The organism is Psychrobacter sp. ANT_H59 (assembly GCF_008369225.1).
GTDB lineage: Bacteria > Pseudomonadota > Gammaproteobacteria > Pseudomonadales > Moraxellaceae > Psychrobacter > Psychrobacter cryohalolentis.
This window is the reverse complement of record NZ_VOBE01000001.1, coordinates 1-57671: the sequence shown is the minus strand read 5'-3', so window position 1 is coordinate 57671 and position 57671 is coordinate 1. Positions and strand designations below refer to the sequence as shown.

Sequence of the window (57671 nt, the reverse complement as noted above, 5' to 3'; positions counted from 1 at the left end):
TTACCTGGCGCTATCGTCAAAATACCGCCACCAACACCACTTTTACCCGGTAGCCCGACACGGTAGGCAAATTCACCAGCGCCATCGTAATGACCGCACATCATCATTAAAGAGTTTATCCGTCGAGACTGCTGTGCATTAATCACTCGTATCCCTGTGTGTTGATTAACACCATTAGACACTAAAAAAAGACCAGCACGGGCTAACTGCTCACAACTCATTGCAATCGCGCATTGATGAAAATAAACACCGAGCACCTTATCCACATCGTGCTTTATATGACCAAAGGACTTCATAAAGTGGGCTAAGGCGGCATTTCGATCTCTGTGATCCATTTCAGACGCTGCCACTTTATGGTCAAAACGGATCGAATCATCATCGGCAATAAAGTGTACAAACCGCAGAATTTCACCCAAGGTTTCTTTCGGCTCATGTCCCATCATAATGGCATCCACCACGGCAATCGCACCAGCATTGATAAATGGATTACGCGGTCGACCCGATTCAAACTCCAATACGGTGATCGAGTTAAAGGGATCGCCAGATGGCTCACGACCAACATGGGTCCAAATCGCATCACCTAACTTGCCAAGACCGATGGTCAAGGTAAATACTTTGGAGATACTTTGGATCGAGAATAGGGTGCTCGCATCCCCTGCTACATATACCTGCCCATCAGGTGTCGCTACGGCAATACCAAACTGGTTCGGATCGACATGCGCCAGTTGCGGGATATAATCTGCCACTTTTCCACGATCGGTTTCAAGGGCCATCTCTGCGGCAATATCATTAAGAATCTGTTGCATATGAGTTGGGTAACCGTATTTCTACTGCGTTGTTGAATAATAGTGATTTTAACTGAATAAAAGGTGATAAGGATGTAAATATTATATTTTAATTAAGTTCTATTGAACTGAATTGCACTCAGATTCTCGGAGATTATTGTGACCGTGAGCATAATCTCACAGTCATTTCAGTTTTTTTGCAAAAATAATGAGTGGGGTTGCTCCGTATTATCAGTTCAGGGATGCTTATTTTCACCCTCCAAAGAGGTACTAGATAAATCCATGTCTACATTTAATGTAGTAAATAATTACCAAGAGGTTATTAACTCTATTGATACAGTTGATATATTTCGCCAATCTCATAGATAGTACTATACCTCTAAAAGATAGTAAGAATATTATATGTCAGCAGAGTTGACACCAGTAAGAAGTCGTTACTTGCTCAATTATTGTGTTTTGATCTGAAAGGATGTGAATAAAATTGATTTATAAGCTCATACTAAATAGGCATTTGCAGGTTGCACTGCTGTTTTTGCTGATTCAGCAAATTATTGTTGCTTCATCAACGTACTTTATTGCTCGCCTTGCACAAAGTCTGACCGAGGACACTATTTCAATTTTGTATATGGTGCTATTTGCCCTCTCTTTAGTAGCGGTTTATGTGCCTGCGTATTTTTGTGTCACCAATACAGAGCGAGCCAAGTACGACGCTCATAAGCTATACAACGATAATTTTCATACCGTCTTTTTAGGCAAGACCTACTTGTTATCTAACGATGAGTTACAGAGTACGGCAACCACAACACTCGCTCAGGAAAGCAACTACACCCTTGAAACCGTCATTGATAGCATTTTTGATATTTCAGCGTTGGTACTCAATGTCTTATTTAACGTGTTGGTCATTGCTTGGTTTTTAGATGGCACCTTACTGCTTGGTTATGCAGTAGGAATTGTTTTCGCCTCCATGTTTGTGCATTTTAGACGACATGCTTTAAAAACGGCTGCCAAAACAGATCAGCAATCACGGCTGAATTTAACCGCTAAACTCTTTGACAGTTGGGATAACGTCGTTATTTTCAATAAGCATAATTACACGCTCTATAATAATATTGTTCAAAAAAGCTTTGCGACAGCGAAGAATAATAGTGTTAAATCCACATCGATCCAGCATATCAATTCAAGTCTAGGCATAATCATATTGATGCTGCCTGTTTTTGTGGTCACGGCTTTTATTTTTAATAAAAATTGGCAGGATGCTGCGACGATGGCGGTACTAATTGCCACGCTGCCAAGACAAATTCAGCTATTGCAAATGTGCTATGCATTGATTGGATACCATACCAGTATTGGCGTTATCAAAACGATGCTAGATGGTATTTTGGAGGTCTTACAACCTACCGCTGTCAATTTAGATAACTATATTCAAGCAGACCAAATACGTGTTAAGCAAACAGGGGATATTTTTGATTCAACACAACTACCCAAGCAAGGTAGAGTAACGTTGGTTGGTAATAATGGCGTTGGTAAATCTTGTATGTTGCTCAAGCTCAAAGAGCACTACCAAGAGCAGGCTTACTACTTACCCGCTAAGCACAATTTGTATTTCAATTACAAATCAGATAAAGCCCATAAGGGTTCAACAGGACAACAACTCATCAAGCAAATTCAAGAAATTAGAGAGGATGACCAAAGTAGGATTGTCATGCTTGATGAATGGGATGCCCATTTGGATAGAGAAAACACTCAAATCATAGATCAATATCTTGATGAGCTTGCCCAAACAAGACTTGTCATAGAGGTTAGGCATTGAGTTAGAAAATATTATTTTTTAGATACTAATGTATAGACAAGACGATATCCTGAATCACCTGCGGTAGAAACATAGTCTACTTTTTCTTGGGCTATTAAGTTTATCTCATAGTACTCAGCATAATATTGTTCAAGTTGAGATAGTGTCACTAAGAAAGGAGGTAAGTTTTTATGATTATCGCTGCGCTGCTTCTCACCGTCATAAGCAAAAGATAAGAGAAGTTGGTTTGCTTTATTACTAAGCGCCATCATTTTCTGTGTATAGCGTGTACGTAAATTATCAGGCTTCATATCTGGAAGAGCTACTAATGCACCACGATCATACACAGCATCTATTATTCCAATATCAATAGGACTTAAATCAAAAATATCACCCATCCAGATTTTGAGAGTTTGTCCTTCGTGTTCAGCTTGATAACAAGTAAGATTAGGAATAGTTGAATGTGGTGATACTGTCGCTTGCAAATCGTTTTCGGCAAAAAACTGTATGACTGCTATTTCTGACAGCTCAACACCAATAACGTCAAAACCCTGACTTATAAACCATAGCATATCCACGCTCTTACCGCATAAGGGCACAAAAACGCGACCATTTTTAGGGGTGTTGAGTGCTTTGAAATGATGTACTAGCATGGGATTTGGTTTTTTCTGAGTAAAATTAGTTTGGCTATTTTTCCATGCATTTTTCCAAAATTCAGGAGTCATAAAGTTAACCTTTATTGTATTAGACTGAGTCTGCCTTGTTATTTTACTATGGACACCTCTAAGCTGTCTCAAGATGCATCCACTTTGATAAAATAGATATGAATGTCAACTAGTGCGCCATTTACTGATAGGGTATTTCTTAAGTAATTTTCTTCAATATTTTATAATATTTCTCAAGCAAACTCGATTTTTTGACTGAGTAATTGCTATGAGCCTATCCTTAATCTTATCAATGTCTGCCTTTGCTTTAGCGGTTTTGCTGGCAGGTAATGGCTAATTTATTCAACGCTGCGGGCGTCTGTCTATCAAGTACCAATTTTTTATTATCAAACGTGTGCATCAGAGTAGATAAGTATTCAATCATTTGTGTTTGCTGAAATATTCGAGCACAGTTTAAGTTGAGCCAAAACAAATCTGCTGAAAATAGAGTAGGGGCTGTCGCAGGACTGAAACAGCTAGGAACGTCAAAGGCGGATGCGATGGCGACGTTGGTTAAAAAGGTAAATGAAGATTAAGCTTGATTATACGGGTATAAATGAGCGATATTTAATTTAATAATATTAACTCAAGGACACACCATGACATCGATACGAACCGTTGGCATATTACTTTTTAACGAAGTCGAAGTATTAGATTTCGCAGGACCTTTCGAGGTATTTTCATTGGCTGAAAACGATAGCAGTGATAAGCATTTTGATGTCATTACCATTGCCGAGCACCAAGCGCCAATATCTGCTAGAAATGGTTTAACTGTTATACCGGATTATAGCTTCGACAATCATCCCACTATCGATGTTTTGGTTATTCCAGGCGGTTATGGTGCTGAAAAGATCGAAATAAATAATCCAGTGTTTATTGATTGGATTATCTCTCAAGCAAAGATTACCGAGTTAACGCTATCAGTCTGCACCGGTGCCTTGCTATTAGCAAAAGCTGGATTGCTGGCTGGCAAGTCTGCAACCACTCATTGGATGGATTTGGACAATTTAGCATCCTATCCTAATATTGAAGTTATCGCGAATACCCGTTTTGTCGATGCCAGTGACGAGACTACTAAGTTGGTAACATCAGCAGGAATAAGTGCCGGTATTCATGCCAGCCTGTACTGTGTGAAGAAGTTACTAGATAGTCAAACTATGCAAACAACTGCAAGACGTATGGAGTTTGATATAGGTTGAAAGCGTTAATAAATTTGCTTAACAAACACCGCGGCATAAAGAGCTTGGATCTTTCATTATCGGCCGGCAGTGTCACTTTGAAGTGACCCGAGAGAGTATAGTCAAGATGGTAACGAATGGGCGTGATGGAATCTAAAATGAACTTAGTAACTATCCTGAATCTGTCCAATCACCTGCTGAGATAATAGAGTGTGGCCACCAATATATTGGAAACAATAACGCATGGTTAGCAGCCATATTGGATAATTTATTAAATATATAAAACTTCTAAGCATTGTTGGCTATACCAACGCTTGAGCCAATACTTCGAATATACGTGAATCTCTAGCTTGTGCCACATTAAAACGCATAAAGTTCTCAGCATTTTTTGATTGACTAAAAGCATTGCCTGGGGCTAAGACTACACCTTGTGACAAACAACGATTTGCCAGTTCGGTTGCACTATTATTGTCAGGCAAGCGGCACCAAAGAAACATCCCTGCTTGTGGTAGTAACCACGGCACAATTCCCAATTTTTCCAAGCGTGGCAGCGCTTGAGAACGTGCGCTTGCAAGACGCATATGCATCGTGCTCATATGTTTGCGATAACCGCTGTCCGTTAACGCTGATAACACGACGGCTGCTGCCAGCTGACCGCCGCCAAATCCCGTCGCTATCTTTAAATCGAGCAAACTCTCAACCCACTCGTTAGGAGCTGCAATATAGCCGCAGCGCAAGGATGCCGATAACGTTTTAGAAAAACTACCAATATAAAACACGCGTGATAAGCCGTCTAATGCCGCAAGCCGTGGCGCAGGTTTGACTTCAAAATCAGAAAAAATATCATCTTCGATAATATATAAACCAGATGCCTGAGCCAATTGCAATATTTGGTACGCCGTAGCATGCGATAAGGTTGCACCAGTAGGATTATGGATGGCGGTATTGGTAATGTATAGGCGTGGTTTGTGTTCTTCTAAAATTTTCGCAAAGGCATCTATATCTGGACCATTCGGCGTATAAGGCACGCCAATGATTTTGACTCTATGAGCACGCAATAGCGCTCGAAAATTAAAATAACAAGGGTCATCAACGACTACCGTATCGCCTGCGGTCAATAAAAAGCGAAGGATTAAATCTATCGCTTGCGTGCCAGACTCTGTCAGCATTACTTGTGAAGGCTGCGCATCGATTCCCAGTCCTGCCATACGCCGTGTCAGTAATTGGCGCAATGCGGGCAATCCTAGCGGCGTTGCATACTCACTGATAACGGTAACATCACCTCTTGCCGCATGTCGTAAGCCTCGGCGCATACCCTCCACAAAGAGCCAATCTGGAGGCAGCCAACCACAGCCAGGCTTTAGTACATTATCGGATGGCTCAAGCGATTGTCGCGACACCCATAGTGGATCTATCGCGCGATCAAGATTGTGTCCTGACTCTTTCAATGAGAGCGGCGCTGTCGTCTCTGCGACATAGAACCCTGCGCCAGGGCGTGAGTAAATAGTACCTTCTGTTTGCAAGCGCTCGTAAGCTTCAACTACCGTTGATGGTGAAAACCCGTAACTGTTCGCCGCTGCCCTTACAGAGGGTAGGCGTGTTCCGGGCATATAGACGACGGTTGCTATCTTTTCTTTAACGTCAGCCATGACGTTTTCAATTCGTGTTAATTGATGCTTCATATTTTTCAAGTGAACCCATGAATATATAAATTCGATAGAAGAGCTGTATGGGTTTTATATGCCAAACAGTTCTGTCCAATTGTACGGGATTGTATATAGATAAACTAATGCACTTTTGTTTTAATCATTGAACCTAAAACGATGTGATATGGCTATAAAGCCTGAGTGGTGACAACCATTAATATCAATCAACCCAATGATACTTTTTTAAAAGCAGCCATATATGAGTACTCAAAAATATAATAAATATTTGGCATTTGCATTATGTGTCATAACAACTAGCGTTAATATCCAAGGGCCGCTTTATGCTATTTACGCTAAAAATGACGGCTACGGTGTTTTAGCAACCACGGTCGCATTTTCTTTTTATGTGTTGGGGGTGATACCGGTATTATTAGCTTTTGGTGGACTCTCCGATAGGATTGGGAGACGTAAGACGATTTTAATCTCTTTAGGTTTATCAATAGCGGCAACTGCTCTGATGATGTTCTATCCTTATACGCGAGCATTAGCAGTAGCGCGATTATTGCTTGGTGTGGGCACGGCCTTAATGGCAGCGACGGCAACTGCATATATGATTGAATTGATTGGCTTGTCCGATACGGGGCATGCTACCACTTGGGTAACCGCAAGTACCACTATAGGTTTTGGTCTTGGGCCTGCATTAACGACAGTTTCTTTATTGTTGTATGAGACACAGCATCCTGCCAGCTTTTTCTTCCTGTTAATAAGCGCGTTTTTATCAATATTTTTAGTATGGCGGCTGCCTGAGACTGCGCCGAAACGCTCTAATACAATTAAATCAATGCTCAAGCTGCCGTATTTTAATCGTGAAGTGATATGGTATGGCGGCGGTATTTTGATTTGTTGGGCGACTACCGGATTGGTATTGTCTATTATTCCGTCCGTACTAGCCACGCATGGACTGGCTAAGTATGCTGGAATATCCTCTATGCTTGCCATCAGCTGTGGATTATTATTTCAGCCTATCGCTCGAAAGCTTGATCCTCAAGTATCATGTAAATTGGGCATTCTGATTTTACTTCCTGCTTATGCGTTGCTTGCTTGGGGTGCGCTGCATGCCAATCTACCAGTAATTCTTTTAGCGGCTTTTTTAGCTAGCAGTAGTTGTTATGGTTTCGTATATTTAGGCGGGTTGTCAGGGGTGACACAGTCTGCTGGCACTGAGCAAGCTCGTGCTAGTGCTGGCTATTTTTTAATGGCTTACATGGGGTTTAGCGTGCCAGTGATTTTTACTGGTTTGATGGTAGATCAGTATGGTTCTACTGTTGCATTTTACGCTTTTGGGTTGTTTTTACTGCTGGGCGCGTTTTTATTGTTCGCAAGTCAGTCTATTTTAAAACCAGAGTCCGCCACTATTGCAGCACCTTGATATAAGATTTTATTTAGCTAAACAAGCTTTCTTTAATAGGAAATAAATAAATGCTTCTCATTGTAATCAATCAAACACAGCACACAATAAACCGAACATAAGGCACAATCAGGTAATGACTGCTCTCACTGCTATGATAAGCCGCTTTTTCATAGCAAGAAGCATCCTGTTGATACAATAGGGTAGCGTTAAAGCCTGACATAGATAAGTGCTCATTACCTTGACCTTGAGAAGAATATTCTTTAGCAAAAACTGTTGAAAATTGAATAATTTTCTGGTCTTTTGCCGAATAGAAGCCCTCGTTTTTATCTTACTGATGACAAGCGACAATAAACAGTACGGTAATATCATAGCGATGTTCCATCCAATTATTACCGAAAAACGCCTTTTCTATAAAATCTTGCCCCGCAGTATTGCCCAGTTTTTTCGATGTTAGCATGAGCTCATCCAAGCGCATAAAGCGATGAGACTTGCTTAAATTAGTAGGCAATAGTAACTATTTATTTCTTGGTCATCTTAATAAAGCCCGTAATAGATATGACAGTCAAAAAACAATTATTTTTGATTGAGAATCTCAATGTAAAGTAATCATTATTTGATTGTGAGGTGATAATTGGGAATGAGAGACTATGCAAGGGGCTTATTGGGCATTGTGAAGATAGTAAGCACAGTAATGATGAGCAGAACAAGTTTATCAAAGAGGTTAACTTTGAATGAATAATAAAATCACTGTATCCATAACATGTCTATAAGAGGTTTCTGAAATATATGCAGAGAGGCTATTAGCGACTTGATTTAATGCATTAAGTTCGATTAGGACTCCGCGTATTAAACCTTCAAGACATATCAGTTAGTAATTATACTAGTGATGATTACAATGATTATTTAAACAGGTAACACATATTATGATTAAGCAATTATCGAGCAGACTGACTAACAACTTAATGCTTGAACATAGTCCTATGAACTTAGTACTACATACACTTCATTTAACATAATATACATTATACGAAAACAAACCAACGGTTTTATAATTTGGGCACATCATATTTTGTATAATGCTATTTGCTAATCATCCCATTGATTTCTATCAGCAGTTATTTGATGTCGATATATTGGTTTCTAATTAAGGACAGTTTTTAAGCAAATGCGCTCGTAAAGATGTTCCATCCTCATCTAAGATTACATCCGCCACTTGGCACGCAGAATTATCACAGGACAATTCATAATAAACATCATGGCCATGCGCTAAGCTGACTTGAACCAAGCCTCTGGTCGTCACTGAAAATTGCTTGTCTTGTGCATAATCAGGATCTTGAGAATTCCACAAGACATCATAACCCACATGACAGGATGTTTGCGCTTTAGCAAAGTAATCTTGCTCACGCTGCATGGCAGCCTTTAGATCCGGATTGGCATATTGTTGTAATACCACTGGGTTATCCATTCCTTCATTATTCACATCCTGCTGGTACATCTTGGCGACAGTATCGATTTTCATGGCAAAAGCTGTCTGTAAAGGCTGCGTTAGATTAGCAGTAGCCGTGATAGCAGAAAACCCTATTGCGAGCATCATTATAGAAAATATCATTTTTTGCATGGCACCCTCCATGAAATATGACGTTTTAAGTGTTATATTCATTAAATCACATACAAACTACTACTTTACTGCTTAATTGTGTCTATCGAGTTTATTAAAAAATACTGTTTACACAGCACCATTATAAACTTTGATGCGTTATTAGTACTATTGATTGGTAAATATACATTGGATCTAGTATGTGTTTTGGAATGACTTAAATAAGCTACGATAAGGATATTGTTATGATGCCATCTACTCGTTCTAATATTTTTCAGTCTTATCTTTATAAGCTATCAACCGCGGCAGGTTTTGGTTTAGTGCTAGCAATCACAGGATGCCAATCTTCTGCTGAATCCAACGCCAGCACTCCAAATCAATCAACTGGTAACCCATCTGTACCTATAGTCTCAGATATGAGCCAGCAAACGCTCAAACAGCAAGCACTGCGTATCCAGCGCGCTCTTGCCAATAATGATTTTTCTAGAATCACAGATGATATTCACCCAACTCGTGGCGTACGTTTTTCGATGTATGCTTATGTAAGGACTGATACGGATAAAGTCTTTAGCCGCGAGCAGTATGCTCAGTATCTACAACAATCAAAAATTCGTTTTACTTGGGGCGAAAAAGACGGTACTGGCGAGGCATTGGTAGTACCACTACCAGAATATCTAAGAACTTGGATTGATGCTAAAAAATATAATAATGCGCGTATAACTATCAACGAGTTTGAATCTCGAGGCAATATGATTAATAACGTCAATGAGGCTTATCCAAAATCAGATGTGGTAGATTTTCATTATAAAGGGACAGCTGAATATGATGGTATGGACTGGCGTGGTATGCGCTTAGTATTTGATGACTATCAAGGTAAACGCTACTTGATTGGTATCGTCAACGATAGATGGACAGTGTAATAAAAAGATTAAGCGTTTGATTCATTAGAAATATTTTATGATATTAGGGCAATGCGTCGTTTATGGTGCACCGCCCTTTTTGTTTACTTCAACTATTATATATTTACTTTTTGATATACATAAATCTTACGGTCTTAGCTCAAGTGGCGTTTGGCGAAAAAACTTCACCATTATGTCGTAAATATCAGGATAAGCATCGACCAGCTTTTGCGGCGTCTCAAAAAATACTTCGCTGAGTACCGCAAAAAACTCCGCAGGATTGGTCGTGCCATAACAGTCGAGACCTGATTTATGATAGCTTTGAAAATCCTCAAAATCTCGCGTCATAATTTCAGTCCAGCGCGCAGGATCCATATCCGCTTGCAGCGGCGGAAAGCCATTAGCGCGACCATTTAGCATATCAAGCTTATGTACAAACTCATGAATGACCACGTTGTGACCATCGCGCTCGCCTGAGTGCTTCGCATCTTTCCACGACAGAATAACGGGGCCGCGCAGCCACGCTTCGCCACTACGGTGCTGACTACCCTCATGGACAATGCCCAGCTCATCGACAGTGGTAGTTTCACTCTTATAGGAACCAGAATAAATGATAATGGCCGACCAGCCAGCATACCATTCAAGGCTAAGGTTTAAGATAGGCAGGCAAGCTTGCAAGGCAATAGACTGCCTAACAGCATTGGTAATCTCGAAACCCTGCGCCCCAGTAATTGACTTATTAGCCAAAAACAACGTCGCCAGCTCAAAGAGACGTGTTAGCTCATCTTCGTTTAGCCTATCAAGTATGACAATACGCTGAGCCGCTTGCAGCCAGTCACCACGGGTAAACTCGCTGTTGTCTAAGATACGCTGCTCGCGCCAGTCTTTTATCATGCTAAACATATTGAATTTCCTTTAGTTTTGTCGTTAGACTGTACTTTTTATTATTGGCGTTATGCGTTTTATGGGGTTAAGTGGTGCTGACAATAAGCCTATTTATCAAGATTCTAACGACAACATATTCATAATCAGTTTAATCAAGGTTTCTTTTTGGTTGGGGTCAGATTCAGCGACCAATAACGTTAATGCGGCAAGCCCCGTGTTATTAATAACCATGTCACCTTTATCATTGAGCAGTCGCTTATTACGATGCAGAAAATCTACAAACAAAAAAGCGCCGCTGCGTTTATTGCCATCGGTAAAAGGATGATTTTTGACCATAAAGTACAGCAGATGCGCCGCTTTACTCTCGATGGTCGGGTATGCAGGCTCGCCAAACACCGTCTGCTCTAAATTACCCAATACGCTGTCCAACCCATCACCGCGAGGCTTGGCAAATAACTCAGTCGCCTCGCCCCTTGCTATCAGCTGCGCTTTCAAATCCGTCAGTGCTGCCATTGCCTCAGTCGGACTGGGTAAGATACCGCCATCTTCTCCTGCAGGATTATCAAGCAAACCTTCATCATAGCGCTGTAACCATAAGAATGTCTGTGTATAACGGCTGATAATCTCAACCAAGCCGCGACCTTCATCGGTTTTAAGCTCGGGACTTTGCGCGGTTTTTCTGATCAAATTTAATGCTTGTTGTAGCTCGCTTGAGTTTTTATCAAAGCGCTCTTGATTGAGCGTATAGCCTTGGACCAAGTATTCACGTAGGCGCTGGGTTGCCCAGCGTCTAAACTGCACACCTTGAGGGGACTTGATGCGATAGCCTACTGAGATAACCACATCTAAGTCATAAAAAGTCACAGGGCGATCAGAATTTGCAATATGCATTTTTTGCATATTGCTTTTTTCAGCAATCTCTTCATCGTTTATAGCATTGGCAATATGACGCGAAATCACTGATTGGTCACGACCAAACAACTCGGTCATTTGTGCTTGCGTGAGCCAAACAGTCTCTTGCTCGAAGCGAACGTCTACCTGCGCCTCTCCATCAGCGCTTTCATATATCTCTACTTTTGCCACGTCATCATTCATAACGTTAATCATCTCAGCTCTCCCCAATCCAAATACAAATGCTTGCGCTGTGGTTATTATTCTTAATAGGCAAATCATACAGCGACTGCATGACAGAGTACATAACAATGACTATCTTGTGCTTGTGCTTGTGCTTGTGCTTGTGCTTGTGCTTGGAGTATCTCGCGGCGTATAACCGAAATGCTGCTTATAAATGCGTGAAAAGTAACCTTGGTCACCATAACCGACTCTATGCGCAACTTCATCGATGGTTACGTAGCTTTTGGTTTTTAAAATATGATTGGCCTGCTTTAAGCGCAATTCTTTTACCCATTCCGAAAAACTATAGGGCAACTCAGCAAACAGTTTATGCAAGTATCTGACCGATATATGACAAGCAGCAGCGACCATCGCTGGGGTTAAAGCGGGGTTTTCTAGGTGCAGATAGACGTAATGCTCGATGCGCTTTAGATGTACCGACTGTATGGACGAGCTGTTACTCATCATCACCTCTTTCGGGGCGCTTAATGTCAATACAATAAGGTTAAGCAGCTGTTGCTCTAGGATTTTAACCTTCAATGAATGGGAATATCTTGCCCTTGCAAAATCATCTCAGGCAAATGATCAAACAGCGCATTACTATAGTCATGGGCTAAGTTAAAGACACTCGAACGGGCGGTTTTTTCTAAGGTGGTTGTCATCTTACGCTGCGCCGTTTCTAGGGCACCACGTACGACAGACAAGGTAATAGGATCTATAGAGGGGTGAGCGTTGCTCATGAAAGACTCCTTGTCGAGAAATTTGGGTCAGAAGAAGCGCATTTATATAAGAGAAATAAGAGAATATACCGGTCTATATGACCATTTATCCTTACCCTTCAGCGCGCGCTTTATCTGGCTTATCATCTATCCTAATGATCAAGCTTTTTCACTATAGCGAGGTTTTGGCAAAATAGATTGACTGTGCGTGCAGATTTTTTGACTGTGAGTGTACAGCTGTAGCTATAAGCAGCCTGTTTTCATCTTTATCATAGTGGGATATAAAGCGTTCAGAATAAAAAAAGAGCAATGCCTCATATGTGATGCACTGCTCTTTTTGTCTATTCTTACTAACCCTATAGGAAGCTATAAGTTATTTACTACTATGCGTGCGCAGACTTCCCGCCTAGGCCCATCTTCACATTTGCCAATATCAATCCAGATAAGATGAGCATCATCGCTAGCATCTTCCACCACGTCACCACCTCTCCTGTGAACAGCACTGAGGTCGCCATACCGAATATGGGCACCAGTAGAGCAAAGGGCATAACCTTGGAGGCGATATTTTGACTAAGCAAATGCGCCCATAGTCCAAAGCCGATCAGGGTTGAGACATAGACGATAAATCCAAGCGATAACCAAGATTGGAAGGATGCCTCAGTAAATGTGGCGAGATGCCATGCTTCGGTTTCGAATAGTAGAGAAGATAACGTCAAAATCACACAGGCGATCAGACCGCCCCATACCACTAGTGATAGCGCAGACAGTGCCGATGTCTTATTTGAAGCTTTGTTGTTTCTATTGCTATTGACAGGCAAGGCAGTAGAAATATTACTAGCGCTTTGCTGTGTTGAGGCTTGTTTTGAAGCAATATTGCCAAAGCTCCAACCTATGGCTGCAATCAATATGCAGATAAAGCCAACCAAGGGCATATCACCGCCGAGATTTAGCGCAATCACACCAAGCCCTAGCACACCAACTAACATACCGATAATCTGCATGCGACTCACCGCTTCACCTAATATGACGTACGCCAGCAAGACGGTAATAAAAATTTGAACTTGCAACAACAGCGCCGTCAACCCTGCCGATGCACCCAAATGCATGGCGGTAAATACAAAAGCATACTGCATAACAAACGTACCAATAGCATAGATAAATAGCGTAGGGTTGAATTTGGGCGGTTTAAGGAATAAAACCAACGGCACGGCAGTAAAGAAAAAACGTAGCGCGGTTAACATTAGTGGTGGAAAGCTTTCAAGCGCCCAGGCAATAAAGGTAAAGTTTACACCCCAAATAAAGGCAACCAGTACAGCTAGAGCAATGTGTAGAAGGGTCATAGGCTTATCCTAGAATAGCTATTATTAGTTCTGAGTTGTTATTAATGTTTGAATATTAACAGTCAACTATAGTTTAAATGCCCATAACAGACCCGATACAGTTTTACGAATGGTGAACAAAGTGTATAGTTACTCTTAACGTTACAATTAATCATGACATTGAAGGGATAAGCACATTCATTATGGTCGAAACCTATACGCTCAATCCAAATTTAACCAAGACTGCCGCCGTCGCTGAATGGTTACAGCAGCGTATTGACTGGCAGATTTACCTGCCCAATCAGCGTGTGCCCTCGGTGCGAAAGTTAGCGAAACTATTAAATATATCAAGCTTTACGGTGGTACAAGCTTATGAGCAATTGGTGGCTACCAGCGTGCTAATTGCTAAGCCCAGCTCGGGCTATTATGTCAATACGCAAGCAAAAGTAGTTCAGCCGAATGATGATAAAAGAGCAGTCGTTAAGCACCGAGTAATAGATACGCGCTGGCTGATACAGCAGGTCTTTAGTGATATCCCGCATCATCGCTCGCCGGGGGTGGGAACATTACCGAGAGACTGGGTACGTAATGATAAGATGGAATGGGCCATACGGCAGGTCACCCAGCAAGCCGATAGCTTTATCTATGATTATGGCAATGTTCACGGCTATCTGCCGCTACGTCAGCAGCTGGTTCAACACCTGCATACGCTAGGCATGCAAACTAATGCCGACCATGTGATTACTACAGCAGGAGTGTCGCAAGCCGTGAACATGGTTGCGCGACTTCTTACTCAAGCTGGGGATACGGTAGTCGTTGATGGGCCGGGCTGGTATTGGCTATCGAGCTGCCTGCAACAACAGGGCTTAAACGTCGTCTCTGTAGAACGCGACCATCAAGGGCCTAATATCGAGCACATGCAAAAACTGTTTGCCACGTATCGCCCTAAGTTATACCTGACTAATAGCGTGCTGCACAACCCAACATCCTATAATCTGCATCCTGCCCGCGCGCACCAAGTACTCAATCTTGTTCATGAGTATAATGCTTATATTTTTGAGGACGATTTATACGCCGCATTCGTACCGGGTGGTCAAGTGCTGCGTTATACCAGTCTTGATCAGTTTGAACGGGTGTTTTATGCAACTGGGTTTTCAAAGTCGATGGCGTCTGGCTGGCGCGTCGGCATGTTGGTCTGTCCTGATAAGTATATTGATGATGTATTACGTATGAAAACCTTAAGCAATTCAAACACGCCAGAATTTGGCGAACGGGTTTGTCATCATTTATGGACGCATGGTGAGTATCGTCGGCAGATTAAAAAAGTGCAGCAGCATTTGTATAGGGCTCATGAAAGAATGCGCCAAGCATTACCAAAGATAGGACTTATCTACCCTGATCATACACAAGCAGGTCTCTTTGTTTGGGTAGACACGGGGCAAGATACCAGCCAGCTGGCACTAGATGCCTACAAAGAAGGCTGGCTGGTCGCACCGGGGCAATTGTTTTATCCAGATGCGAGCGCCTCAACCCATCTGCGACTCAATGTATCAACAACTGGCGATGATTTTTTGAGGTGGTTGGGTGATTATTTGGATAAAAGCTGTCAATACTGATAAAAACTCTATCATCCCACCACCAGCCGCATCATCTGCGTACTAATATAACCGCCAAAGGTACCCACGGCATAGCCTAAAATACCCAAAAACACCCCAACTGGCGCTAGTGATGGGTGAAATGCCGTTGCGACAATGGGTGCCGATGACGCGCCGCCAGTATTGGCATTGGAGCCTACGGCCAGAAAGAAAAACGGCGCACGAATTATCCTAGCGACCGCAAAAATAATGACAACGTGGATACTCATCCAGAGCAAACCAATGAGTAGCAGTCGCCATTGTGAGACGATGCCTGCTAGATTAATTTGCATACCGATAGCGGCAATTAATATGAAGATAAAGACGGTACCAATTTTTGAAGCACCAACATGATCAAGTCTGCGTATTTTAGTAAAGGAGAAAATCACCCCTATTAAGGTGATAATCACAACCATCCAAAAAAACGAGCTGGCAAAGCTATACTGTACCGCCCAGCTATAAGGCGCAAAAAACCCTGCAATCTGACCACCAACGAAATGTGCGACACCTACCATGGCAAAGCATAAGCCAAACATCACCATCAAATCATTTAAAGTCGCTGGACGAGCATTGTCACGCTCATAGCTCTCAACGGCTTTGACGACCTTATCAATGCTACTGCTATCCGCCCGTAAAAACTTGTCAATCTTCTCACTGTGTTTTGCCATGACTAAGATGGCCAGTAACCACAGTGAAGCATTGGTGGTATCAACCAATATCATCATCCCAAACAGATCATCACTGACGCCAAACAGCTCCTTCATCGCTGCTTGGTTAGCAGCTCCTCCTATCCAACTACCAGCAACCGCTGAAAAGCCTCGCCATAGCGTATCATCGGTAAACATCTCAGGCGACACCCATTTAGCGATACCTAAGCTAATAGGACCACTAATGACAATAGCGATACTAGCAGCGAAGAACATAGCTATCGCTTTCCAGCCTAAGCCCAGTATCTTCGGTACATCCATCGACAAGGTCATCAATAGCAAACTGGCTGGCAACAGATAGGTAGCAGTAAAACCATAAATCTGCGAGCCAATACCGTCAGCGAAGACACCTAGACTATTTAGCGTCGCAGGTATAAAACAGCACAGTACGATACCCGGTAGCACCGCATAAAACCGTTGCCAAAACTTACCAGGCAATGCTTGGGTATAAAATACCAAACCAATAATCGCCATAATGATGCCAAACGCTAATGGCAAGCTTTCAATAGCTAAATAAGAAATATCCGGCATCAACTGGCTCCACAGCACACGATGAATAAAAGTTTGTCAGTATAGACAAGGCAAAAAAAACGCGCAAGTAGCTATCGAGTACAAAGCTTAATTTTAAAAGCTTTGAATAAGCCAGAGTTTTTAAATAGCTGCATATACTTGGGTCATATCTCTATGTGGTGGTTAATATCAAACTATTGGGCACAAAAAAGCCAGATACTTGTTATCTGGCTTTTTTGTGCCCAATATCTTTAGACGATTAAGATATGATTATCAAAAATCATTAATCGTTTAAAATAAAGCTATTACGAGTTGTTACCACGGTTGCCGCCAGTTGGACGACCTTGACCACGGCTGTCTGAACGACCAGCTGGGCGACCTTGGCTGCCACTTGGACGACCACGACCCGTTGCAGCACGCTCACCGCGTGGAACGCCAGTGCTATCGCCACGACTAGGAGCACCAGTACGCTTGCCTTGATACGGCTTGCCACCTGAACGCTCATTTGGTTTTCCTGAAGCGTCACGTGGTTTACCTTGATAACCGCTGTCATTGCTTGCGCGTTGACCAGTCGGTGCGCTATCGCTTGAACGACCACGAGCATTAGCAGGGTTACCTTGATAGCCACCACCCGCGCGACCACGACCTTGACCATTACCGCCGCCGTTTGAACGACCACGGCCGCGACCACGACCATTACCTTTGTTTTCGCTAGGTACATAAGTCTTCTTAGGCTCCATGCCTTCGATGATACATACTTCCATTTTGCGATCTAAATAACGATTGATAGCGTTTAGCTGTGGACGGTCATCCATGCTACATAAGCTGATAGCGATACCAGTACGACCAGCACGACCACAACGACCAATACGATGGACGTAATCTTCAGTTTGGCGTGGAAGATCATAGTTGATTACGTGCGAGATTGCTGGGATGTCTAGACCACGAGCAGCAACATCAGTCGCTACTAGAATTTTAACTTTACCATTACGCAAGTCTTGAACGATACGGTTACGCTTGCTTTGTGGCAAATCACCATGTAGGAAGCTGGCTTTATGACCCGCTTCTTGTAGCTGTTTGGCCAGTTTTTCAGTGCTACGTTTGGTAGCAGCAAAGATAATGATCTGTTCCATATCTTGCTGGCAAACGATTTTATCAAGCAAACGGTTTTTATGATCAAAATCATCACAGTAGTACACTTTTTCTTCGATGTGTGCAGATTCTACTTTGATTGATACACGCTCAGGGTTCTTAGTAAAGCTGGCAGCAATTTTACCTACTGGGCCATCCCAAGTTGCAGAACACATGATTGTTTGACGATCAGTAGGAGCAGCACGTAGGATATCACTGATGTCATCAGCAAAACCCATGTCTAGCATACGGTCAGCTTCATCAAGGACCAAGATTTCTAGGCTTGATAAGTCAACGCGACCAGCATTGATATGGTCAAGTAGACGACCTGGGGTCGCAACGATAACTTGAACGCCTTTTTTCAAAGCAGTAATCTGACCGTTGTATGGTGCGCCGCCTACTAATGGCACACAGAACAGACCGCGCATATCTTTAGAATAAGTGCGTACGCTGTCATGCACTTGCTGAGCAAGTTCACGCGTTGGCGTTAGAATAAGTGCTTTGGTTAGTTTGTCAAAGCTAGTAGCGCGGCTTAAACGATCAAGTACTGGGATAACGAATGCTGCAGTTTTACCACTACCCGTTTGCGCTGACAATAATAAGTCACGACCTGCTAGAGCAAAAGGAATCGCTTGTGCTTGGATGGGCGTTGGGTTGGTATAACCACTGCGATCAAGTGCAGTTAGAATAGGCTTAGCGATGCCAAGATCAGTAAAAGTAACTTGATTTTCGTCAGAAGCGTCAGTAGAAGCTGCTTCATTAGTAGTTGTGTTTTGAGTGGTGTCTTCGATAATGCCGTTTTCAGCAGCGATTGCAGATAAGATGTCAGTCATGAGTATCCTTGGTAAGTATAAGCTGCTGTAAATTCAGCAAACTTGATGCATACCACTGATAACCGTTCACCACGCTACCCATATAATCTGATTATCAAAATCATGATAATTACATGCCAAACCCATAAGGCTTGTCAAAATTATATAAAGGCGTTCGTGCTGTCTGACGTATTTTGGTGGTAGTGCCGAGTGTCTCATCTTTGTCTGCTAAAAACTCGATATCAATGCTTATTCCAAAGCAGATAAAGGTAAATAACAACCAATCTAGCCCCTACAAGGGTCCGTAGATAAGATATGAGTCAAAAATAATAGGATTATTTAAGTACACAAAATCATCGGCAACAATTACTTTCGGTCATCCTAGACCCAAAATCGCAGGCGATGTTATCAATCTCATAATTCACATTAGACTATGCTAACGTGGCGACGCAGTATAACACAACAAAATCGTAATCAGTAGCTGTTTTTACGATTATTGTAGAAAACAGCTATAACACAAGAGTTGATGAGCTATACATGATTAATAATATAGGTATTTTTGCATTAAATATTTTTATCGTGTGCGCCGCATTTACGCTAAAGAATATCGAATAAATGATCATTACCGCTTTAAAAGAAAAGCAAGCAATGAGGCATTGTAGACATTGATATTAACGTGATAGTTTCACATCAGTGACGTATAGGGGCATCTGCCAAGCACCGCCCGCTCCAATCATACGGCACAGACCAGTGCTACTCTCATGACTTTTCTCAAAATCCTTACCCGTCCATAACCATTCGGTTTTAGAGATACAGTCGCCAAGACCCCGACCTTTTTGGACAGAAGTGATCTGACCCTTGTCGTAATCGGTAGCGTTGTTTGTGATCAGCTTTGGCTCGTATGGTTTGGTATCATTGATTACCCAGACACCCTTACCTGCATTATAAGCACCTGTCCAGCAATTATGCTGTACCAACAGCTGCTTGCTGTTTAGGCGATTGACGTTCCATGACGATTTGTCATATAGGCTTGGGCAGTCGCTACTGATATCTTTTATGGTGCCTTTCATCAGATCTGATAACTGAGATGAGCGCATGACGAATTTTTTCTTATTACCAGAGGTGGCTTTTGGATTGGGCATCACCATCCGTATCTCTGGTATTGACGTAGGCGATAAAACACTACTGTTAGATTTGCTTGCGCCCTCTGTACGAACAAAAGCACTGGCTGTGCCCACTCGACCTTGTGCTTCATCCGCTTTTAGCATGACCGCACTCGCCCCTTTATCGGACAAGCGCCAACGCGTATTACGGATAACCAGCTCTATTTTGCTTGATTTGGTCAGTGCCTCTAACAGCGCTGTGACTTGCAGTGAAGTGAGCTCAGCATAACCAGCAGCACCTGAAAAAGGCTTGGCTTCGCCATAATCTCTATCATTAATAAATAAAGATATCCGGTGACGGTTACCCAACTGCATCAAGGCTTTGGCAGAATTTTCTCTTGCACCGCCAAGCTTTACCCGAGCATCAACCGTGGCATTGGCACCTGCACGGCGTATTAACAATAAAGACACTGGCAATTCGATATCATTGTCTGCTTGATAACCCGCCAGTCGGCAAGTACGTGTATTGTCACAGACCACTTGCCAATCTTGGCTGGTAAAATCTATAGGCGTACCAGCACTAGCTGCGGCGCTGTATAACGCGGTACTGATAGCAGTAAGGATGGGTAATAAAATTCTTTTTGACATGGTTTTTGTTATCTTTTTTGTTTTTTTAGACGGCGCTTTGATATGAGAATTGTTTGAGTATTTAGGTTTGATAACACTACTCTGGCTACTAGGACCATTTGCACTCAATAAGAGGGTTGGTCTATTCCTAAGCATATCATTCTCCTTCATAATCATCATTCTTCAATAGAAGAGGTTTAAGCGTCTACCCTTTTTGGGTGGAGGCTGCTATCTTAACGTATCCATGTTTCTATCTGTTGTACTAATGTACCATTATGTAATTAACAAAGTATAGCTCAAATGCTTATATCTATATGTATATTTGGAATAATGAATATTCAAAACAGAAAAAGGTTAATAAGATAGGTGCTTATTAACCTTTTTGTTCGTCAACATACAGAATTATTTTATTTTTTACCTTTTATATCAAATATTTATGGATAAATAAATGAGCCACTTAGATGAATTATCGTGGCAATTGGTCTAAGCAATAGGCTCAAGGACTAAGTCCACTGCGCGTTTAACGGCTGGACGTTCAGCAATTTTTTTCGCCCAGCGCTGTAGATGTTGATACTCATCAACCTGTAAGAACTCAGCAGCATCGTATAATTTGCCAAGTGCCAATTGACCATACCATGCCCAAATAATCATATCGGCGATATTATAATCAGACTCCTCGTCTCCGCCCATATATGTATGGTCTTTTAGGTGGCGGTCAAGAACGTCAAGCTGGCGTTTAACTTCCATAGCATAGCGATTAATAGGATACTCCATTGGCTCTGGGGCATAGGCGTAAAAATGCCCAAAACCGCCACCTAAGAAAGGCGCACTGCCCATCTGCCACATTAGCCAAGACAAGCATTCTACCCTTGCCTTACCTTGCTGCATCGGAATGAATTTGCCAAATTTCTCCGCTAAGTACATTAAGATAGCGCCAGACTCAAAGATAGCAAGCGGCTCGCCAGCTTCGCTAGGACTATGGTCGACCAAAGCCGGTATCTTTGAGTTTGGGTTAATAGCGACGAAGCCCGAGCCAAACTGATCGCCTTTTGAGATATCTATCAGATAAGCATTGTATGCGGCTTCCTTAATATCAAGCTCAACAAGCTCTTCTAATAAGATATTTATCTTAACACCATTAGGCGTATTCAATGAATATAGCTGTAATGGCGCATCGCCTACTGGCAGTGCCTTATCTTGTCGTGCGCCAGCGGTTGGACTGTTGATACTTGCAAATTTGCCGCCGTTTTCTTTATCTTGTGTCCAAATTTTGGGCGGTGTATAGCTCTCTATCTGATCGTTCGTAGAATTGTTATCCTGACTCATAATGTGACCTATTTTTTGTTGTATTGATTGTCATATTTTAGAAATGGTGGTTTCTACCATATACCTTCTACTATAACGGGGACTGATCCTGCTATTAAAGTCCTGTCTTGTAATTTATATGGTAGAGATGTTTAAGTGAAATAGTATTTAGTATTGAGGATATAAGATGATGACAGATATTTTAAAAATTTATTAAGCCATTTCTTCTAGCTAAACCATTTCTTTTAGATAGCAACTATTTAGATCAGTCCTTTTGAATGGTTACTATGCTGCTCTTTAACTACTTGGCAGTTATTTTTATACTATGCATAATATAATGGCTTTGTTGAAAATTTACTGTCGATTAAGGTAAGTTTCAACGAGCCGCTGTTCTAAGATATGGTGAAAGCAAAATGGTAGCCCTGACTCCAACGCAAGATAAATACCTACCCTATGTACTGGCGGTAGCGTTATTTATGCAAATTTTAGACGCTACTATTTTAAACACGTCCCTACCACAGATGGCACAAGCATTGGGCGAATCGCCACTACAAATGCAATGGGCAGTCATCAGCTACGCGCTTACTCTGGCGATTTTTATTCCTATTAGCGGATTTTTAGCCGATAAATATGGCACACGCCGCGTGTTCTTGTCCGCCATTATCATATTCTGTATCGGCTCGCTATTATGTGCCGCTTCTCCGACACTAGACTTCTTAATAGGCTCACGTATTGTACAAGCTATCGGCGGCGCGATGATGACGCCGGTTGCACGCTTGATTTTGGTCAAGTCTTATCCGCGCAATAAGCTCTTAACGGTGATGAACTTTGCGGTAATCCCTGCTTTGGTTGCGCCATTGGTCGGACCGGTATTGGGTGGTTATATCGTACAGTACACCAGCTGGCACTGGATATTTTTAATCAACATACCCATGGGTGTTTTTGGTTTTATCATGGGCAAAAAACTGGTACCAGCGTTATTTGAGGACACCAAGCGTCTAGATTGGACAGGGTTTTTGTTGTTTGCCGCTGCCGCTTGTGGTTTTACCTTGGCAGTAGAATTTGGCGCACAAGTCGGGCGTGGGTTTTATGGGCTGATATTTGGATTGCTGGCAAGTCTGTTGCTTGGTGCTTATATTTGGCACGCAAAACGTCGCACTGCCCCGCTATTTCCATTGAGTTTGTTTGATATCCGTACCTTTCGCATCGGTATCACGGGTAATTTATTTACCAGATTTGGCATTAGCGCTGTGCCATTTTTGCTGCCGTTGCTTTTGCAGGTGGTGTTTGAGTACTCTCCCTCGCAAGCTGGCTGGCTACTTGCCCCTATCGCCGTAGGTGCTATCGGCATCAAGCCTTGGGTGAGTAAGATTATCCAGCGTTATAGCTATCGCACGGTATTAGTGTACAACACGACTTTTATGGGTATCTTGATTATCATCTTGGCGCAGTTTAATGATGCGGCGCAGTGGATGTGGTTTATACCTATTTTAACTGTCATGGGCGCATGTAACTCTATGCAGTTCAGTGCAATGAACACCATTACCATTGGCGACCTGCATGGTACTCAAACCAGTAGCGGCAATAGCCTGATGGCTGTCAACCAACAACTCGCCATCAGCTTTGGTATTGCCTTTGGGGCGGCGCTGCTCACTCTGCTACGTGAGCGCCTACAAATGGATACATTGACCGCCTTTCAAACCACCTATTGGATATTGGGTGTCTTTACCATTCTCTCAGGATTGCATTTTTTACGCTTAAAACCTGAGGATGGTCGTGGTTTATATTAAAAGTAAGTATTGAAAGGTTGTATTTGAAATATAAAAAATAGACCAAAAAAAGCCAGCCTATGCTTGAGTTATGAGCAAAACATAGGCTGGCTTATTGTCATTAAATGAGAATTACTAATATCTAATCGTCATTCATCTGCGATTGGATATAGTTTTGAATACCGACATCTTTCATTAAGTCTTCTTGCGTCTCAAGCCAGTCTTGATACTCTTCATTACCGTCTTTTAGAGTAACCAATAGCTGACGTGATACATAATCTTGCTGCGTTTCACACAAAGTAATCGCATCGGTGATGATGCTAAACTTTTGCTTTTCTAAGCGCAAATTGCAGTCAATCATTTCAGGCACATCTTCAGCGATAAACATCTTGCCATAATCTTGCAAATTGGGTAAACCACCTAGCAATAAAATCCGTGCAATCAAATCATCAGACCATTTCATCTCTGCGATAGACTGTTTATAGAAATTTTCGTTTAATGCTTCTAAGCCCCAATGGCGAGCAATACGTGCATGTAAAAAATACTGGTTGATGGCTATCAACGACTGACCCAGCACTTTATTCAGTGCGCGGATAATGTCTTTATCCCCATTCATATTCTCTCTCCCTATCTATTGGATATTTGATTTGACTATATAGCGATTATTATCCGTTACTATCAAACAAGATTTGAGGAGACTTCAGCCATCTGACTTTGCAAATAATTTGGCAGACCAATCATATCAATCAAGCGTAGCTGCTGCTCAAGCCAATGGGCATGATCCTCTTCCGTGTCTTTGAGCTGCACGACCAACATCTCGCGTGTGACATAGTCATGCGCTTCTTCACACATTGCGATACCGTCTTTAAGATGTTTTTGTACCTGATACTCTAAATTTAAATCAAGCTGTAGCATCTCAGGTACAGTAGTACCAATATTAATCGCGTCGACGCTCATTTTAGGCGTGCCGCCTAACATCAAAATACGACGAATAATTGCCTGTGCATGTAAGGTCTCATCTTCCATCTCATGGCTGATACGATCATACAATTTACCGTAATGCCATTCTGCATACATCTCAGAGTGGATGAAATACTGATCACGAGCTGCAAGCTCACCACCTAACAAAAAGTTTAAATAATCAATCACTTTAGGGTTGCCAATCATCACTTACACTCCTGTATGTATCATTGTTTGTTATATACATTCATAATTTTGCATATATATAAAGCGCCATTCGTAAACCAATCAGTAAAGATTAAAATCAATGAAGACCCTTACATATTAAGAAGGATATAGTAGCATAGAGAGAGCTTAACGCTTGTAACGATATGAACTGAGAATCATAACCAACCACTATTTGTATTAGCGTATCAACAACAGGTGCGATAGCAAACTCTGAATAGAAGTAGCTAGATCTAGTTTTGATGTGGAGTATCAGTGAAGTTATATGGACGCTTGCAACCTACTCTTTAGGTATAATGCTAAAATAGTAAATGCATAATAGTGAATATAATCCTGTTTTATCAAGGCTTATACAAGATTAGGATGCACAAGCTCGAGCGTAAAGCCTTATAAGTATTTAGCGCTTAAACAGCATAAGCCAATACTTCGAGCTTAGCATGATGCTCCTCTAGATAATCATTTACCATAGGCTCACAGCAGCCGCAGCAGGTGGCGACATCTAACGTGTCTTTTAAGCCATCTAACGTATCGATACCAGACGCGATAGCAGCTTTTATTTGCTTTTCTTTGACATCATTACAGATACAGACGTACATAAATGGGTTCCTACTGTGATTGACTAACGTGTTATTAGCTATAATAACGATAATTATTAGCATTTACAATAGTGTTTGGTGACTTTTTCAGTCAGGTTAATGACAGATTTATGGATATGTTGATCTTAATCAATCCATGTAACTGAATATAGTAATCCATGTAAACCGACGGTATCAAAGGTAGTAAAATGGCGACGAACTGTAAATTTGCTCATTTTTTAATCGATTTTAAGGATAACTGCTGTTATATTGTCCTCCTATTAACTAAATATACATTGGAATTGACCCATGTCTAATAATAATTCTATGATACAACCACTTGAGTTGTTTAAAGTATTATCTGACCCTACGCGCTTGAAGATTTTCCAAATCCTATATAATAAAGAATCACGCTGCGTCGGTGAGTTAGTAGAGATACTTGATCAACCACAGCCAACGATATCGCGCCATCTCAACCATTTAAAAAAACTGGGCATCCTAAATTGTGTTCGTGATGGAACCTGGATGTGGTACGAGGTTGCAAATGACTTGCCAGAATGGTGTCAAGACATCTTGGACACTACCTATAAACAGATATCAATCAAAGAAAGAGCCATGCTAAAACTAGCCTAATGCTAATAGGCAGTGAAAATTTCGCTTAGATAACTTTGGCTTATATTAGCCGCATAAAAAAGACCTCATCATAAGGTCTTTTTTATGCGCTATCGCTAGCACTCTTGATTGAACTTTAAACCAAGTCTAAGAAATCACTGACAAAGGCATTGGCTGGCTGATGAATCAGCTCCGCTGAAGTGCCTACTTGCTCGACACGACCACGATTCATCACGACAATTTCATCAGATACCGCCCTTGCCTCTTCTTGGTCATGAGTCACCATGATGCTGGTGATACCAAGCTCATGATGTATGTCTTTTAGCCAAGTTCGCAGCTCTTTACGCACCTTGGCATCCAGCGCCCCAAATGGCTCATCTAATAGCAGTAGTTTTGGCTTAACTGCGAGTGCACGAGCCAGCGCAATACGCTGCCGCTGACCGCCTGATAGCTGATGCGGGTAAGCATTTGCCACTTGTGGCAGCTGTACCAAATCTAATAGCTCAGCCACGCGCTTATCAATATCCGCTTTACTGGGGCGCTCGTTTTTTGGTAGCAATGTCAGACCAAAGCCTACATTGTCAGCAACATTTTTATGTCGAAATAACGCATAGTGTTGAAACATAAAACCAATGTGGCGCTTTTGTACCGGTGTATTGGTGACGTCTAGCTCATCAAATAATATCTGCCCAGAGTCTGCATACTCAAGACCGGCAATGATACGCAGCAAAGTGGTTTTACCGCAGCCTGAAGGACCTAATAAAGTCGTCAATTTGCCGGTAGGTACTGTGATATTTATATCATCTAAGGCAGTGAAGTTACCAAATTTTTTATTAACGTTACGAATCTCGATGCTCATAATGGTGTCTCTTATTATTTCTTTTATCGTAGCAGATAGTTTCAATAGTATGGCGTATAGCAATAGTGGCTTCTATGAACCGTTATGATTTGCCTGCCGATTCTGTAACAGTATCATTAGCACTGACTGGTAGTTCAGGCGCACTTATCAAACGTTCAGACTTGGCAAATTTGTGATCTTGTAGCTTGGTCATGATTTGCTGAATAAGTAACGTGACCAAAGCAAGCGCGGCAAGTAAGCTCGATAAGGCAAAGGCGGCGGTAAAGTTATAGTCGTTATAGGCAATCTCAACCAGTAGCGGCATAGTGTTGGTTTCTCCGCGGATATGACCTGAGACCACACTTACCGCACCAAACTCCCCCATCGCCCTTGCATTGGTCAAAATCAAACCATATAGCAGCGCCCATTTGATATTGGGCAGTGTCACATGCCAAAACGTTTGCCAACCCGTCGCGCCTAACGTTAATGCTGCCTGCTCTTCACTATCGCCCTGCGTTTGCATCAGCGGTATTAACTCACGCGCCACAAAAGGAAAGGTGACAAATAACGTTGCTAAAATAATACCGGGTACGGCATAAATTACCTGAAAACCCATGCTCTCAAGCCAGCCACCAATCGTAGAATTAAGTCCAAACAACAGAACAAACATCAAACCGGCTACAACGGGCGACACTGAGAATGGTAAATCAAGCAACGTCGTCACCAACTGCTTACCTTTGAAATGATAACGGGTCACTAGCCATGCAATGGCAATACCCATCACCATATTAATCGGTAAGACAATCGCAGCAGTAATCAAGGTTAGCCTAATCGCCTGCAAGGCTTCAGGGTCGACTAATGAGGCAATATATAATTCCCAGCCACCCTTAAAAGCTTCATAAAACACAGCTAGCAGCGGCACTACCAACATAATAACCATGAATAAAACCGCAATGATAATAAAGGTGCGGCGTACCCATGGCGTATCTTTGGTTGCTGGGTTGCTTTGGTAGTCGTAGCTATTAGAGATTTGCATTAGCGAGCTCCTACACGGCGCGACAGCTTCCACTGTACGATATTAATGGTCAATAAAATCACAAAGGAGATAAGCAGCATAAATAATGCAACGGCTGACGCGCCTTGAACATCAAACTGCTCAAGCTTACTGATAATGATTAATGGCAAAATCTCAGACTGCATTGGAATATTACCTGCGATAAAAATAACCGAGCCATACTCGCCGGTCGCACGGGCAAACATCATGCCAGCACCCATCAGTAACGCAGGCAACAGCTCTGGTAAAATTACCTTGCGAAATGTCGTCAAGCGATTGGCACCCAATACCGCAGACGCCTCTTCGAACTCAACCGATAACTCCGCAAGTACGGGCTGTACAGCACGAACAATAAAGGGAAAACTGACGACCACCAAAGCCAACCAAATACCTATCGGTGTAAAGGCCACTTGAATATCAAATTTGGCAAACCATTGCCCAATAAGACCATTGGGTGCATACAAAGTCGCAAGAGAGATACCAGTAACCGCTGTCGGTAGTGCAAAGGGTAAATCCACCAAGGCATTTATCAAGGATTTGCCCCAAAATTCATAGCGTACGAGCACCCATGCAACCAGTGTGCCAAACACCATATTGGTTAGCATCGCCAAAAACGACATCCATAAGCTGAGTTTGATCGCCGCCGTGACTTGTGGTTGGCTAATAGTCTCCCAAAATCCCGTCCAGCCCATTTGGGTTGTGGTATAGGCCATCATGGCAAACGGCAGTACTACCAACAGCGACAAACTAAAGACAGTGATACCCATACTTAGCCCAAACCCTGGTAGCACATTGCGCTGACGCAAGCGTGTTAACCAGCCTTTTTTCGGCACGGGTTTGATGGTAGAAGGTGTTGTTGCACTCATAATAGTGTCCTATTGCCTAGCTGATGGTACTTATCGTAAGCACTCTATCGTATCGATATAAAGAAAAAAGCATGATAAAAAGAGATTATGAATATGCTCATGGTATAAAGGACATAGCGCTGACGGCCATGTCCTTTATGAGATTGACATAATTTCATGATGTCGTGCGTTACTGATTAATAGTCAAATAATGCAGTCGCTGTACTCAAATAAATTCTTGAATAAGTAACGGCTTTTATCGTCGGTTACTGACAGTACTACTGGTGTTACTGAGGCGCATTAACCGCTAACTTATCAAACAAACCACCATCACTGAAATAGGTGCTCATGATCTCATCCCAAGTGCCAAAAGCGTCATTTGGACGGAAGGTGTCGATAGGTGGCAATTTATCACTGTTTTTATCAAGAACACTCTTCACACTTGGGCGCAAGTATAGATCAGCTGCCAATTGCTGGGCTGCATCGCTCCATAAGAAATCAAGATAAGCTTTGGCGGCATCTGTGGTGCCTTTTTTATCAGTGACGGTTTTTACGATAGCAACTGGGCTTTCAGATTTGATTGAGTATTTTGGATAAACAATATCGACTTGACCGACGCCAAAATCTTTTGCTGCAAGGTTGGCTTCGTTCTCAAATGTTACCAAAACATCGCCGATACCACGCTGTACAAACGTCGTAGTCGCCGCACGTCCGCCACTTTCATAGACTTTGACGTTTTTTAGCATGTCTTTGACGTATTTTTCCGCTTGTGCTTCATCTTTATTAAAAGCATGTAAGCCATAACCATAAGCACCTAAGAAGGCATAGCGACCGTTACCCGTCACTTTTGGGTTTGCCATGACAATCTCAACACCCTCTTTGGTCAAATCTGCCCAATCATTGATACCTTTTGGATTGTCTTTGCGCACTAAGAAGACGATGGTGCTGGTAAAAGGTACGGCATTGTCTGGGAATTTACTTTCCCAATCTGACTCAACCAAGCCTTTTTTCTCAAGCAGCTCAATATCAGAGCCTTGGTTCATGGTTGCGACATCGGCTTGTAGACCATTCGCGACCGACAGGGCTTGTTTACTCGAACCACCATGCGACTGCTTGATAAGAATATTGCTGTTTGGGTGCTCGCTTTTGTAATGATCAACAAATAATGGATTGTAGTCTTTATAAAAATCACGGGCGACATCGTAGGAGACGTTTAATATTTCGATGTCCTGCCCTTCTGTGGCTGCTGGCGTACCCTCTGCATTGGCAGCTGGCTCAGTTTTTTCGTTGTTGCTACAGCCTGCAATACCTAGAGTGAGCGCCACACCGGCGATACTTAGGGCGCTAAGTGTCTTATTTTTATAACCTGCGGTATATGATGTCATGGCTGCCTCAAAAAATGTCTGATAAGTAATGTAAGTATGCTAACAGCGCTATCTTATTATGTTTAATGATGAATATGTGTATGTTATTGCCAAAATGGAATAAAGAAATGAGAAATATAAGGTTATCAATAACTTAAATTTATCCGTAATGCATAAGTTAAATATTTTTAATGATCATTGGCTATCCGCTAATAATTTAGCCATTTAATTCAGCCTTTCATCTAAGCATGAATGTCTGAATCAAATGGCTTGTAACTGAACAACTTAATTACCTTTTTGGTTACCTTTACTGCACGCTTGCCAGCTTATCAAAACGCCCGCCATCAACAAAAAACGTCTCCATAATCTGTGTCCAAGGACCAAAGACACTGACTGGCTCAAACGTCTCAATATCAAGCAAAGTACCTTTATGGGCGGAAAGTACTTGCTCATTACTAGGACGCATGTACATCTGTGCCATCAGTTCTTGCGCTGGCGTGTCCCATAAACTCTTTAGATAGGTGTTTGCCGCTTCTGTTTTGCCCGCTTTGTCAGTCACCGCATTCACCACTGCAACAGGATTGGCAATCAACACTGAATAACTTGGATAGACGATATCGACTTGTCCTTTGGCAAATTGCTTGGCGGCCAAATGCGCTTCATTTTCGGTCGTGATAAGCACATCCCCCAGACCGCGCTGAGTAAAGCTGGTCGTTGCGGCGCGCGCGCCATTGTCATAAGTGACGACGTTTGCCAAAAGTTTTTTGATAAAGGTATCTGTTTTAGCAGAGGTTTCGACCGTTTCTTTAAAATGATGCAGACCGTAACCGTAGGCACCTAAAAAGGCATAACGCGCCGTACCACTGGTTTTTGGATTTGGTATTACTATAGCTACGTCACTACGTGCCAAATCTTGCCAGTCTTTAATACCCTTTGGATTGCCGCTGCGTACCAATAGAACCATGGTACTGGTATAAGGGACCGCGCCGTTTGGTAGCGCTTTCTGCCAGTCAGCAGCAACCAAGCCTTTTTCGACCAATAGATTCATATCGCTTTCTTGGTTAAAGGTCACCACATCCGCTTGTAGACCATTAGCAACAGATAATGCTTGCTTACTCGAGCCACCATGTGACTGATTGATATGTACTTTGCTGTTGGGATGCTCTTTTTGGTAGCCTTTGGCAAATAAGGTATTGTAGTCTTTATAAAAATCGCGTGAGACATCGTAAGAGACATTCAACAGATCAATATCTTGTGACGGCGCTGCTGATTTTTGGGCGCCGTTTTGGGTCTCACTCTGCTTAGATTCAGTAGGGCTACAGCCCGTCATGAATACCGCCATTGTCAGCACACTGCCCATTATCAAGGTACGTGGTGCTTTATTTTGAATCACTTGATTATCAGTCATTGAGGTATAACGCAAAGGCTGATTCTTGGCTATATTGGTCGTTTGCATAGACGCTCTCGATAATGTCATGCTGCCACTTGTGGACCTTACTATTTTATTAATTCTATAAATAAGGATAACAAAGGCAGTGATGGTAAGAATTTTGGGAGATACATTGGTTCTTTTGTTGATGAGAGATATGCTAGCAGCATAGATAACAAACGCTTAGTGACGAATACGCTTATCGAGTGGTGAACTTGGCATAAGCATGATGATTAGTAGCGCTATTATTAGTTATTCTATAATGGATATTTTTAGGAGCTATTTGCGATATAGAGATAAGCCGCCACTTTTGCGTAAGTTGCCGTATTGCTTGCCCAGTAGACGAATATTTGTGTAAGCTGTATCATCGCTGGCGCTGTATAGTCAGTCCTTAATAAAAGAAATACAAATATTATCAATCACTACTGGGGTTAATTTTTCTTGCTTGCTGTGCCTACGCAGACAGAGGCTGCGAATAATGAACCCCAGTAGTTCCTTACTCTTTTAAAAGTGGATCAACTATAATCGCTGCAAATAAACGACTGCTACCTAAAAATGTTTAATTCAATCAAAAATAGCCATTTTGCAAAGCCATTTTTATCACTTATTCACTTACCCAAGGCATCTTAATGATTACTTCTTTCTCTTGTTACTCGCGTTTTTTTGCTGCTCTTTCTTTAACGAGTGCAGCGCTGCTTGCTTTGAGTGGTTGTAATAACACTATAAAAGCCAATGTGGATAATCACAGCGTCACGCAACCTGCAGCGACACTCTCGCCTGCTGTAAAAGTCATCGTTGGTGACTATGCTTCTGAGGGTTATGCTAAGCGTACGCAAGGCGATGACTGGGTAGCCGTGATGGTAAAAGCAGACGGTGATAAGCAGATTGACATTAAGATACGTGCGCGCAGCGATGTCAAAAAACCGACCTGCTATTTTGATGGCAAAGCAACATTGATGGGTCAAGATGATGCACACGGCATTATCTTTCAGAGCAAGGTCAATGACAGTACGGCTTTTTTTCAATTTAAAGATGATAAATTGACTATTGATAGCCAAGATAAATATGCGCTTAACTACTTTTGCTCTGGCGGTGGCACATTGGTTGGTGACTATCAAAAGTTGGCTGGTGATTTAGAGCTCAGCTAACCACGAGATGGTCAAAACGTTCAAATAACACAAAAAGGGTCAGACTTATCATCTGACCCTTTTTTATCTTTCATATTGAATATAAATTTTTATACCGCAGAAGCCCCGACCAATTTAACCTCAGCACGCTCATCAAAAGCGATACCAGCATAATAATCACGCAAAATCTGCAACACTTCTGGACGGCTAAAGTTCTCTGGTACATCAAGGTCTTCTGAGAGTGCTTTACGTAGCTTGGTTCCTGATACTTTGACATGTTCAGACGCTTCATGCGGGCAGGTTTTATCTGACGCCATGGCATTACAAGCATTACACCAAAACGTCCAGCCAATCTTTAAAGGTTGGGTAATCAAATCATCTTTACCGACGTGGTCAAAAATGGTTTGCGCATCAAAAGCACCATAATAATCACCAACGCCTGCATGATCACGACCAACGATTAGATGACTACAGCCGTAGTTTTGGCGGAATACGGCATGTAATAATGCTTCACGCGGTCCGGCATAACGCATATCAAGCGGATAACCTGCTTGAATAACAGTATCAGCTCTAAAGTAATTGTCAATCAAGGTTTTAATGGCTTCTTGGCGTACGTCTGCTGGGATATCACCTGGTTTTAACGCACCCAATAATGAATGTATCAGTACGCCATCACAGATCTCAATCGCAATCTTGGCAAGGTATTCGTGTGAGCGGTGCATGGGATTACGGGTTTGGAACGCCGCGACCGTTTGCCAGCCTTTATTGTCCAAAATTGCGCGGGTTTCAGCTGGTGTTTTATAAATCTCAGGATATAAGGTTGGAAACTCGCCTTCGCTTAGGACTTCAACGCTACCTGCAATGTTGACTTCACCTTGCTCCAGTACTTGTTGGACACCAGGATGCTCAGGATCTGTGGTGGTAAATACTTGTTGGCACTCATGGGCTTTATCGATGGTATAGGTTTCTTCTACCGTCAAGATGCCCATAATCTCGCCATCTTGCGCCACCAATGCGACTTTATCACCTGTATTTAAGCTATCCGCTGTCGCTTTCGGTGCTGACAAAGTAATAGGAATCGGCCAAAACAAGCCCGCATTATCGCCACTTTGTAGGCGCATATTATCAACCACGCCCTGCCAATCGGCTTGATTCATAAAACCATTTAGCGGCGTAAAACCGCCAATACCAAACATAATCAAATCACCGCGCTCACGTGAGCTGAGCGTAATGGTTGGCAAAGTACTGGCAAGTTTTAATGCTTGGTTGCGAGCCTCACCATTCAATAGTAACGGCTTAAGCTCAGCACTACCGTGCGGAGGAACAAGTTTTGAGGGTGTTTGATTATGGGTGATAGATGTCATAGTAATTTTACAACCTTAAGAGATGAGAAAAAGATGAGTAACTGTAGATAAAAGTCGTAGAGAAGCAATTGGGCGAATAAAGGGATAATGGCAGTATGTTAAAGCTATTTATTAAATGATTAAAAACTGCTCATTAAAATCAGGTATTGAATTCGATAAGCATAGGCTACCTAATTTTCGTTATGAAAATTTATGCTGTGTTTGGATATAGATATGTCTTAAAGGAATTTATGTTTATAGACGCAAGCTTATATGATGTAAATCTGAATGGTTTACCTTGCGACTGGCAATAAAATCGAGTACACACGCAAATCATTTTCGTCGCAGCTTTTATGTTTAAAAATAAAATTGAGATTACGTCATGTATCAATATAACTACGCTGACCAAACCTTGGTAGAAGAACGAGTCGCACAGTTTCGCGACCAAACCGAACGGTTTTTGGCAGGCGAGCTGCCAGAAGAGCAATTTTTACCGCTGCGTTTGCAAAACGGTCTTTATATTCAGCGCTATGCACCGATGTTGCGTATCGCCATTCCATATGGTCTGCTAGCCAGCTATCAACTGCGTAAATTGGCAGAGATTACCCGTAAGTACGATAAAGGTTACGGGCACTTTACTACCCGTACCAATATCCAGCTAAACTGGCCAAAGCTAGAAGATGTGCCAGACATATTGGCGGAGCTGGCATCGGTACAGATGCATGCCATTCAAACCTCAGGTAACTGTATTCGCAATACGACTACCGATCCTTATGCCGGTATTCATCAAGAAGAGATTGCGGATCCACGTCCTTATTGCGAAATTATCCGTCAGTGGTCTACTTTTCATCCTGAATTTGCTTTTTTACCGCGTAAATTTAAGATTGCTGTCGTTGGTACTGCCAATGACCGCGCGGCGACGCAAGTACATGATGTGGGATTGCATGTAAAAACCAATGACGCAGGCGAGATTGGTTTTGAAGTATTGGTGGGTGGCGGTCTTGGCCGTACACCAGTGATTGGTAAAGTAATTAACGAATTCTTGCCACGTCAGCATCTGCTTAGTTATCTAGACGCTATTTTGCGCGTTTATAACCTACATGGTCGCCGCGATAATAAATACAAAGCGCGTATCAAAATATTGGTCGAGAGCATGGGCGGTCCTGCCTTTGCGAAATTGGTCGATGCTGAGTGGGAAGCCCATACCAAAGACGGTCCACTGACTTTGACCGATGCCAATTTTGACACTGCTATTGGCTTCTTTAGTGAGCCTGATTATGTTGGTTTTGATGCCTTACAAGTACAGTCTGACTTGCAACAGCAACTCAATGCAAATAAAGATTTTGCCGATTGGTATAACCAAAATACAGTCGCGCATAAAATAGCAGGCTATCGCGCTGTCGTCATTTCGCTAAAGGCAGGCTTGGTCGACGGAACCTACGTACCATCTGGTGATGTCAGCGAATCACAAATGGATGCTCTCGCGGATCTGTCAGACAAATATAGCTTTGGTGAATTGCGCGGTACTTATCAGCAAAATCTCGTATTCTCTGATGTGCAAACCAATCAACTATATGAGCTATGGGAACAGTTGGCGGATCTGCATTTAGCACGTGCCAACATAAACACATTAACAGATATGATTGTTTGCCCAGGTTGGGACTACTGCTCACTCGCCAATGCCACAACTCACAATATCGCTGAACAAATCGAAAAGCAGTTCGATGATCTCGACTACCTTTATGACTTGGGTGAGATTCGCCTCAATATGTCTGGCTGCATGAATGCTTGTGCGCATCATCATACGGGTGATATCGGTATTCTTGGTGTCGATAAAAAGGGTGAGCATTGGTATCAAATCAGCCTTGGCGGTAACTCTAGTAACGATGCCAAAGTCGGTAAAATATTGGGTAAAGCAGTACCAGCCGAAGCTGTGGCGATTACCCTACAAAAAATACTGGATGTCTATTTAGAGCAGCGCGTGAGCAATGAGAACGACGTAGAAGCTTTTAGTGACTTGGTTAATCGCGTTGGCGTGGCACCTTTTAAGGAGAAGGTCTATGGGTAATCATCATGTGTTAAACAGCAAAGGTATTGATATCGGTCAAAGTGATACGTGGTTGGCGCTTAATACCGATGAGCTACCAGATGGCATTGCTCTTAGCCATATATCGCTGCTTGAGCTATTACATAAACAAGAAAAATTCGATATCGTATTGCCGCTCACGGATTTATTGAATTCTGAAGGCAAGCTTGCTGGCGGGCTATTACAGCAGCTGAACGAGCTATTGACTGAACATGCCAGCCGTGTTGGCGTTTGGGTTACGTCAGATAATGACACCGATACATTGGTTGGTTTGTCAGATTTTTTATTACAACAAGATTTGATTGTTATTCATGTACCGGCCTTTACCGACGGACGCGGTTTTAGTTATGCGCAAACCCTGCGTCAAATAGGCTACGAGGGTGAGATTCGTATGGCTGGCAAGTTTGGCCGTGACCAAATTGCTTACCTTTTACGCGCGGGCGCAGATAGCTTTGTGCTCAGTGAGCATGATATGAAATCTATCTCTGATATCAGTCAAGCATTTAATGCGCTTGCCAGCAGCTACGATGGACGCGATGCTAGCGCATTACCGATGTTTGCAGGCACTTAGTTTTAGAATAAATCATAAGCACTTATATTAGTTACTTTTCACTCAAATCATTTTTACATGAACTTTCATCAAGGAATCTACCATGAGCCAATTACACCCAAATCTAGATATCGATCAAGCCAACCAAGACTTGCAAGGTCAAACGCCAGAACAAATCGTAGAATGGGCATTAAGCCAAGCGAAAAACCCAATCATTACCACTAACTTCCGTCCTTACGAGTCAGCGATTTTGCATTTGGTCGCATCGCTGCGCCCTAACATCACCGTATTGTGGGTAGATTCTGGCTATAATACTGACGCCACTTACCAGTTTGCCAATAAAGTCATTCGTGATTTAAATTTAAACGTGATCACCTATATTCCTAAGCAAACTGCTGCCCATCGTGACGTGACGATGGAAGGCATCCCTGGTATTGATAACCCACTACATGATGAGTTCACCGATCAAGTGAAGCTTGAGCCATTCCGCCGCGCTTTAGATGAGCTAAAGCCTGATGTTTGGTTCAATGCTATTCGTAAAGATCAAACCGAATTCCGTCAAGGTCTTGATGTCCTGAGCTTGTCTAAAGACGGCGTGTTAAAAGTCGCACCGTTGTTTGATAAGACAGATAGCGATTTGGATGTTTATCTTGAAGAACATAACCTACCTAATGAGTTTGATTACTTCGATCCAACTAAGGTAGAAGAGCACCGCGAATGTGGCTTGCATACGCAGTTGTAATTGCTAAATACAGAATTGTGATTTAATAAATACAATGCATAAAAATCCCGCTTAACCGGTTTACACCGAGTTAAGCGGGATTTTTTTAGTATCATGATTTTATATTGCTATTCCCTTTCTCAGCAAAAACTACTTTTAATATCTCAAAAACGAATATACTAATGCCAATACATTACGTGAGCCTGCGCAACTGATAACTCATAATAGCAGTATATATTCAATTGAATGACTGGTCATACTATGAATACCTTTCCCCTATTTTTTAAATTAGAAGATCGTAAAGTACTGATTGTTGGCGGCGGTGATGTGGCATTACGCAAAGCTGATTTGCTGAGCCGTGCTGGCGCGTGTATCACTGTCCTTGCGCCAAGCATTAGCCATGAGATACAAGCCTTGCTCAGTGATAGTAAGCACGCGCTGATTTATGAGAATTATAATAAAACCTATATGACAGATTCGCGCGTTATTATCGCTGCCACTGACGATGAGATGCTCAATCACCAAATCCATGCTGATGCCACTGAACTCAACATTCCGGTAAACGTCGTCGATACGCCGCATTTATGCGATTTTATCTTCCCTGCCATTGTCGATCGCAATCCCATCGTGATTGGTATCTCGTCCAACGGTAAGGCACCGGTACTCGCACGTTTATTGCGGGCAAGGCTAGAAACCTTGATTCCACAAGGTTATGGTAAATTAGCCAAGCTTGCTGGCGAGTTTCGAGGTGAGGTTAAAGCCAAAATTCCAACATTGACTGGACGTCGGCAGTTTTGGGAGCGCGCCTTTGAAGGTCAAGTCAGTCAATTGATGTTTGCCGGTAATGAAAACGAAGCCATCGCCCAACTGCAAGCTGATTTAGATAACACAGCGGCAAATATCACTGCAAAAAATGCTACAGATGAATCAACAGAAGCCCAAAATACGATGGGCGAAGTCTATATCGTTGGTGCCGGTCCCGGTGACCCAGAGCTTTTAACCTTTAAAGCACTACGCTTGATGCAGCAAGCGGATATTGTCTATTATGATGCGCTGGTGTCACCGCAAGTATTGGATTTGTGCCGCCGCGATGCCGATAAAGTATTTGTGGGCAAGAAACGCAGTAATCATGCCGTTGCACAATTGGGCATCAATGAGCTATTGGTTAATAGCGCAAAAGAAGGTCGGCGTGTGGTGCGTTTAAAAGGCGGTGACCCGTTTATCTTTGGGCGTGGCGGTGAAGAGATTGAAAGTCTGTGCTCTCACAATGTTCCGTATCAAGTAGTGCCAGGCATTACCGCTGCCAATGCTGCTGCTAGCTATGCTGGTATTCCGCTAACCCACCGTGACCATTCGCAGTCAGTACGTTTTGTGACAGGGTTTTTAAAGGCAGGCTCGCCTAATAATAACTTCAAAAGTTTTTTGAATACTGATGAAACAGTCGTATTCTATATGGGTCTGCATTCGCTACCACGCTTGACGGAAGGTTTGATTGATGCCGGGCGTAGTGCGGAGACCCCGATTGCCATCGTCTCTAACGCCAGTATGCCCAATCAGCAAGTATTAACGGGTACACTTGCCAGTATCGTTGAATTACAAGCCCAACATCAACTACCTACGCCTGCTCTACTCATCATGGGTGATGTCGTAAGCTTACATCATGATTTGGCTTGGTATAATAATAAAAAGACCTCAGAAAACGATAATAACTGGTTACGCGGTGGTACTGCTACGACACCAAAACCAAATCCTAACCAACAAGCGCATGCGCTATCTATGATTGCTAATTTGGCAACAGAAGATGGTGGTCTTGAGCAGTTAGTGATTGATTAGAAAGCGCCCTAAAAGCCCCTTTTTATTTAAAGCCCTGCCAATCTAGTGGTAGGGCTTTTTTCTGATTGCAACAGAGCAAAATCCTCCAATCCTTGCTAGAATAATGGCTGTCTTTTATTCACCATTAAGCCTCATTATGTCTGTATCCGCTGTTACCCCTCTTACTATCCTGCACACCTCTGACTGGCATTTGGGACGCAGGCTTTATGGACGTCTGCGCTACGATGAATTTGCCGACTTTTTAAATTGGCTACAAAACACTATTAGTGCGCAGCAAGTGGATGTACTTATTGTCGCTGGTGATATCTTTGATACGATGACCCCAAGTAATAAAGCCCAAGCGCTGTATTATGAATTTTTAGGCAAGGTTTCAAAGTCTTGCTGTCAACATGTTGTCATCGTCGCTGGCAACCATGATTCACCGACATTTCTAGATGCCCCAAGCAATGTCCTTAAGTTTTTAAACGTCCATGTCGTTGGCACCGCTTGTGATGATTTAACTGATGAAGTTTTGGTTTTAGACGATGCAGACGGCAATCCACATTGCATTATCGCGGCTGTTCCTTATTTGCGTGACCGCGACGTGCGCAGTAGTAGTGCTGGCGAGTCAGCTCAGAGCAAAGATGCAAACGTTATCGCTGGTATCTGCGCGCACTACGATAAAGTTGCAGATATTGCCAAAGCCAAACAAGCTGAATTAGCCAAAGCACATCAGCGGCATCTCCCTATCATTGCCACAGGTCATCTGTTTGCTGCCGGTGGCAGCACTACCGACGATGATGGTGTGCGTGAGCTGTATGTCGGTTCGCTTGGTAAGGTCTCTGCCGATATGTTCGATGGCTGCTTTGATTATGTGGCGCTTGGTCATTTGCACGTACCGCAGCGCGTCGGTGGCCGTGAAACCATTCGCTATTCAGGCTCACCCATTGCAATGGGCTTCGGTGAAGCACGCCAGCAAAAACAGGTATTGCTCATACAGTTTGGCGCAGTCGCAAACGACTTTGAGGATAAAGTATTAGCGGATTCTATCGAGCCTTCTTTAGCGCCACTCAAGCAAGCTGCTAAAAAGGTAGCCATTCAAGCGTCTGAGTTTATGGACGACCTGTTTGGCTTTGATGATTCAGCGGGAAGTGCTGAGAGTAAAAAAGTTGAAGTAGAAATCTCTACTCAAACAGACGCTATACAGCCTAGCGACTCCACCTCCAATATAACGTCTACTTTGACTTCTCAGTTGTTGCATCATGATAAAGAACGTCAGATGCAAGTTATCTCAATGCCTATTCCAAAGTTCCAAAAATTAGCGCAAGTATCGGGTGATTTGGAGACCATCAACCAAACCGTTGATAGCACCATTAAAGCTCTGATTGATACAGAATCGATCTGGTTAGAGATTATCTATACCGGTGATGAGGTGGTTAGCGAATTGCGTGAAAGTATTCAAGCGATGGTAGAAGGCTTACCCTGTGAGGTGTTAAAAATAAAAAATACGCGTACTTATAATAAAGTACTCAATCAACAACAAACCTCTGAAACGCTACAAGATTTAAATGAGCAAGAAGTATTTGAGCTTTGTTTAGCCACTCATAACATCCCTGACGAGCAAAGATTGACCTTGCGAGAGGCTTATGAGCAAATCGTTTATGATCTGCACCATGCAGATACTCAAGCTGAATAATAGCTAAAACTCATCAGCCTGATATAACGAACAGTAAATTATCACTACTATCTATAAAAATAAGACCCTGCCATGCGCCTAATTGAACTCAGACTTAAAAACCTCAACTCCTTAAAAGGCGAATGGCACATTGATTTTAGTGACGCCGCTTTTCTTAACGAAGGTATCTTTGCTATTACAGGGCAAACAGGCGCTGGCAAGACGACCATTTTGGATGCTATTTGTTTGGCTCTTTACAGTCAAACACCAAGACTTGGTGATATTACAGGCTCTACCAATGAGATCATGACCCAAGGTACCGGAGAGTGCTCCGCAGAAGTCATTATCGAGATTGATGCCAAGCGTTATCAGTGTTCATGGTATCAACACCGTGCTCACAAAAAAGCCAAAGGCAACTTACTACCGATTAAACATGAGATCAGCGAGGTCAAGTCTGGCAAGATTTTAGAAGAAAAAAAATCCAAAACCTCGGCTTATATTCAAGATCTTATTGGTATGGATTTTAGCCAATTTACTCGCTCCATCATGCTGGCACAAGGCAGTTTTGCCGCCTTTTTAAAATCTGATATCGGTGACAGAGCGGCGATTTTAGAGAAAATAACAGGTACCGCTATCTATGCCAAAATCTCACTCAATGTGCATGAGAAAAAACGCTTTGAAGAAGAGGCGCTCAGTAAACTGCAGGCAGGCGTTGATGGCTTATCTTTGCTAAGTATTGAAGACGAAAATATATTGGCAGCCGAGCTAAAAGCGTTAAGTCAGCAGCAAAACACACAGCGACAGACCTTTAATACCTTGAGCGAACAGCTTCAATGGCTAAATAACGTAAAACAGCTACAGAGCAACCTGTCTATTTATCAGAGCGATTTCGCACGCGCCCAGCAAGTGCAGCAAGACTTTATTGCTGAAGCCAGGCGTTTAGACGTTGCCAACAAGGCATTAGAGATTGATAGTCAGTTTCGTGAGCTTAGCTATAGTCGTGAGTCGGTAAAGAAGTTAGAGATTGAACAAAAGGGATTACTGAGTCAGATCCCTGCCCAGCAAGAAGCGCTGACGCAAGCTACTCGTCATTTAGACGACGCTAATACGCTAGAAAAGCAAGCCGCAGACAACCTGCAAATAAACTTGCCTATCATCGCACAGGTACGCGAATTAGATAGCAATATAAGACAGCATTCTCAATCCTTAGGGGAAGACAGTCAGCGTAAAGACATACTGGTAGGCAATGTACAGATATTACGCCATGCCATCCAAAGTCATCAGAAAACTGCCGATGATACCAAAAATCAGCTAAATAATATTGACCAGTACTTTGGCAAACACCCAGAGCTGATCGACCTTGATACCGATAGGACTATCTTTGATAGTAGCTGTCAACGATTAAGGACGCTACTAGCAGAGAACTCTGAGCTTTCAGCCGCTAGGATGAGTCAACATAGCCATGCCTGCCAACTGCAAGCTGATTTTGAGAGGTTATTCAAACAACAAGACACTGATATCTCATTGGTAGCGCAGCGGCGCGAGCAACTGCTAAAGCTACAGCAGCAGCAAGCAGTCATCACTCAAAACCAGCCCCTTGCTATTATGCGCGGTGAGCAAGAGCAAATCGATCAAATTATCACACAAATTGAGCAAGTGATATTTAAGATTACACAGCAGTCTGAGCGAATCAGTCAAGTTCATAATATCAATCTCGCGCTACCAATATTGAATCAAGAATTGATGGTCTTAGACGACTTAATTGCCACTCATCGCGCAGATATTCAAAATACTAAACTTAAAAAGCAAGACAAGCAGACGCACCTTCATCTATTGCAAAAAGTCGCAAGGCTTGAAGATTACATCGTGGAACTCAAAGACGGTATGCCCTGCCCTTTGTGCGGTGCGCATGAGCACCCTTATGGTCAACATCATCCGCTATTAGATAGTCAGATTGACAATAAGCAAGAGTTATCGCTGACGCAGCAGACCCAGCAGCAAATATCTGAGCTTGAGATACTCATTGAGAGTCTAGAGCAAACGTTGTCTAAATATCATATTGACCATGCTACTAAGAACGAAGTCATCAACTACCAACAGCAGCAGTTAGCCCCTTTGCAGCAGCAATGTGAGATGTTGGGCAAAGACATTCAAGAAAGTTTGCTCTCACTATTAGACGCCAACAAAAATCATTCCAAAACGATTGCAGGGATTATTTATCCGCTTCATAAGTTGAGTGTGGATATAAATAAACCTGATAATGATATTGAACGCCCTTTATCTTTATTAGACAGTACCAAACAAAATCTGCTTGAGCAAAAACAGTCTCTTAAAAATATATTGATTCAACATGATGACTTGACACAAAGCATGTCAGAGCTAAGTATTGCTATAGAGAGTGATGAAAAGCAGCATCAGGTATTGATAAGCAAAATCAATAACCTGACGACGGATATCAAGCTACACTCGCAGAAAACAGACACCGTTGAAGAAAAGATAGCCGCCAACTTTTTGGCAATGGCCCCTATTACTAGCAGTATTTTATCTTTGGTAGATAAGTATCCGGCGGATAACTACGCAGAATATTTGTCTATTGATTTCCAAAGGACAGACATTCAAAGCGCACTTAAGCAATTGGACGCTAGTATTCATAATAAAACCGTACTAGATAGCAGCGACTATGAGCGTCATATTGATAGATTACGTCAACAGCGCAGTATGCTCAATCAGCTAAAAAAGCATTTTAATGAGCAAAAAAACAGCCAGCAACAGCTAACCAATACCTTGAGTACAGTGAGTGCTCAAATTGACACCAAAAAAGTTCAGCTCTGCACTGATGAAAGTACGTTAAGAGACCTCGAAAACTTGATAGTGGAGAAAAATACCGCTCTTGAGCAGCTCAAGAGCGCAAGAATAGAGGTTTTTGCAGATAAAAATACAGAGTCTGAAGATACATTACTGCGCCGCGCAGTCGATGACGCAAGAGCCAAGCAGGCAAATGCTCAGAGACAGTTAGACAGCACGCAGCAAATATTAGAGCAGTTGCAAAGCAGACAACGACAGCTATTGGTAGAATTGCAGTCGGATACGGCAGCACTCAATACGCAGCAAGCTGTATTTATGGAGCATCTAGCAGCGGCGCAGTTTGTGGATGAAGATGCTTTTATCCATGCGCGCTTGCCTAAAGAAGAGCGTGATGCTTTACATCTGCGTAAGACTGCGATTGATAACGCCTTGCAGCAGGCAAAGTCACAGTTAGATAGCACCCAGCAATCATTAGAGCAGAACCTGTCCCTTGCTATGACCAATGTCAGCCAAGAAACGATTGCCGCTCAGCATCAGCACATTCAGATGGAGATTGATCAGCTCAGCCAACAGATTGGTGCTATTGTTCAAAAGCTTAAAGACAATGAGAACCAAAAAGGTCAACAAGCAACGCAGCTTATAGCCATTAATGCGCAAAAAGAGAAATTACAAGTTTGGCAGCAGCTGCATACTTTAATTGGTTCAGCCGATGGTAAGAAATATCGCACCTTTGCTCAAGGCTTAACCTTTGAAGTGATGATTAGCCATGCCAATAGCCAATTACAAAAGATGAGTGACCGCTACTTGCTGATTCATGATGACAGCAATCCGCTTGAGCTTAATGTGATTGATAACTATCAAGGCGGCGATATTCGCAGCACCAAAAACTTATCTGGTGGTGAAGGCTTCATTATCAGTCTCGCGCTCGCTCTTGGACTATCGCAAATGGCCAGTCACAACATCCGTGTGGATTCGCTATTTTTGGATGAAGGTTTTGGCACGCTTGATGAAGAGTCGTTAGATATTGCTCTAGATACCTTGACAGGCTTGCAACAAGAAGGGAAATTGATTGGTATTATCTCTCACGTACAGGCGTTAAAAGATCGCATTTTGACCCAAATAAAGGTCGAAAAAATATCTGGCGGCTTTAGCCAACTCAGTGGTCAAGGATGTCGGCGCGTTATGAGGGATCAAGTATGATAAGTTAGCAGGATTGATGACGACATATGATAAAGAAGTACGTTTAAAGGCATTTATTAAATGATACTGGCACGGCTATTTAGCATAACAACATAAAAAAACCACCGTTAATGAATAACGGTGGTTTTTTATAATCAAACTATCTATTTACTTACTCGATTCGCTATTTGGTCACTAAACCACTTAACTCACTCATCAAGACGGATAACGTTGAGAGGCTGATTTGGCTATCATTATTGCTATCAAGTTTATCCATCTCAGCAGTAACGCCGGCAAGCTGGATAGCATGACGCGACTTCCAATCACTGAAGGCTTGAATGGCATCAGGTTGAGTCAATAACGTCTCCATCAGCATACGTAAGCTGCGCGATACATCATTGGCAAGCGCATGACGGGCACGGCGATCCCAGTGGTCTTGCTGCGGCAAGATAGCAATATTATCAATCATCCAATCAAGCTGCAAAACGTGATAGGCCTCAAAGTATAAAGTGGCAATCTCATCAACCGGACGTTCGTACTGCTCTGCTAAGAGGGCAGCATCAAGGGCATCAACATGGTATGGCAACATTGCAAACATCGATGCATCATTGATAGAGAGACCATCTTCTATCAATCTTGTGGTATCGGCTTGCAAGTATTGTGAAAATTGCTGCTCAATAAATCCGCCTGATTTGGTTAGCTTTTCGACACTGTCTTCAAAACGGCTAATCATATCAGCCACTTGCAAATCTTGTCCAAAGGCATTGATAAACCAGACTACTCCGTTTTCGAGTGCATCGCGCAGACGCAGTTCAAGCTCAAGCAGCAAAGTAGCATCGACTTGATTATCAAGTGCTTCTAACAGCTCCCATGCTTTTGAGACATGGAACACATCACGCGCAATGGCATAGCCGCGCACGATAGTGGCAAGCGTTTGTCCTGTTTCTTCATGCAGACGGAATAATGCTTCGATACCCAGACGGTTGACCACACTATTGGTCATATACGTACTGATGATTTCACGGTGTAAACGGTGTTCAGTCATCTCATCAAAGAATTTTGATGCCAGCTCATCGGGGAAATATTTGCGTAATTCATTAACGAAATACGGCGCATCCGGTAAATCTGAGAGCAGTAAGTTGTCATAAACCCACATTTTTCCGTAAGCCATCACAACTGCTAGCTCAGGATTGGTTAGACCTGTGCCAGATTTTTGGCGTTTAGCAATCTCTTCATCTGATGGCAAATACTCAATCGCTCGATCTAGACGCCCTTCTGCTTCTAACATCTGAATAAAGCGCTGATGATCGCTTAAGTTTGCAGCTGCTCGGATTTGACTCAGCTCAATGGCTTGCGGTTGCAGATAGTTCTGACGCAGCACCAATTCGCTAATGGTCTCGGTCATGCTTTCAAGAAGCTCATTACGCTGCTTCAACGTCATATCACCTTGCTCAACCACTTTGCCAAGTAAGATTTTGATATTGACTTCATGATCTGAGCAGTTGACGCCGCCTGAGTTATCGATAGCATCGGTATAAATGCGTCCACCAATTTGGGCATATTCGATACGACCTTGCTGTGTGAACCCTAGGTTACCCCCCTCACCGACGATAGCCGCACGTAATTCGCCACCGTTGACACGTACGGCATCATTGGCACGATCACCTACGTCGGCATGACTCTCCTCACTACTTTTCACATAAGTACCGATACCACCATTCCAAATGAGATCTACTGGCGATTTTAGCAATGCGCTGATAAAGTCATTGGGTGCTAAGCTGTCATCTGAGATATCAAAAACCGCTTTCATTTCAGAGCTGATAGCAATGGTCTTGTCTTGACGTGAGAAAATACCACCGCCTTGGCTAATGAGAGACTGGCTATAATCTTCCCATGACGAACGAGGTAAGTTAAATAAGCGCTCGCGTTCTGCAAAAGACGCTGCTGTATCTGGATTTGGGTCAATGAAAATATGCAGATGGTTAAAGGCAGCAACCAGTTTGGTATGAGTTGATCTGAGCATACCGTTACCAAAAACATCACCGCTCATATCACCAATGCCCACGACGGTAAAATCATCGCGATTTTGAATGTCCATGCCGCGCATACGGAAGTGGCGCTTGACTGACTCCCAACCACCGCGGGCGGTAATGCCCATTGCTTTGTGGTCATAACCAACCGAGCCACCAGAAGCAAAGGCATCATCGAGCCAAAAGTTATATTCAGCAGACAAAGCATTGGCGATATCAGAAAAGGTTGCCGTACCTTTATCGGCAGCGACCACCAAATACGGATCATCTTCATCATGACGTACGGTATTGGCTGGCGGGACAATCGCACCATCGACGATATTGTCGGTCACATCAAGCATACCGCGAAGGAATGTCTGATAGCAGGCAATACCTTCAGCTTGGAACACATCACGACCATCTGCCATCGTTTTGGTTTTAACGATAAAGCCGCCTTTTGAGCCAACCGGTACGATAACGGCGTTTTTGACCATTTGTGCTTTAACGAGTCCAAGTACTTCAGTACGGAAATCTTCCATACGATCAGACCAACGCAGCCCGCCGCGAGCGACTTTACCGCCACGCAAATGCACTGCTTCAACGCGTGGTGAATAGACAAATATCTCAAACATTGGTTTAGGCTTGGGTAGATTTGGAATATCTGCTGCCAGAAACTTAAAGGACAAACGATCTTTACGCTGCCCATTCGCCTCTCTCTGATAAAAGTTGGTACGTACCATGGCGTTAATTAAATCCAAGTACCAGCGGAAGATACGGTCTTCATCCAAGCTACTGACACCTGCTAATGCGGTGGTAATCTGTGCTCGAATCTGGCTGGTTTTGCTGGCACGTTCCTCTTCACTATAGTTAGGATTCATTCGTGCATCAAATAAACTGCCTAATGCGACACTGATGTCACTGTTTTTGACCATAGTTTGTTGAATATAGACATTTGAGAATGGTGCTTTCGCTTGCATCATATAGCGTGACAAGGCGCGCAGTACCACCACATCATAAGTATCTAATTTGGTGGTCAATACCAATTCGTTAAGCGAATCACTCTCAACCTGTCCTGCCCAAATTTGCTTTAAGCTGTCTTCAAACTGTGCACGCACCACTTGCATATCAATGGTATCAACGTGCTCTAAGACCAGCTCATACTCCTGCATCCAAATAGGTTGCTCAGGTAAATCAAACTCATAGGTCTGCGCTGAGATAACTGATACCCCGAAGTTCTCTAGTACGGGTAAGACTTTAGATAAGATAACTGCTTTTTGACGACCATATAGCTTTAAATGCAACTGATTGCTTGCGTCACCTGTCGATTGATATAAGTGCCAAATCATCGGCTGCTCATCGCTAAGTCCAGCCAAACGCTTGGTATCTTCAACGGCAGTACGTGCATCGAATCGCTCTTGGTAAGCGGCAGGGATATAACTTAAAAATCTGCGCGTCAAAGCATTGGCATGTTGCTCACCGACATTATCCAGCAGCATTTTTTGATAGTTATCACTCCACGACTGCATCAAAAAAGACAGCTTGGCTTGGAGCGCAGCGGTATCCACCTCATGTACTTGACCTGGCACTGTACGGACATGTACATGGACGCGGGCATGTTCAGATTCATTAAACTCCGTTGTAAAGCCTGAAGATGTACCACCATAGGCTTCTTTTAGGACGTTCTGTACCTTGATGCGAAGTTCGGTATTGAATTTATCACGCGGAATATAGACCAAGCAGGAAACAAAACGCTGGTAATGATCGATACGGCAAAATAAGCGCAGGCTTTTTTTGTCCTGTAGTTGGCTAATTCCTAGTACTGTTGGGTAAAGATCTTCAATGCTGGCTTGAAACAAGTCATCGCGCGGCAAGGTATTAATGATATGCATCATTTTATGATACGCATGACCATCACGTGGTAGTTTTGCCATCGCCATGATTTTATTGGATTTTTCGCGTAATAATGGAATTTGTTGCACGCTTAGTTGATAAGCTTGCGCTGTAAAAAGACCAATAAAACGATGCTCACCGATGAGCTTTCCATTATCATCAAACTTATGAATGCCCAAAAAATCCATATAAACTGGGCGGTGTACTGGCGATACTCGGCTTGATTTTGACAATACCAATACTTGCGGCGCTGTTAGCAGTCTTTTTAGATTGCTTGGCAGCTCGTCAAAGCTTTTTGAAAGCTGGTCTTCACTACCGCCACGTAATAGCCCGAGCCCACTATTACCAATAGAAAATAAATCTAAATCACTACGGTCGTCTTGGTTGGCTATATTGCCAGCATTATTAACCTCGATTCTGTGCCCGTCTTCTAAGCGGTACTCTCGATATCCCAAAAAGATAAAGTGATCGTCCAAGACCCAATCTAAAAATGCTTGAATCTCTTGTTGAGAGTAAAATACTTCCGGCAGTGTTTTTGTAGCAAGTTCCGCTTTTATATCGGTTAGCTTGGCACGTATCTGCTGCCAGTCATCAACGACGACATCAAGGGTGTCTACTTTTGCCAGCAGCATCTGTTTTAATGCCGCCAATTCATCATTGTCTTGATAAGAGATTTCACAATGAATCAAAGACATGTGTGAGGTGCCACTTTCTTGAGCACTTTCAACTTTAGTGATCGCGCCATTTTCATCGCGTTCGACATTGACGATGATATGATAAGTACGATGCACATCGATGCCTTGCTCTTCAAGACTCATCAATAGCGTGTCGACCAAAAATGGTCGGTCATAGGCAACGATTTGGATAACGGTATGTGAGCTGTGAAAATGCTGCTCTTCTGCAATGGGGTTTAATATGGCAAGCTGCGGATGGCTACGATCATAGGCTTTTAATAGCGTAAAATGATGCAGCGCCATCCCAGCCAAATCAGCATTACTGATGTCCTTTGCAGTCTCTTGGTGTAATGGCTGATAGTAGCTATGAATAAAGTGATCAAATAATGATTTGTCCGCTTGTACATAACTGGTGGCAATATCGCTTATCTGGCTGATCCGCTCTTTTGCGATATTTAGAGAGTTTGGCATATCCTTTGTCCTTGCGCTTTTTTATAAGCTTCTTATTTAGGTGTTATGTCTTATGTATTGTGAATAATTAAGTTTGAACTTATTGATCATTAGCAATCATGGTTTGTCTGACTCCCGCTATACGAACTATTTTGTGAGGTTTAACAGGTCTATGAGTAAATAATTTCACTCAAGGCTATCTCTCAGGTGGAATTGTAACGCACCTGCTGTCATAGCTAAAGCGTACAACATCATTTCATGAATCAGTGAGATGTCGATAACATTTACTAATGAGACGATTGTGATTTGATACGGCTGAATATAGACGGACAGGCGCATAGCTATGACACATAGTCATGACAATGGCAGCATTTTTTTGTTAGAATAGCGCAGAATATTGGACAGTATTTTGCTGGCTCGCTATTAACTCACTTATTATGAATTTTAATGCTAAGGGCAAGAGGTATGATGAATATTTTGGTGATTGGTTCAGGTGGTCGTGAACACGCACTAGCATGGCAGTGCGCAAAAGATAATAATGTAAAAAATATCTATATCGCGCCTGGTAATGCTGGCACCGCCCTTGAACCCAAATGCCAAAACGTCACTTTGGAAGACGCCACTGATGCAGGCGAGCACAGCGCTGTTATCAAGTTTTGTCAGAATAACGCTATCGACATGGTCATCGTTGGTCCAGAAGCACCGTTGGTAACAGGCATTGTCGATGCTTGTCGTGCTGCTGGCATCAAAGCTTGGGGTCCAACAGCGTATTGCGCGCAGTTAGAAGGCTCAAAGACTTTTGCCAAAGAATTCATGGAACAAAACAATATCCCAACGGCGGCTTATCAGGGCTTTACCGACGCAGTAGCGGCAAAGGCTTATATCGATGGGCAAGGCGCACCTATTGTAATTAAAGCGGATGGTCTTGCTGCCGGTAAAGGGGTCATTGTTGCTGAGACGATCAAACAGGCGCATGAAGCCATTGACGATATGTTGGCAGATAATAAATTTGGCGATGCCGGTAGCCGCGTGGTGATTGAGCAGTTTTTGCAAGGCGAGGAAGCCAGCTTTATCTGTATGGTCGATGGTGAAAACATCTTACCCATGGCAACCAGCCAAGACCATAAGCGTGCCTTTGAAGGTGATGCGGGTCCAAACACAGGCGGAATGGGTGCATACTCTCCTGCGCCAGTTGTCACTCAAGAGGTTCATGATAAAGTCATGGCACAAGTGATTCAGCCTGTTGTAGATGCGATGAAAGCTGCCGGTCATCCTTATACCGGATTTTTATATGCTGGACTCATGATTGATGATGCGGGCGACCCGTATGTGATTGAGTTTAACTGCCGTTTTGGCGATCCGGAGACGCAGCCTATTTTGATGCGCCTGCAATCGTCGATGGTTGATTTGGTTGCACAAGGACTCGAAGGTAAATTACCGAGCGAAGCCAATTGGGATGAGCGCCCTGCCCTTGGTATTGTCATCGCCTCAAAAGGCTATCCTGAAACTTCATCGAAAGGTGATGTGATTGCAGGCTTGCCAGAATTAAATAGTGACAATCAAAATTCGGTAAAAGTCTTTCATGCGGGCACGGCTTTTTCTCATGAAAATGCTCCTAGCAATGAGAAAGAAGTGGTGACCAATGGCGGTCGCGTATTATGTGTGACTGCATTAGCAGATAGCATCTCAGATGCACAGCAAGCAGCATTAACGGTCACTGCTGCTATCAGTTTTGATGGTGCTCATTATCGCCGTGATATCGGTCATCATGCTATTGCTCGTGAAAACATTTAAATAGTAGTGATAAGTAGCACCTACCTATAGCGACTTTTGATAAATTCGACCTAGCGTGATGCTGGGTTGAATTTTTTGATGGGTTATAGTTTTTAAAGGCTGCTAAAACTAATAGGCAAAAAATGCTTAAGAATTTCAGCATGTAGCCTAAATTACAAAGTAAATAACGTCGCTTGGCTAAGCTGCAAAACCTGCCTTCTTTATATGATACAATTCTGTACACTCATAGCACATCTCCCTTGTATTGTAGGTACATCACCCACAAATCAATACCAACTCGATGAAATGACGATATCTATGGCAAACAATACCTCTAGGTCTTCTAATAATAAGCAGTCTATCGATAATTTAAAAACCTCGGGGTTTGATCGTCGTATGTCGATTGCCAAAACCTCATTGAACATCGGTCGACGTTGGGCAGGTAATAGCGTGTCTGGTATGTTTCTTAATAAAGAAGCACGTACAGCACGTAACCAGATTTTTATGGAAGAACAGGCGCATTATTTGGCAGAAGAGCTTGGTAAATTAAAAGGCTCTGTCGTGAAAATTGGTCAAATGCTGGCGATTTATGGTGAGCATATCTTGCCACCTGAGATTACCCGTGCCTTACAAACGCTTAATGATGATACAGCGACACTTGCATGGCCAAAAATCGAGCAGAATTTACAGGATTTATTGGGCAATAAGCTGCAGGATCTTCAGGTTGACCCTGTTCCTATTGGTACAGCATCCCTCGCCCAAGTTCATCGTGCAACCGTCATAGCCACGGGTGAGCAAGTGGTATTAAAGATTCAATATCCGGGTGTGGCTGATGCGATCAACTCTGATTTGGCTTTATTTAAGAGCCTATTAAAGGTGAGTAATATCGTTCCACAAACCCGTTCACTCGATGCATGGTTTGAAGAGATACGTGATTTATTACATCATGAAGTCGACTATGAGGCGGAAGCTGACACAACAGAGCGGTTCTATAACCGTTTGATTGACGATGCACGTTATGTTGTACCTAAAATTAACCGCCATTATTCGACCAAACGCTTACTTTGTATGTCTTATGAGCCGGGTATCAGTGTGGTTTCTGACGCATTGCAACTACTCCCTCTTGAGCGTCGAAACGCCATCGGTCAGGCGGCTATTGAAATCATGATACAAGAGATTTTCGTTTGGGGTGAGATGCAAACGGATCCAAACTTTGGTAATTACCTTGTCCGTGTCGCACGCGACGAAACTGAAATTGATAAACTGGTCTTATTAGATTTTGGCGCGATTCGGCAGTTCGATAATAACTTATTGACGATTGCTCATAATTTATTACGTGCCGGTTATTATCATGATCATCAATCTATGATGAGTGCCATGACTGGTTATGACTTTTTTGATACCATGAGTGATAAAGTACGTTCAGATATCGCCTCATTGTTTTTGTTGGCAACTGAACCTTTTAGTGAGCCTGTGATAAACACGGATATGCCTGCTAATTGTCTAGATTACCAACAGCGCTATATTTGGGCTAACAGTAAGCTGCATACTCGCCTCTCAAATGATGCGACACAAGCGATGCAGTCTTTCGAGTTCAATCTACCACCTAAAGAGTTTATGTTTATCAGTCGGAAATTTATCGGTGCTTATACTTTTTTGACTGTGCTTGATGCTCGTACGGATTCTAATAATTTAGTAAAACCGTTTTTATAAACTTATTTCAACGTACCTACTCAACAGATTTTTGAACCGCCTTTTTAGGGGCGGTTTTATTTATTATGATTTTATTTGCTTAGGCTATTTTACAGTTTTAACTTAACCTTAGCGCTTGATAGGAAATGTAATTCTTTTATTTTTTGCTTAGGCTATTATCTTAAACACTTATATCAGCTTTCATCCACTTATCGAATCTGGTTTGATAACCTTCAGGCTTCTTCATGCTTAACTCCCAACAGGTTTCTTGCCGTGCTAAGTATTTAACTTCAAAATGTGTACGCTGACTGCTGCTTGCAACCTGACTACGCGTATTGGGCAAACACCATACCTCATTTGCTTGATGCTCAGCATTGTCCATATATGTTTCGATGTTGGTTGCCAATATTATCTCCCCGTCTACCTGTAAACGTGACAGTAAAAACTCAAAAAACGGCATATTAAGCCATTGTTGATTGGGATTGTGCTGCTCAGGATTGGGATATAAGATATAGATACTATCGATACTATTTGGCGCAATTGCATGTACGATCCATGCAATTGCATCAGCATGAATAGCGGTCAAATTGGCAGAATTCTGCTGCGCTGCCAATTTTTCAAATGCCTCAAACTTATTGCGAGTACGCTCAATCGCAATCAGATGCTTATCAGGGTTTTGCATGGCAAAGCTTAAGGCATGCTTGCCCTTCCCTGCGCCAATCTCCAAAACGAGTGATGTTTTAGGTTTAAGTGCTGCGTCTGGCATCACAAAATCACGTGGTGCTGAGAGTCGTTGAGGTTGAAATGCCCGCTCTTGCTGATGTGAAAGCTCAAGGTTGTCAGTCATTTGCTGTCCTTAAAATATTTGTCATTTGTCATTATTCGGCTGCATGCTATTATATAGTCAATGCAACCCCATAGTAATATCACGATATCGATTACTCATCGACAAATAGCTTTCTCAATCAGATTACTAGAGCAATGATTTTAAAATCAATCATTGCTTACTTTTTGAGGATACTTTGTTGATAAAACCAAGGATCTCTCTACTTTTATTATGACCGAATCTACTTCTAACGCCAGCCCTTCACCTAAAACGTATCCTTGTCCAGAATGCGGTAAGCAAACCACATGGCAAGATAATAAATATAAGCCATTTTGTAGTCATCACTGTAAGCTGATCGATCTTGGCGCATGGGCAAACGAAGACTATACATTGCCTGCTGAGTCCACGCCGTTCTCTGATGAGCTATAGTATTAAGCCCTTTACCCTCTTACTTTTATCACTTTATGATTCCAAGGATGCTGCACATGTCTGCTACTTACCTGATGCCCACTTATCTTCGTCAACCTATCAGTTTTACCCGCGGCTCAGGAAGCTGGCTCTATACTCAAGATGAGACGCCTTATCTAGACGCATTGACTGGTATCGCGGTATGTGGTTTAGGACATTGCCATCCACAAGTAACCGAAGCTATTCAACAGCAGGCAGCAACATTGGTTCATACCAGTAATTTATTTGGTATAGACTGGCAAGAGCGTGCTGGTGAAGCATTATGTAATGCCGCGCAAATGGACAGTGTATTTTTTGCCAATAGTGGCGCTGAAGCAAATGAAGCAGCACTAAAATTGGCGCGTCTATACGCGTATCAGCAAGGATTTAAGCGTCCAAAAGTCATTGTGATGGAGCAATCTTTCCATGGTCGTACCTTATTATCATTATCAGCAACTGCCAACCCCAAAGCGCGTGAAGGCTTTTACACTTTAGATAATGATTTTATCCGTGTGCCATTTGGGGATATTGCCGCCATTGAACAAGCAGTTCATGACTATGAGGATATTTGCGCGGTATTCGTAGAGCCTATTCAAGGTGAAGGTGGTCTTAATACGGCAGCTAACGGCTTTACTTACCTTGAGCAGATACAAGCCGTATGCGATACACATAATTGGCTGTTCATGCTCGATGAAGTGCAAACCGGCAATGGACGAACAGGTAAGTATTTTGCTTATCAGCATAGCAGCGCACGCCCTGATGTATTAACGACGGCTAAAGGCTTAGGTAATGGCTTCCCTGTCGGTGCCTGTATGGTACGTGGTCGCGCCAATGGCTTATTTGGAGCTGGTAGTCATGGCTCAACCTATGGCGGCACACCGTTAGCCAGTCGTGTGGTACATAGCGTATATGACGTATTGGCGAACAGTGATATCATGCAAAACGCCGTCAACGAGGGACAGTTTATTCGTGATAGCATGGTTGATGCATTTGGACAATATGGCGTCAGCAGTCGCGGCGCTGGGATGATGATTGGCATTGCCCTGCCTGAAGACATGGACTGTAGCAAGCTTGTCGATCGTGCTCGTGATGAGCAGAAACTTATCATCAATATCACAGGCGGTCATGTGATTCGTTTGCTACCACCACTTAATATGAGCCGTGATGCAAGCTCACAAGTGGTTGAACGCTTGGTTAATTTACTAAAACCCTCGTTTTAAACGTCTGTTTAACCAAAACATAAAAAGCCTATAGATAATTTGTCTATAGGCTTTTTTCATTATTAATCAATCAGCTTTATTATCATTTAAATAAACTAAACCTTAGTTTGCATGAAAGTATTTTTTTAATACCTCTAAGCAGCGCGTGATTTTTGCAGGCTGTTGCTCACGGTTTAAGGTTACAGCATATAGTACAAAACTTGGCATCTGGTAGCCGGTCAAAACTTCGACCAAGTTGCCCGATTCTAGCTCTTTTTTGACATCCATTTCCATCATTCTAAGAATACCATGACCTTCTTTGGCGATGGTCATTGCCATAAAGACATTATTGGTATGGATACGCGACGTCATTTTGATACGTGTTTTTTTACCAGTCTCAGTCTGAGTAAGCTCAACATTATTTGTATCCTTCATGATATCAATACAGATAAGATGATGATCTGCCAAATCTTTCGGCGTTTCGATTTTCTTATGCTGACGTAAATATTGTGGTGAAGCGACCAACATTTGACGCACATCAGATAACGGATGATTGCTAACAGTTGAGTCGTTGATATTGGGGCTCATACGTATCGCAATATCGATTCGCTCATCAATCATATCAATATAATTATTATCTGCAAAATAGGTGATACTAAGATCATCGTGCGCTGACATCCAAGTCGATAGTGCTGGCAAAATATGATTGACACCAAGCTCTGGCGTTGTTGCAATACGCAAACTACCTGCCAATTCATCACGTAATTGATTGACTTTAATTCGACCTTGCTCTGCCGCACTTACCACATCTTTTGCCGCTTCATAAAAGCTAGCACCCGCTTCTGTTAAGCTGAGCTTACGGGTTGAGCGATGTAATAACACCACACCAAGCTCGTTCTCTAAAGAACGTATTTGCTGACTGACGGCGCTGGTGGTGATACCAAGCTCACGGGCTGAACCACTAAAGGAGCCGTGTCCGACCACACTAGCAAACACAGCCATACCACGTAAATTATCTAACATATTCTCATCCAAGCTGCTTTTTAGTTGTTAATATAACTTAACCATTATAGCGGATAATGATAAATCTTACAGTTTTTTAATATTAAACTCAGAGTAAGATGTGAGTGTTCCTTAATAAATAAAGGTAAAAAAATCAAGATGATAGATCAATATCACCTTGATTTTTTAATAGATACAATATTTTAATAAAGTGCCAATTTTTATAAACTATCAATTAATAAATGTATGACTGTTTAATATAACTGAACCTTGCCCATTTTGCCTTCGCCGCGCTCGGTTAAATATTGCATCACTGGCGTATTAAACAATCTTGATTCTGCCACTGTTTTAGCCTCAACGAGACGTTTTTGTTGACGACGCTCTGGGGTTTTATCATCGGCTTGCGCGATACTGCTATCAATTCGTAAACTGATGGCGGCATCAGGGAATTGTACCTGCATCTTTGTCGCTAGCTGCTCAAAGGTTGCCTGCAAATGCTTACTATCGACTGCTGTGACAAAGATGGCTTCGGCATTACAGCTGCCTGTCATCATACCTTGACGGGCAAGCGCCAATTCATCTTGAGCCAAACTAGCGGCTTCACGAGCAGTTTGTAGCCAATAGTCCCATTTTTCTGGTGTCCACTCACCTATCAATTCTTGCGGCGGACAACGTAGAAGCGCCCGAGGGTCTTCAGATTGAATTGATAATTGAGAATCATTTACCTCGGGTTCAACAACGGGTTCAACAACGGGTTCAACAACGGGTTCAACAACGGGTTCAACAACGGGTTCAACAACGGGTTCAACAACGGGTTCAACAACGGGTTCAACAACGGGTTCAACAACGGGTTCAACAACGGGTTC

Annotated in this window: 44 protein-coding genes and 1 pseudogene (1 of these 45 running past the window's edge); 18 read left to right on the top strand and 27 right to left on the bottom strand. The window is 42.6% G+C overall.

Annotation, left to right across the window (positions count from 1 at the left end; all coding sequences use genetic code 11):
• Nucleotides 1–806, bottom strand: the 5' portion of a protein-coding gene (locus tag FQ083_RS00220) for a glutaminase (RefSeq protein ID WP_011513663.1). The gene continues 115 nt to the left of window position 1, outside the view; the window shows 806 of its 921 coding nt (coding positions 1–806); the start codon lies at nt 804–806; the stop codon falls past the left edge of the window.
• A 460-nt stretch (nt 807–1266) separates the two neighbouring features.
• On the opposite strand from FQ083_RS00220, the gene FQ083_RS00215 reads away from it, so the two are divergent.
• Nucleotides 1267–2595: an ATP-binding protein gene (locus tag FQ083_RS00215; protein ID WP_149408259.1), complete on the top strand. Its 1329-nt coding sequence runs from the start codon at nt 1267–1269 to the stop codon at nt 2593–2595.
• 11 nt (nt 2596–2606) lie between these two features.
• Here FQ083_RS00215 and FQ083_RS00210 read toward each other — a convergent pair whose 3' ends face one another.
• A complete protein-coding gene (locus FQ083_RS00210; protein WP_149408258.1) occupies nt 2607–3299 on the bottom strand; it encodes a thiopurine S-methyltransferase in 693 nt (230 codons plus the stop codon).
• A gap of 578 nt (nt 3300–3877) precedes the next feature.
• On the opposite strand from FQ083_RS00210, the gene FQ083_RS00205 reads away from it, so the two are divergent.
• Nucleotides 3878–4477: a DJ-1/PfpI family protein gene (locus tag FQ083_RS00205; protein WP_149408257.1), complete on the top strand. Its 600-nt coding sequence runs from the start codon at nt 3878–3880 to the stop codon at nt 4475–4477.
• A gap of 281 nt (nt 4478–4758) precedes the next feature.
• Here the strand turns inward: FQ083_RS00205 and FQ083_RS00200 are convergent, their stop codons facing one another.
• A complete protein-coding gene (locus tag FQ083_RS00200) occupies nt 4759–6138 on the bottom strand; it encodes a PLP-dependent aminotransferase family protein (protein ID WP_149408256.1) in 1380 nt (459 codons plus the stop codon).
• A 223-nt stretch (nt 6139–6361) separates the two neighbouring features.
• Here FQ083_RS00200 and FQ083_RS00195 point away from each other — a divergent pair, with 223 nt between their 5' ends.
• Complete coding sequence (locus tag FQ083_RS00195) at nt 6362–7531, top strand: MFS transporter (protein WP_149408255.1); 1170 nt, start codon at nt 6362–6364, stop codon at nt 7529–7531.
• Nucleotides 7532–7841: 310 nt separating this feature from the next.
• Here the strand turns inward: FQ083_RS00195 and FQ083_RS12745 are convergent, their stop codons facing one another.
• Together FQ083_RS12745 and FQ083_RS00190 are read right to left on the bottom strand one after the other, a co-directional pair.
• The gene (locus FQ083_RS12745; RefSeq protein WP_262880805.1) at nt 7842–7970 is read right to left on the bottom strand and encodes a hypothetical protein; all 129 of its coding nucleotides are present in this window, start codon (nt 7968–7970) and stop codon (nt 7842–7844) included.
• 687 nt (nt 7971–8657) lie between these two features.
• Nucleotides 8658–9131: a hypothetical protein gene (locus FQ083_RS00190; protein WP_041753113.1), complete on the bottom strand. Its 474-nt coding sequence runs from the start codon at nt 9129–9131 to the stop codon at nt 8658–8660.
• Nucleotides 9132–9355: 224 nt separating this feature from the next.
• Here FQ083_RS00190 and FQ083_RS00185 point away from each other — a divergent pair, with 224 nt between their 5' ends.
• Nucleotides 9356–10030 (top strand): hypothetical protein, encoded by a 675-nt coding sequence (locus tag FQ083_RS00185; RefSeq protein WP_149408254.1) that lies wholly within the window; start codon nt 9356–9358, stop codon nt 10028–10030.
• Nucleotides 10031–10156: 126 nt separating this feature from the next.
• Here the strand turns inward: FQ083_RS00185 and FQ083_RS00180 are convergent, their stop codons facing one another.
• From FQ083_RS00180 to FQ083_RS00160, 5 genes are all read right to left on the bottom strand, one after another.
• Nucleotides 10157–10912 carry a zinc-dependent peptidase gene (locus tag FQ083_RS00180; RefSeq protein ID WP_149408253.1) on the bottom strand — a complete coding sequence of 252 codons (756 nt, stop codon included), beginning with the start codon at nt 10910–10912 and terminating at the stop codon, nt 10157–10159.
• Nucleotides 10913–11008: 96 nt separating this feature from the next.
• Entirely contained in the window at nt 11009–12001 is a 993-nt protein-coding gene (rhuM, locus tag FQ083_RS00175) for a RhuM family protein (protein ID WP_149408252.1), read from the bottom strand.
• A 99-nt stretch (nt 12002–12100) separates the two neighbouring features.
• Nucleotides 12101–12472 carry a helix-turn-helix transcriptional regulator gene (locus FQ083_RS00170; RefSeq protein ID WP_188004041.1) on the bottom strand — a complete coding sequence of 124 codons (372 nt, stop codon included), beginning with the start codon at nt 12470–12472 and terminating at the stop codon, nt 12101–12103.
• A 71-nt stretch (nt 12473–12543) separates the two neighbouring features.
• Nucleotides 12544–12747 (bottom strand): hydantoinase B/oxoprolinase family protein, encoded by a 204-nt coding sequence (locus FQ083_RS00165; RefSeq protein WP_262880804.1) that lies wholly within the window; start codon nt 12745–12747, stop codon nt 12544–12546.
• Between the two features lie 362 nt (nt 12748–13109).
• Complete coding sequence (locus FQ083_RS00160) at nt 13110–14066, bottom strand: EamA family transporter (protein WP_149408250.1); 957 nt, start codon at nt 14064–14066, stop codon at nt 13110–13112.
• 182 nt (nt 14067–14248) lie between these two features.
• Here FQ083_RS00160 and FQ083_RS00155 point away from each other — a divergent pair, with 182 nt between their 5' ends.
• Complete coding sequence (locus FQ083_RS00155; RefSeq protein WP_149408249.1) at nt 14249–15661, top strand: PLP-dependent aminotransferase family protein; 1413 nt, start codon at nt 14249–14251, stop codon at nt 15659–15661.
• 11 nt (nt 15662–15672) lie between these two features.
• Here the strand turns inward: FQ083_RS00155 and FQ083_RS00150 are convergent, their stop codons facing one another.
• The 4 genes from FQ083_RS00150 to yghU all read right to left on the bottom strand — a co-directional run bounded on the left by FQ083_RS00150 (nt 15673) and on the right by yghU (nt 21895).
• Nucleotides 15673–16917 carry a DUF819 domain-containing protein gene (locus tag FQ083_RS00150; protein WP_149408248.1) on the bottom strand — a complete coding sequence of 415 codons (1245 nt, stop codon included), beginning with the start codon at nt 16915–16917 and terminating at the stop codon, nt 15673–15675.
• A 284-nt stretch (nt 16918–17201) separates the two neighbouring features.
• A complete protein-coding gene (locus tag FQ083_RS00145) occupies nt 17202–18860 on the bottom strand; it encodes a DEAD/DEAH box helicase (RefSeq protein ID WP_011513710.1) in 1659 nt (552 codons plus the stop codon).
• 650 nt (nt 18861–19510) lie between these two features.
• The gene (locus tag FQ083_RS00140; protein WP_262880803.1) at nt 19511–20590 is read right to left on the bottom strand and encodes a DUF1176 domain-containing protein; all 1080 of its coding nucleotides are present in this window, start codon (nt 20588–20590) and stop codon (nt 19511–19513) included.
• Nucleotides 20591–21052: 462 nt separating this feature from the next.
• Complete coding sequence (gene yghU / locus FQ083_RS00135; protein ID WP_149408247.1) at nt 21053–21895, bottom strand: glutathione-dependent disulfide-bond oxidoreductase; 843 nt, start codon at nt 21893–21895, stop codon at nt 21053–21055.
• 392 nt (nt 21896–22287) lie between these two features.
• Between yghU and FQ083_RS00130 the strand changes: the two genes are divergently transcribed.
• Nucleotides 22288–23664: a DHA2 family efflux MFS transporter permease subunit gene (locus tag FQ083_RS00130; RefSeq protein WP_149408246.1), complete on the top strand. Its 1377-nt coding sequence runs from the start codon at nt 22288–22290 to the stop codon at nt 23662–23664.
• Nucleotides 23665–23785: 121 nt separating this feature from the next.
• Here FQ083_RS00130 and bfr (FQ083_RS00125) read toward each other — a convergent pair whose 3' ends face one another.
• The 3 genes from bfr (FQ083_RS00125) to FQ083_RS00115 form a co-directional block, all read right to left on the bottom strand.
• Nucleotides 23786–24259, bottom strand: a complete 474-nt coding sequence (gene bfr / locus FQ083_RS00125; RefSeq protein WP_133104661.1) for a bacterioferritin — start codon at nt 24257–24259, stop codon at nt 23786–23788.
• A gap of 62 nt (nt 24260–24321) precedes the next feature.
• Nucleotides 24322–24810: a bacterioferritin gene (gene bfr / locus FQ083_RS00120; RefSeq protein WP_011513715.1), complete on the bottom strand. Its 489-nt coding sequence runs from the start codon at nt 24808–24810 to the stop codon at nt 24322–24324.
• A gap of 422 nt (nt 24811–25232) precedes the next feature.
• Complete coding sequence (locus FQ083_RS00115; RefSeq protein WP_011513716.1) at nt 25233–25424, bottom strand: bacterioferritin-associated ferredoxin; 192 nt, start codon at nt 25422–25424, stop codon at nt 25233–25235.
• Nucleotides 25425–25712: 288 nt separating this feature from the next.
• On the opposite strand from FQ083_RS00115, the gene FQ083_RS00110 reads away from it, so the two are divergent.
• Nucleotides 25713–26036, top strand: a complete 324-nt coding sequence (locus FQ083_RS00110; RefSeq protein ID WP_011513717.1) for an ArsR/SmtB family transcription factor — start codon at nt 25713–25715, stop codon at nt 26034–26036.
• Between the two features lie 115 nt (nt 26037–26151).
• Here the strand turns inward: FQ083_RS00110 and FQ083_RS00105 are convergent, their stop codons facing one another.
• The 5 genes from FQ083_RS00105 to FQ083_RS00085 all read right to left on the bottom strand — a co-directional run bounded on the left by FQ083_RS00105 (nt 26152) and on the right by FQ083_RS00085 (nt 31593).
• Nucleotides 26152–26874, bottom strand: coding sequence for a sulfate/molybdate ABC transporter ATP-binding protein (locus FQ083_RS00105; protein WP_149408245.1), 723 nt, complete (start codon nt 26872–26874; stop codon nt 26152–26154).
• A gap of 82 nt (nt 26875–26956) precedes the next feature.
• Nucleotides 26957–27889, bottom strand: a complete 933-nt coding sequence (gene cysW / locus FQ083_RS00100) for a sulfate ABC transporter permease subunit CysW (protein WP_011513719.1) — start codon at nt 27887–27889, stop codon at nt 26957–26959.
• Nucleotides 27889–28773 carry a sulfate ABC transporter permease subunit CysT gene (cysT, locus tag FQ083_RS00095; protein WP_011513720.1) on the bottom strand — a complete coding sequence of 295 codons (885 nt, stop codon included), beginning with the start codon at nt 28771–28773 and terminating at the stop codon, nt 27889–27891. The genes cysW and cysT overlap by 1 nt, the downstream gene beginning before the upstream one ends.
• 266 nt (nt 28774–29039) lie before the next feature.
• Nucleotides 29040–30137 (bottom strand): sulfate ABC transporter substrate-binding protein, encoded by a 1098-nt coding sequence (locus tag FQ083_RS00090; RefSeq protein WP_011513721.1) that lies wholly within the window; start codon nt 30135–30137, stop codon nt 29040–29042.
• A 286-nt stretch (nt 30138–30423) separates the two neighbouring features.
• Nucleotides 30424–31593 (bottom strand): sulfate ABC transporter substrate-binding protein, encoded by a 1170-nt coding sequence (locus tag FQ083_RS00085; RefSeq protein WP_149408244.1) that lies wholly within the window; start codon nt 31591–31593, stop codon nt 30424–30426.
• A gap of 581 nt (nt 31594–32174) precedes the next feature.
• Between FQ083_RS00085 and FQ083_RS00080 the strand changes: the two genes are divergently transcribed.
• Nucleotides 32175–32693, top strand: a complete 519-nt coding sequence (locus tag FQ083_RS00080) for a hypothetical protein (RefSeq protein ID WP_149408243.1) — start codon at nt 32175–32177, stop codon at nt 32691–32693.
• Between the two features lie 89 nt (nt 32694–32782).
• On the opposite strand, the gene sat is transcribed toward FQ083_RS00080, so the two are convergent.
• Nucleotides 32783–34036 (bottom strand): sulfate adenylyltransferase, encoded by a 1254-nt coding sequence (gene sat, locus FQ083_RS00075; RefSeq protein WP_149408242.1) that lies wholly within the window; start codon nt 34034–34036, stop codon nt 32783–32785.
• A gap of 361 nt (nt 34037–34397) precedes the next feature.
• On the opposite strand from sat, the gene FQ083_RS00070 reads away from it, so the two are divergent.
• The 6 genes from FQ083_RS00070 (at nt 34398) to FQ083_RS00045 (ending at nt 44864) form a co-directional block, all read left to right on the top strand.
• Nucleotides 34398–36083 carry a nitrite/sulfite reductase gene (locus FQ083_RS00070; RefSeq protein WP_133104653.1) on the top strand — a complete coding sequence of 562 codons (1686 nt, stop codon included), beginning with the start codon at nt 34398–34400 and terminating at the stop codon, nt 36081–36083.
• Nucleotides 36076–36672, top strand: a complete 597-nt coding sequence (locus tag FQ083_RS00065) for a DUF934 domain-containing protein (protein WP_149408241.1) — start codon at nt 36076–36078, stop codon at nt 36670–36672. The genes FQ083_RS00070 and FQ083_RS00065 overlap by 8 nt, the downstream gene beginning before the upstream one ends.
• Nucleotides 36673–36754: 82 nt before the next feature.
• On the top strand, nt 36755–37393 hold the full coding sequence (locus FQ083_RS00060; RefSeq protein ID WP_011513727.1) for a phosphoadenosine phosphosulfate reductase family protein: 639 nt from the start codon (nt 36755–36757) through the stop codon (nt 37391–37393).
• 240 nt (nt 37394–37633) lie between these two features.
• Nucleotides 37634–39205: a siroheme synthase CysG gene (cysG, locus tag FQ083_RS00055; protein WP_133104651.1), complete on the top strand. Its 1572-nt coding sequence runs from the start codon at nt 37634–37636 to the stop codon at nt 39203–39205.
• A gap of 136 nt (nt 39206–39341) precedes the next feature.
• Nucleotides 39342–40880 (top strand): exonuclease SbcCD subunit D C-terminal domain-containing protein, encoded by a 1539-nt coding sequence (locus tag FQ083_RS00050; RefSeq protein WP_149408240.1) that lies wholly within the window; start codon nt 39342–39344, stop codon nt 40878–40880.
• Between the two features lie 72 nt (nt 40881–40952).
• Nucleotides 40953–44864 (top strand): AAA family ATPase, encoded by a 3912-nt coding sequence (locus FQ083_RS00045; protein WP_149408239.1) that lies wholly within the window; start codon nt 40953–40955, stop codon nt 44862–44864.
• 163 nt (nt 44865–45027) lie between these two features.
• Here the strand turns inward: FQ083_RS00045 and FQ083_RS00040 are convergent, their stop codons facing one another.
• A complete protein-coding gene (locus tag FQ083_RS00040) occupies nt 45028–49887 on the bottom strand; it encodes an NAD-glutamate dehydrogenase (protein ID WP_149408238.1) in 4860 nt (1619 codons plus the stop codon).
• Between the two features lie 447 nt (nt 49888–50334).
• Here FQ083_RS00040 and purD point away from each other — a divergent pair, with 447 nt between their 5' ends.
• Entirely contained in the window at nt 50335–51660 is a 1326-nt protein-coding gene (gene purD / locus FQ083_RS00035) for a phosphoribosylamine--glycine ligase (protein ID WP_149408781.1), read from the top strand.
• A 297-nt stretch (nt 51661–51957) separates the two neighbouring features.
• Complete coding sequence (locus FQ083_RS00030) at nt 51958–53352, top strand: ABC1 kinase family protein (RefSeq protein ID WP_188004040.1); 1395 nt, start codon at nt 51958–51960, stop codon at nt 53350–53352.
• Between the two features lie 160 nt (nt 53353–53512).
• On the opposite strand, the gene FQ083_RS00025 is transcribed toward FQ083_RS00030, so the two are convergent.
• Complete coding sequence (locus FQ083_RS00025) at nt 53513–54178, bottom strand: DUF938 domain-containing protein (RefSeq protein WP_149408236.1); 666 nt, start codon at nt 54176–54178, stop codon at nt 53513–53515.
• Nucleotides 54179–54388: 210 nt separating this feature from the next.
• On the opposite strand from FQ083_RS00025, the gene FQ083_RS00020 reads away from it, so the two are divergent.
• Together FQ083_RS00020 and FQ083_RS00015 are read left to right on the top strand one after the other, a co-directional pair.
• On the top strand, nt 54389–54586 hold the full coding sequence (locus FQ083_RS00020; protein WP_020443572.1) for a DNA gyrase inhibitor YacG: 198 nt from the start codon (nt 54389–54391) through the stop codon (nt 54584–54586).
• A 56-nt stretch (nt 54587–54642) separates the two neighbouring features.
• Nucleotides 54643–55824: an aspartate aminotransferase family protein gene (locus FQ083_RS00015; RefSeq protein WP_020443573.1), complete on the top strand. Its 1182-nt coding sequence runs from the start codon at nt 54643–54645 to the stop codon at nt 55822–55824.
• A 102-nt stretch (nt 55825–55926) separates the two neighbouring features.
• On the opposite strand, the gene FQ083_RS00010 is transcribed toward FQ083_RS00015, so the two are convergent.
• Complete coding sequence (locus FQ083_RS00010; protein WP_011513737.1) at nt 55927–56826, bottom strand: LysR family transcriptional regulator; 900 nt, start codon at nt 56824–56826, stop codon at nt 55927–55929.
• A 233-nt stretch (nt 56827–57059) separates the two neighbouring features.
• Nucleotides 57060–57671, bottom strand: a pseudogene (locus tag FQ083_RS00005) (DNA polymerase III subunit gamma/tau); the annotation flags it as partial.

What these genes read in the sequence shown, in the direction of transcription:
- FQ083_RS00185 (WP_149408254.1), top strand. Translation starts at nt 9,356, where the DNA reads ATGATGCCATCTACTCGTTCTAATATTTTTCAGTCTTATCTTTATAAG.
- FQ083_RS00200 (WP_149408256.1), bottom strand. Translation starts at nt 6,138, where the DNA reads ATGAAGCATCAATTAACACGAATTGAAAACGTCATGGCTGACGTTAAA.
- FQ083_RS00210 (WP_149408258.1), bottom strand. Translation starts at nt 3,299, where the DNA reads ATGACTCCTGAATTTTGGAAAAATGCATGGAAAAATAGCCAAACTAAT.
- FQ083_RS00155 (WP_149408249.1), top strand. Translation starts at nt 14,249, where the DNA reads ATGGTCGAAACCTATACGCTCAATCCAAATTTAACCAAGACTGCCGCC.
- FQ083_RS00160 (WP_149408250.1), bottom strand. Translation starts at nt 14,066, where the DNA reads ATGACCCTTCTACACATTGCTCTAGCTGTACTGGTTGCCTTTATTTGG.
- rhuM (WP_149408252.1), bottom strand. Translation starts at nt 12,001, where the DNA reads ATGATTAACGTTATGAATGATGACGTGGCAAAAGTAGAGATATATGAA.
- FQ083_RS12745 (WP_262880805.1), bottom strand. Translation starts at nt 7,970, where the DNA reads ATGCTAACATCGAAAAAACTGGGCAATACTGCGGGGCAAGATTTTATA.
- FQ083_RS00205 (WP_149408257.1), top strand. Translation starts at nt 3,878, where the DNA reads ATGACATCGATACGAACCGTTGGCATATTACTTTTTAACGAAGTCGAA.
- FQ083_RS00030 (WP_188004040.1), top strand. Translation starts at nt 51,958, where the DNA reads ATGGCAAACAATACCTCTAGGTCTTCTAATAATAAGCAGTCTATCGAT.
- FQ083_RS00145 (WP_011513710.1), bottom strand. Translation starts at nt 18,860, where the DNA reads ATGACTGACATCTTATCTGCAATCGCTGCTGAAAACGGCATTATCGAA.
- FQ083_RS00010 (WP_011513737.1), bottom strand. Translation starts at nt 56,826, where the DNA reads ATGTTAGATAATTTACGTGGTATGGCTGTGTTTGCTAGTGTGGTCGGA.
- FQ083_RS00105 (WP_149408245.1), bottom strand. Translation starts at nt 26,874, where the DNA reads ATGAGCATCGAGATTCGTAACGTTAATAAAAAATTTGGTAACTTCACT.
- FQ083_RS00060 (WP_011513727.1), top strand. Translation starts at nt 36,755, where the DNA reads ATGAGCCAATTACACCCAAATCTAGATATCGATCAAGCCAACCAAGAC.
- FQ083_RS00085 (WP_149408244.1), bottom strand. Translation starts at nt 31,593, where the DNA reads ATGACATTATCGAGAGCGTCTATGCAAACGACCAATATAGCCAAGAAT.
- FQ083_RS00065 (WP_149408241.1), top strand. Translation starts at nt 36,076, where the DNA reads ATGGGTAATCATCATGTGTTAAACAGCAAAGGTATTGATATCGGTCAA.
- FQ083_RS00080 (WP_149408243.1), top strand. Translation starts at nt 32,175, where the DNA reads ATGATTACTTCTTTCTCTTGTTACTCGCGTTTTTTTGCTGCTCTTTCT.
- FQ083_RS00070 (WP_133104653.1), top strand. Translation starts at nt 34,398, where the DNA reads ATGTATCAATATAACTACGCTGACCAAACCTTGGTAGAAGAACGAGTC.
- FQ083_RS00110 (WP_011513717.1), top strand. Translation starts at nt 25,713, where the DNA reads ATGTCTAATAATAATTCTATGATACAACCACTTGAGTTGTTTAAAGTA.
- cysG (WP_133104651.1), top strand. Translation starts at nt 37,634, where the DNA reads ATGAATACCTTTCCCCTATTTTTTAAATTAGAAGATCGTAAAGTACTG.
- FQ083_RS00115 (WP_011513716.1), bottom strand. Translation starts at nt 25,424, where the DNA reads ATGTACGTCTGTATCTGTAATGATGTCAAAGAAAAGCAAATAAAAGCT.
- FQ083_RS00190 (WP_041753113.1), bottom strand. Translation starts at nt 9,131, where the DNA reads ATGCAAAAAATGATATTTTCTATAATGATGCTCGCAATAGGGTTTTCT.
- FQ083_RS00090 (WP_011513721.1), bottom strand. Translation starts at nt 30,137, where the DNA reads ATGACATCATATACCGCAGGTTATAAAAATAAGACACTTAGCGCCCTA.
- FQ083_RS00140 (WP_262880803.1), bottom strand. Translation starts at nt 20,590, where the DNA reads ATGTCAAAAAGAATTTTATTACCCATCCTTACTGCTATCAGTACCGCG.
- FQ083_RS00050 (WP_149408240.1), top strand. Translation starts at nt 39,342, where the DNA reads ATGTCTGTATCCGCTGTTACCCCTCTTACTATCCTGCACACCTCTGAC.
- FQ083_RS00130 (WP_149408246.1), top strand. Translation starts at nt 22,288, where the DNA reads ATGGTAGCCCTGACTCCAACGCAAGATAAATACCTACCCTATGTACTG.
- FQ083_RS00170 (WP_188004041.1), bottom strand. Translation starts at nt 12,472, where the DNA reads ATGAGTAACAGCTCGTCCATACAGTCGGTACATCTAAAGCGCATCGAG.
- FQ083_RS00195 (WP_149408255.1), top strand. Translation starts at nt 6,362, where the DNA reads ATGAGTACTCAAAAATATAATAAATATTTGGCATTTGCATTATGTGTC.
- yghU (WP_149408247.1), bottom strand. Translation starts at nt 21,895, where the DNA reads ATGAGTCAGGATAACAATTCTACGAACGATCAGATAGAGAGCTATACA.
- FQ083_RS00150 (WP_149408248.1), bottom strand. Translation starts at nt 16,917, where the DNA reads ATGCCGGATATTTCTTATTTAGCTATTGAAAGCTTGCCATTAGCGTTT.
- FQ083_RS00025 (WP_149408236.1), bottom strand. Translation starts at nt 54,178, where the DNA reads ATGACTGACAACCTTGAGCTTTCACATCAGCAAGAGCGGGCATTTCAA.
- FQ083_RS00015 (WP_020443573.1), top strand. Translation starts at nt 54,643, where the DNA reads ATGTCTGCTACTTACCTGATGCCCACTTATCTTCGTCAACCTATCAGT.
- cysW (WP_011513719.1), bottom strand. Translation starts at nt 27,889, where the DNA reads ATGCAAATCTCTAATAGCTACGACTACCAAAGCAACCCAGCAACCAAA.
- FQ083_RS00045 (WP_149408239.1), top strand. Translation starts at nt 40,953, where the DNA reads ATGCGCCTAATTGAACTCAGACTTAAAAACCTCAACTCCTTAAAAGGC.
- purD (WP_149408781.1), top strand. Translation starts at nt 50,335, where the DNA reads ATGAATATTTTGGTGATTGGTTCAGGTGGTCGTGAACACGCACTAGCA.
- FQ083_RS00040 (WP_149408238.1), bottom strand. Translation starts at nt 49,887, where the DNA reads ATGCCAAACTCTCTAAATATCGCAAAAGAGCGGATCAGCCAGATAAGC.
- FQ083_RS00020 (WP_020443572.1), top strand. Translation starts at nt 54,389, where the DNA reads ATGACCGAATCTACTTCTAACGCCAGCCCTTCACCTAAAACGTATCCT.
- bfr (WP_133104661.1), bottom strand. Translation starts at nt 24,259, where the DNA reads ATGAATGGGGATAAAGACATTATCCGCGCACTGAATAAAGTGCTGGGT.
- bfr (WP_011513715.1), bottom strand. Translation starts at nt 24,810, where the DNA reads ATGATTGGCAACCCTAAAGTGATTGATTATTTAAACTTTTTGTTAGGT.
- FQ083_RS00165 (WP_262880804.1), bottom strand. Translation starts at nt 12,747, where the DNA reads ATGAGCAACGCTCACCCCTCTATAGATCCTATTACCTTGTCTGTCGTA.
- FQ083_RS00180 (WP_149408253.1), bottom strand. Translation starts at nt 10,912, where the DNA reads ATGTTTAGCATGATAAAAGACTGGCGCGAGCAGCGTATCTTAGACAAC.
- sat (WP_149408242.1), bottom strand. Translation starts at nt 34,036, where the DNA reads ATGACATCTATCACCCATAATCAAACACCCTCAAAACTTGTTCCTCCG.
- cysT (WP_011513720.1), bottom strand. Translation starts at nt 28,773, where the DNA reads ATGAGTGCAACAACACCTTCTACCATCAAACCCGTGCCGAAAAAAGGC.